This window comes from Paraburkholderia sediminicola (genome assembly GCF_046026855.1).
Lineage (GTDB): Bacteria > Pseudomonadota > Gammaproteobacteria > Burkholderiales > Burkholderiaceae > Paraburkholderia > Paraburkholderia sediminicola_A.
In genome coordinates this window covers 57,494-114,603 of the sequence record NZ_JAQQET010000010.1, presented here as the reverse complement: position 1 = coordinate 114,603, position 57,110 = coordinate 57,494, and the positions used below count along the sequence as shown (strand labels likewise).

The following is a 57,110-nucleotide window of genomic DNA, read 5'->3' as shown; positions in this document are numbered from 1 at the left end:
TTTTAATGAAGAGACGGTTCGTGCCGCCGCGCAGGAACTCGTATCGGACGGCCACAAGGCCATTGCGGTGCGATGCGATGTGGCCGATGAGGCGCAGGTCAAGGAGATGGTCGATGTGACTATGTCTGCCTTCGGCCGCCTGGATGCTGCGTACAACAATGCCGGTATCAACAGTCCGGTTGCCGAGACCGCCGACGCTAGCAGCGAAGAATACGATCGCGTGATGGCGATCAATCTGCGCGGCGTCTGGAATTGCATGAAATATGAATTGCTCCAGATGCGCAAACAGGGAAGCGGCGCGATCGTCAACTGTTCATCGCTGGGCGGACTGGTAGGCATCGCCGGCCGCGGCGTCTACCACGCGTCCAAGCATGGCGTGCTTGGACTGACCAAGAGCGCCGGACTTGAATATGCCGCCCGGGGCATTCGCGTCAACGCGATTTGCCCTGGCATCATCGCGACGCCGATGGTCACCGGCATGATCGAGCGTGAACCCGAAGCGATGGATGCGTTGATGAGGGAGCAGCCAATCGGGCGACTCGGCCGGCCTGAGGAAATTGCGTCCGCAGTGCTCTGGCTTTGCAGTCCCGGCGCCAGCTTTGTGATCGGCCACGCGCTGGCTGTCGACGGCGGGTACACGGTGCGGTAGGAGAGTGCGGGAATCTCCCCATTTCTGCCTGATGCTTCGCGCTGACGGGAGAACAGAATGCTCGAAAATTTAAGCGGTAAGACGCGACTGTTTCCCATCATTGGCGACCCGATCGTATTCGTCGAGTCGCCGCAACGTTTGACCCGTGGTTTCGCGGCACGAGACCACAACGGCATCTGCATACCCATGCAGGTGCCGGACGGCGCGCTGGAGGTTGTCATGCAAGCTCTCACGAGCACGCCGAATGTCGACGGTCTGCTTGTCACCATGCCGCACAAATTCACCGCCTTTACATACTGCGCGACCAGCTCCGAGACGGCGAGGCTGCTCGGCGGTGTGAGCGTGATGCGTCGTAATCCTGACGGTACGTGGCATGGCGGCATGCTCGATGGCCTCGCTTTCGTCAAGGCGCAGATAGACGAGGGTGCCAGGCCGGACGGCGCGCGTGTACTGCTGGTCGGCGCCGGCGCGGCGGGCAGCGCAATTGCGATCGCGCTACTTGAGGCGGGCGTTCGCGAGTTGATCATTCACGACGCCAACGAATCTCGCGTTGCACAGTTGATGGGGATCGTCGCCGATCTGGGTCGTGGCCGGGTGACTGCCGGTCCGGCAGACCCGACAGGTTGCGATATGGTGTGCAATGCCACCTCAATGGGGATGGCCGCCGGTGACCCGCTTCCCGTCGCCGCTAATCTGCTCACGTCGTCTATGTTCGTGGGCGATGTTATCGCCGGGCATGGGGTGACGCCATTTTTGCGGGCCGCCCAGGCCGCCGGCTGCAAGACGGAAAACGGCGTGCAGATGGTCGAGGCCGTGCAGGAAATGATGCTCGACTTCATGCTCGGCAAATAGTCGCTCATTGCGTGCTACAGCAGCGCAGATTTTCTCTAAACAACGAGGATCATTGCTCAGAAAATTGATGTGACCTGTCAGCGTCGAGCGGCCATCGATACGGCGAAGCTGTCTTCCAGCATCAGGAAGCTTGCGATCTTCGTGTCTGAAAACGTCAGGACGATCGCAAATGCGCTATCGATCAGTTTTCCAGTGGCGTTGATTCGCGTTTGCAAGTGGCCGAGAATGACGGCCCGATCGTCGCTTGCGAGCACATCCTTGATGTCGAGGCTTACGCGCTCGACCATGGTTTGCGTGTCGCGAACGAAATCCGATATTGCTTCGCGTCCCGTCTTGTGTCCGACCCAGGGCAGCACGCCTGAGTCGCCTGGAATATTCCAGTCGAGATCGGGTGTGCACAACGAAGCCATCTCCTCAGCGCTAGCCCCCGCGCCCATTTTTTCAAGAAACTGTTGGGCGAGGCGAAGGTTTTCTGGCGAATTCATGGTGTTTTCCTGTTTATGTCGCGCTCATGTTTGAATGAGCGCGACGCCGAAAAATCAGACTTGCGCGCGGCCGCCGTCGACGAACATTTCGATGCCGGTGATATAGCTGGCATCGTCGGAGGCGAAGAAGGAGACAGCCTTTGCGATCTCGTCGGGGGTACCGACCCGGCCAAGCGGCGTCGTTTCGGCAACTTCCTTGCAGTACGCCTCGATCTGCTCATCACTCATCTTGAGTTCGGTCTTGTAGCCGGGCGTGACGACAACGCCAGGTGCGACCACATTGACGCGAATGTCCCGGCCTTTGAGATCGGATGCCCAGGTGCGCGCGAACGATCGCAAGGCCGCCTTGGTGGCCGCATAGACACCCAATGCGGGTGCGCCTTGTATCGAGGTGATCGACCCTGTTATGACAATTGCGCTGCCTGCCGGCATGAACGGCAGTGCGCTTTGCACGGTGAGCAAGGTGCCTTTCACATTGATGCCGAAGTATTTGTCGAATTGCGCTTCGGTAATCTCGCCAAGGCGCGCGAATTCGCCGCCTCCCGCGTTGGCGAAGAGGATGTCGATTTTCTGGTGAGCTGCCGACACGATCTCCACAATGCGTTCAAGGTCGGCTGCCACAGAAATGTCGCCACGAATCGCACGTGCGCCGTGGCCGATTTCCGATGCCGCGGCATCCAACTCTGCCTGGCGTCGCCCCGTGATGAACACCGTGGCGCCTTCGCGAGCAAGACGTTTGGCGGTGGCGAGGCCGATACCGGTGCTGCCGCCGGTAATGAGCGCAACCTTGCCGGCGTGTTTCGTCGAATGGATGTTGGTGTAGAGAGAAGCAGTCATTCCGGGCCTCCTTTGGGCCTTGGACAATGACTCAAGCTTAGTGAAAACGCGTTGGGAGATAAAGATGCATAATGTGGATTGTTTATTCACACCGGTGAATAATTCCGGGAGACGAATTGATGGACCATTTGCAGGCCATTCGCATTTTTGTCCGGGTCGTTGAAACAGGCGGTTTCGGACGGGCTGCGGCCTCGCTGAAAATGCCTAATGCCACGGTGAGCAAGTGGATCAGATCGCTGGAGGCGCACCTGGGCGTGAAACTGCTGGAACGAACCACGAGGAGCGTCAGCGTTACAACAGATGGCGCTGCTTACTATGAACGCACCCGCCACCTCCTCAGTGAACTCGATGACATAGAAGCGACGCTTGGCCGTGCCCAGGCAAGCCCGCGCGGTGCGCTGCGGGTCGACACGGGTGGGTCGACCGCCAGCGGAATACTTATTCCTGCGCTACCGGCGTTTCGTGAGCGATACCCCGACATCCAGGTGCAATTGAGCGTCACGGACCGGACCGCCGATCTCATTGCGGAAAACATCGACTGTGCGATTCGAAGCACTGCAGACGATCCCGGCCTGGTGACCCATCCGATCGGCACGCTCGCGTGGACAACCTGCGCGAGTCCGGCCTATCTGGCGAAGTATGGAACGCCCAGGCATCCTCGCGAGATCACCGATAAAAACATGCCCGTTGTCGGATACTTTTCTGCAAACACGGGTCTTATCCAGCCGCTTGAATTCTGTCGTGGGGACGAGAAGTTTACGCTGGAGCGCTTACGTAACGATGTGCTTGTCAGCGAGAGCAATGCCCATCTTGCTACGGCGCTCGCCGGCCTGGGCATTGTTCATACGCTGGATTTCATGGTGCGCCCATCCATCAAGCAGAAGAAACTGGTGCCCATTCTCGCTGAATGGCGTTCTGGTCCGCTTCAGGTGTATGTTGCCTATCCGCCCAGCCGGCGATATAGCACTAAGGTGAGGGTATTCATCGACTGGGTGACTGCGCTTTTTGCGTCAATGTGAAGCGAGCCGAAGTGGCCGCGAATTGAATTGACTCGCAGCCTAGTCTACTGTGCGAATTCCCAAAGCCGAACCAGCCGGCGTGACTGCAAGACGAAGTTCGCGGTAGGCAGTCACCAGTGCGTCCAGGCTAAAGCCTCGGTTCAGGCCGCTAGGATTCGGCAACACCCATGCACGCGCACCGCCGAACGCTGTCGGTTGCAGACCCCAATCGATGTCGCGTTTTCCCGACATTGCGCAGAGCGCCATCTTTCCGAGGAAGGCAACACACTGCGGTGCGTATCGTTCGATCTTCCGCTCGAATTCCACCGCAGCTGCTTTGAACTCCGATTGTGAAAGTTCGTCCGCTCGTGCGGTCGGACGCGAGACCACGGTTGTCAGGCCGCAACGGTACTGCAGGAGAGTGCGATCGTCCTCGGGAGAAATCTGTTCAGGAGTAAAACCCGCCAGATGAACGGCCCGCCAGAACCGGTTGCCTCGGCCGGCAAAGTGGTGGCCGGTCGATGCCGCAAGGACGCCCGGATTTATGCCGCAAAATACCACTGATAAACTCGGTTCGAGGATATCAGGAAGAGATTGAAGTGAATCGGAGTGAGTCACGGATGGTGCAGGCCTTTTCATGAAGTACATTCGAATCGCCGAGCGGGAATAACAGGCTACCTCGACGGCAGCGTCTTCTGATTGCATTGAGATACTCTCACGGAAGGACCTGGAACCGCACCCGCCTGTTCCCCCATTGGGGGAGCCCTCTCACGAGATCAGTTTGAGTTGACATTGATAACCCTACGCTAAGCATATGGACCGAATCGATGCAATGAGGGTGTTCGTAGCCACGCTGGACGAAGGCAGCCTGGCGGGCGCCGGACGTCGGCCCGGGCGATCGCCAGCGGCGGTGAGCCGCGCCATCGCGTTCCTCGAAGAGCACACCGGAACGGCCCTGCTGCACCGGACGACGCGGACGATCAGACTGAGTGCGGCGGGCGAACGTTATGCGTCGGCCTGCCGGCGCATTCTGACCGATCTCGAGGAAGCCGATTTGCTGGTGGCAGACGAGCGGTCGGCGCCGCGGGGCATGCTCACGGTTGATCGCATTGCAGAGCAGGTCGAGTATGCGGACGGCGTCACGTTGCGGACGTTGCTGCGGCGGCGGATAGGTAAGGGCGTACGTGAGTTGCGGGCTTCGTAGAAACGCGCCACGAAACGATCGCGGAATGCGCTTCGCGTCTCCCTTCACCCGCCGTGGGCAGAACTCACGTGACGTTTCGGCGAGCACAGTTTGCGTACCGACTCCGACAGGCGCCAGAACGGCGAACGCTGCAGCCTGGCAAGTTGTTGCTTCACTTCTCCTAAAGCCGCCCGTGTTGCCGCGAGTTCTCCTGCCAGTACTGTGTCGAACCCCGCACCGTCGATCAGCGCGATATCCACGATACGTGTAGCCCGATGAAGAGGAACCTGCGTCTGCGGCCAGTTCGCCTGCGCACCGAAGGCCAATACCTGCGTGGCTTGCGCGAGTTTGCTGGTCCAGAGCGAAAATGTATCCGGATGCACGGCGCCGCTGCGCACCATCTCCTTGCCGAAATGCATGGCTTCAAGATGGATCTTCAATCCTTCCGACGCGTCGAACCCGCAGTGACGCTCGCCCCCACTCGTTTGACGCACGGTTCTGAACGATGGCTCAAGTCCCGTTAGATCGGCTACCCAGCGTTCAGCGGCCTGCGTATAAGCGGGCGACCGGGCCGCGAGGTCGCAATCAAAGATCGCGTGTGCGTGGGTTGCCGCATGCTGTAACGTAAGGAGCCAATGTCCAAGAAAAGCGCGATATGCAGCGGCGGGTGCAACACGCACGGCATGTTGCTTGAAAAAATCGAGGTAGGGTCCAAACGTTTCTTTCCCGGGCTCCCGCGATACCTCTGGCAGATCGATATGCAGCGCATCGAGCACCCGGTCGACCATCGGCGTATGTCTGTTCAATGCCAGAACGGTAAACGGGACGGCGACAAAATGTGGGTTTCCGTGAGTGGCGAGCAGATCCCAACAGGAGAGCCATTGAGAAATCGGGTTTTTCTCGACCACGATGTGCACGGCGTCCGGGAAGGTGCTGCGGAACCACTGAAGTCGACCTAGCGATCGACAGAACTTGAAGACAGGCACACCGCCTTGCTCATGAGCGGCGCCGATCAGATCGCGTAGATAGGCCTCAAGCCGGTCAGCTCCGTCTGGCGTTTGTCCCGTGAAAGAATCGATTGAAAAGCGCTCCTCGTAGCCGGGAATACCGCGTTCACCGGATCGAAGCAAATGAGCAAATTCGGCGAAATACGGTTTCTCCAGTTTCGGATGGCCCGAATGCCAACTGTCAGCTGTACTCGTAGCCAGGCTTTCCGAGTCGATCGTCGACAACATCTCGTGCAATGGTTCGTAGTAGGCGGTGACCTCGTTGAGACGGCGAAAACACGACCATAGCCATGTACCCGCCGTTCTATAGCCGGAATGCAAAAACACTGCTTTGGTTACTGACGTCATCGAGCGTAATGTAAGTTGAGTTCCGATAACCTGTTCTGAACCCTCATGCCAGGGAACAACCCAGACTGGGCCGCAGCCCGCGGAGCGCTAGCGGTATCCGTACAACGTGGCTCAAGCAACACCGCAACGTGCTGTCGTTTCAGAACGAGTAAATCGCTTTATAGCTGGGTTGAATCAGGTTTCTCTCTGTTGCCGTCATCTCGAACCATGCGCTGAAATACCGACAAAACACGCGCGCAGGTGAGTGTTTGACGCCAGAATTTCTCCTTGAGCCGCGCGGTGGGAACCCATTGCCAGGGCAAAACGACGTTGACCGTTCCCCACGCTGGGCGCCAGCGCTCAGACACGCGGCGCCGCCGGAACAGACTGATGGTCGGAATGCTGAGACTTGACGCAAGATGCCCGACGCCGGAATCGTTTCCGATAAACCAGCCGCATTCGTATAACCAGCATGCCAGTTCATGAGGGTTGCTAAATTCCGGCGCAGGGATGCCCCATCTTTCCAGTTCGAACCAGCGCTCGCGCTCGTGCGGCGCAATCACAAAGTGGACGTCGTAACCGCGTCGACGCAGATTTTGGGCCAATTTCACGAATCGTTGCGATAGCCAGCGTTTGTCCTCCGTGCTGGCCTCGGGGTGAATCGCGATCCGGCGAATGTATTGGCGGTGTCGTAGCGCGGGCGGGGGCGTCATGCCGTTGTACAAGCCGACATTCGATAGTCCGAGTTCGTCGCGGCAGAAGTCGGCGAAGCGTTCCGCCATACACCCTGAGCGGTCCCCGAATACGACCTTATCCAGATCAAGGACGCAAGGATGGGCTTCCGTCAGGCGTGGCATCGGCTGATTTCGATGCATTTGCAGAACAGTGTCGTACGGCGCCAGCATTGCCTTGCTATCCACCTCGTCCGGCAACGGTTGAATCGTCACCTCGGGGAACCAGTGTCGCAAAGCATGAGCTGGGCGCCCGAATACCGTGACATCAATGCCGTTTCTTAAGAGATTTTGCACGATGACCATCAACACCAGCGTGTCGCCAATCGCGTTCGACATGACTACTGCGATGCGTTTGCGTCCGTCTCCGCTCATGCTGGGCAAGGGTGGCGAATTCATGCGAAATTGGCGCGTAGTTGCTCGAATGCCTGGGTCACTTTGCCAACGGACAACAGGTATTTCCAGTAACGCTCCTTCAGACGTCCCGTGGGCAGGTAGGCACCGCCGATCAGCACCCGTCCGGTCCCCCAGTCGGGGCGCCACGTGCGCGCGATACCGCGGCGCATGAACAACGAGAGGGTGGGAATCTGCAGGTTTGATGCAAGATGGCCGATTCCCGAATCATTACCGATGAACCACCCGCACTCGAAAAGCCATGCGGCGACGTGATCAAGCGAAGAGAGATCGGGCAGCGTGATACCTAAACGCTCGACGTGTTGCCAGTCCGCACGCTCGTGCGATGCAACCACAAACTGTGGGCTAAAACCCTGGTCGCGCAGTTCCACGCCCAGTTGAATGAAGCGTGACGCTAGCCAGCGTTTGTCCACGGTGCTTGCCGTTGGATGGATGGCGACGCGAAGCGGGTGTTTGCGGTGCTGAAGTCCAGGCGGCGGCGTGATGCCGTTACTTTTCCCCGCATCCAGCAGGCCGAACTCGTCGCGACAAAATAGCGCAAGTCTGTCTGCCATCGATTCCGACGAACGGGCGCGACAGATGTGATCGAGCAGGATCACTCGGGGATGCAAGCGATCCAGCCCCGCAAACGGTCTATTGCCGTGCATCTGAATGACCGTATCAAAGCCGTGTAGTTTTTCCGCAAGATGAGCTTCGTCCAATTCTGCCCGTATATCGATACCTGGGAACCAATCGAGCAAAGCATGCGCGTGCTGGCCAAACACGGTAGTTGCAATGCCGTTTTTCTGGAGATTGCGCGCAACCGTCATCATCAACAGCGAGTCGCCTACTGCCGGTGAAAGAATCAAGGCCACACGAGATACTGGCTGAGTTGCCTGCCACATAGATACATCCGATTGGCGCGCTTCCAACAGTTGGCGAAGCGCTTGCCAGGTCATGAACGGATACCGCCCGCTGAATTGAACAAGTCTAGATTCAGCGCATGTTACTTGAGTTACAACGTCCATTACCGGGGTTTACTCCTGCTGTACCCGATGATAGGCAGTGCGATTGCAGGCGTTAAAACGAAGTCCCAATCTGGAACTGGAATTTCTGGTACTGGTCACCGGCGTGCTTCACGATCGGCAGACCGAAGTCGAGCTTCAGCGGACCAATCGGGGAAATCCATTCGAGACCTGCGCCATAGCTGTAACGCAAGCCGTTGGCGCCGACGCTATTGCCTTCCGTGCCCCAGACGTTACCGCCGTCGACAAAGGTGAAGACGCGCAGCGTGCGGTCGTAGCCCGTGCCTGGCAGCGGGAATGTGAGTTCCACATTACCGACGATCATTTTCGAGCCGCCGATCGGGTCGCCCGTCGTTGCATCGCGCGGACCCAGCGAGCTCGGCTCATAGCCGCGCACTGACCCGATACCGCCGGCATAGTAATTCTTGAAGATTGGGTAAGGATCGCCGCCGAGCCCATTGCCGTAGCCGCCCTGGAAGTTCAGGCCGAGTACGAAACCGCGTGCAAAGGAGTAGTAGTACTGGGCTTGCACATCGGTCTTGTAGTAGTTGGTTCGGGCGAGCGGTGTGCCGTACTCCGCGTTGAACTGCGTGAAGTAACCGCGGCTTGGCACCAGCGCGCTATCGCGGTTATCGCGCGACCAGCCCACGGTGACCGGTACGTTATTCGACACACGGCCGAACGAGTTGACGTAGTCGACATAGCTTTTCGGCGTGTTCGCGTCGACATCCAGGCGGTTCTGTTCAATGCCAGTGCCGAAGTAGACCATGTCCGATTCGGAGAAGGGGATGCCGAATTTCAGATCGGCGCCTAACGTGATGACACGGAAACTCGTGTCGGTCACGTTCGAGTAATACAACGGCTCGCTCGTCCGGTAGTAGACGTCGGTAATACGCTTGATGCCGTCCACTGTAAAGTAAGGATCGACTTGCGTAACCGTCAACGTACGGAACGTTGTCGCGGTATTCACGTTCAGCGCGAGGCTCGTGCCCGAGCCGAACACGTTGTCTTGCGACACGCCCGCCGAAATGATCGGACCCTCGCCGGAACCGTAACCGAGACCCAGCGAAATCGAGCCGGTCGGCTTTTCCGTGACCTTCACGTCGATGTCGACCTGGTCCGGCGTGCCTTCAACCGGCACGGTTGTCACGTCGACATCGGTGAAGTAGCCGAGGCGATTGATACGGTCCTTCGACAGTGCAAGGCGGTTCGAATCGAACCACGAGCTTTCCATCTGACGCATTTCGCGCCGGACCACTTCGTCGCGAGTGCGCGTGTTGCCGGTGATGTTGATCGCGCGCACATAGACACGACGGCTCGGATCCACCTGTAGCGTCAGGTCTACCTTATGGTGCTCCTGATCGATTTGCGGCTGCGCATTCACGGTGGCGAATGCGTAACCATACTCGCCAAGCTTGTCGACGACGGCCTTGGTGGCATCTTTCAGCTTTTGAGCCGAGAAACGCTCGCCTGGTTTGATCTTGATGAGCTTCGAGAGCTCAGCCTCGCGGTTCAGCAGGTTACCTGCCAGATGAATGCCGGAGATCGTGTAAGGCTCGCCCTCGTGAATCGTGAGCGTCAGGTACATGTCCTTGCGATCCGGCGACAGCGATACCTGGGTCGACTCGATGTTGAACTCGAGATAGCCACGGTCCAGGTAATACGTGCGGATCTTCTCGAGGTCGTCGGCGAGCTTGTCTTTCGAATACAGGTCGTTCTTCGTGTACCACGAGAACCAGTTCGGTGTGGATAGCTCCATTTCATCGTGCAGTTCGCGGTCGCTAAAGACCTTGTTGCCGATAAAGTTGACCTGACGGATCTTCGCACTCGGACCTTCAATAACCGAAAACAGGAGGCCTACGCGATCACGATCGATAGGCGTGACTGTCGTTGTCACTTCAGCTGCGTAGTAACCGCGCGTCAGATATTGACGCTTGAGTTCCTGCTGCGCGCGGTCGACGAGTGACTTGTCATAGTAGCGGCCCAACGACAGGCCAACCGCATTCAATGCTTTGACGAGGTTGTCCTTGTCGAATTCGTGGACCCCGGCGAAGTCGATCGTGCCGACCGCTGGACGCTCCTGCACCTGCACGACAACGACGTCGCCTTCGGCCGAAATCTTGACGTCGTTGAAGAACCCCGTGGCATAGAGTGCGCGGATTGCGTCCGATGCCTTGTTAGCGGTGAACGTATCGCCCTGCTTGATGGGTAGATACGAGAAAACCGTGTTGGGCTCGATACGTTGCAGGCCTTCGAGCCGGATGTCGCGCACCACGAACGAGTCTGCCGCGAAACCCGACGTTGCTGTCACGCTCAGGCCAATAAATGTTAGCGCCCGGGCGCTGCGGGTCAATAGCGTTTCAAAGTTCATACAGACAAACAGGAGGGATGCACAAAAAGGAGGGCGCAGACACATCTTGGGCTTACGCCTGCCTTGCGCTGCACGGGTCAACGGGGTGTAAGTGCGAGACGCACTATTGAAGTTTGCTGCACGATGTTTCCTTTGCCCTGGTCAGCCCCGTCACGAGCGAAAGCACTTCAGTCATGTGGCGCGCTTCTGCGCGATGCATTCGAAACGACAGTTCGGCGCCACCCGGCAGACGAAATGTCAGGACAAGATGGGAGGATTCGTCTTTGTCTCCGCCGATCGCCCATGCCTCGCACGGCATGGCGAATTTCATGTCGTCTTTTTTCCGGCGAACGCGCTGTGACCAGCCGATGGCGTTGGAGAGCGCTGCCAGGAGTTCGTGCATGACCGAGTAATGCAAGGCAATAACTTCGGGCTGGTTGCCTTTGAACATCAGGTACTGGCCGTCCGCGGTCAATTCAAACGAGTTCAGAGAATGAATCTCTAATGCGACTGACGGTGACATGTGGCACTCCCGGACTACGTTGATTGCGCAGTGTAGGAGAGTGAGATCGGTTTTCGGTTACGTGATGTTTACCGATTCTTCACCGGGAAAGGTGAAATAGATGATAAGAAAAACGAGGGGAATCCTATGGAAAGCACAACTTAAGTTGCGCGTCATGTAAATGGCAGCTTTGTAAGGTTGTGAATGTCTCTTTGAGTCAATGAAATTGACGCCTTTTACTCATATGTGATGCGTCGCGGTGCGGCTCGGATCTGGCGCTCGGGAATGCCTTCGCCATGTCGGGTACTGTCCGAGTCCTGTTTTCATTCGCTTCGAGGTTCCGGGCCGTGGTCCGCTGATTAAATCGACGGGACAGATCCGAACACGGTCAGCGGCGAGGGGCGTATTGGCTGAATCGCTGTTCGACGGACAGTGGAATGTTTGCCGGCGTGACCACGACCACGGACGACGACGGCCCGACAGCCGACGTCGGCAGCAATTTGTGAAAGTGCGTGATGTGATGGCACGCGGTGCGCATGTCCTGTCGCAAGTCGTGGTGTAGCACGGCGCTGAGTTTTCCTTCGCGCAGCAACTCGACATTGTCCCTGTCCAGGTCGTGCCCGATAAAGCATTTTGGCGTCTGGCCCATCGACTTGAGTGCGCGAAGTATCGCCACGTTGCCGCCGCCCATCGAATACACCGCCACGACTTTGCGGCCGGAACCAACGGCTCGCTTTACTCTTGCCTCCGTTTGAGCGTCCAGGCCATGCCCGCCGCTGGCGTCAACGAGTCTTAGCCGGGGATATCGCCGCTGCAACTCATTGCGGAAGTTGGCTTCGCGTTCCTCCTCCCCTCTAAAGCGCTCGTTGCTCATCGTGACTAGCACGTCACCTTCCCGGCGAGCGAGCCATTGACCGATGAGATAAGCGGCTGTCGCGCCCGCCATCCGATTGTCGAGGCCAGCGTAGGCAATGCGAGCGGACTGCGGAATATCTGTAAAGATCGTGATGACGGGAATCCCCCGTTGCTGCAAGTCCGCGACAGCGTCGGCAACGTCGGGAACATCCTGCGCCTTGAGCAAAACGCCGTGGCTGCCTCGGCGGCCAATCGCTTTCAGGACGTCGACGACTTCCGCCGTTGTCATTGTGTCCTGCATCAGAAACCGCGGCCGGAACACGGCTGGCTGCAGGCCCGGCAGTTCCGACTCCAGTGCTTCACGTATCTCGTCGGAAAACCTGCGCGGCGCTTCGACAACAACGTCGACAACGAGTTTGCGCCCGCTGGTCGCCAACTGGAACTGCTGTTTCTCCAGTTCATTTATCGCGTGCTGCACGCGCTGGCGGGTGTGTTCACGGACATGCTCCCGTCCGTTCAGCACTCGGTCGACCGTGGCGAGCCCGAGGCCCGCCTGGAGGGCGATTTCCTTCATCAGAAAGCGATGCGCCACGGCAACCCGCCCCCAGTTGAGGTGTTTTTGAGGTGTTTATCGTACCGCAAGTGCCCGCTGAAGGACTATTGTTGGGGCAAGAACAGAAGGAGACACCATGAAGGCCACTGACTCGCGTCGCGACGCCCCAGTACGCAATGGATACCGGGAGCAGGATTGCAGCCTTCAGGACTTCATCGCTGCGCTTCGCCCCCGTCCAGAAGACGACAGCCTGAGGTTCGCCTCTGCGATAGTCGACCACATTCCGGTGTACGACTGCCGTGAGCCTGGCAGCGCCCTTGAAGATGCATCGCGGCGCGCGGATCTGCAGAGCGAGTGGGCGAAGGTATTGAACGTGGGAGCGGGCGTGCTGGTGCTGAAGCGCGTTTATGCCGACACAGTAGTGGTCGATGAAGCGACAAGAGTCTTCGAGTCACTCATCCAGGAGGAACGCGAAGCCGGCAGCGCCGCTGCGGACCATTTCGCAAAAGCGGGCGCGAATGACCGCATCTGGAATGCGCAAGAAAAGCTTTGCCTGCGCGCGCCTGCGGTGTTCGCCCGCTACTTCGAGAACGCGGCTCTTTGCGCGATAGCTGAGGCGTGGCTGGGTCCGCACTTTCAGGTGACCTCGCAGGTCAATGTCGTACGACCCGGCGGACAGGCGCAACAGGCGCACCGGGATTACCACCTTGGATTCCAGACCGTGGCGGAAGCTGAGCGCTATCCGGCTCACGTTCATGCGATGTCCCCCTTTCTCACGCTGCAAGGGGCGGTTGCCCACACCGACATGCCAGTGGAAAGCGGACCGACCAAGCTGCTGCCTTACTCACAACGCTACGCCGAGGGATACCTCGCATGGCGTCGTCAGGACTTTCGCGACTACTTTGAAACACACTACGTGCAACTGCCACTCGAAAAAGGCGATGCGCTGTTTTTCAATCCCGCGCTTTTTCATGCAGCCGGTTCGAACCGCACGACTTCTGTTCAGCGCATGGCCAATCTCCTGCAGATTTCCTCGGCCTACGGGCGGGCGATGGAGTCGCTGAATCGCACGAAGATGTGTGAGGCGCTGTATCCAGTCCTACTGGAGCGGATGCGCTCGGCGAACATCACAGGGGAAGAGGCCGACGCGGTGATTGCGTCGTGCGCCGAAGGTTATCCGTTTCCGACGAACCTGGACCGGGACCCGCCGCAGGGTGGACTGGCGCCGGAGAGCCAGCAGGGACTATTCCGGCGGGCGCTAGCAGAGCTGTGGAGCGCGGACAGATTCGCAGCCGCAATTCGTGAGCAGGCTGAGCGGCGCGAAGCTTGAGGGTTGAGGGTTGAATCAAGCTTCTTTTACCGGGCGCGTCCCCCAAAACAGCACGGCCTCGACCGCGAAGAACATAACAAGCGGCACGATCGCCCCCACTGTGCCCGCGATCTCATGCCCAAACCGGCTCGTTACATAAAGCAGCACGATCATGCTGAGCGCCATGCCCGGCGCGCCGAGCCCGCGCAGCGCCGCGCTGCGATGGTAGCCGAGCCAGAACGCGGCCCGCGCGACGATCCAAACCGCGGTCGTCGCCACGACTGCGCGCATGGACGAGCCGTCGGGGCAGTAAGCGGCGAGGCCGAACAGTGATGCCGCAAACACGATAATCTGTTCCACCGTGTTCTGCAGGTATCGTTGATTGACGCGCAACCTATGCGTCTCGAAACCCGCCAGCGGGTCGAAGGCGGGCGAGGTCAATCGCTCGTGCGCCACGGCTTCGACGCCCGTCACCAGGCAGAACAACACGGCAACACAGCAGCATTTGAGCGTCAGCAGCATCCGCGCACCCAGGCTGTCCATGCCCGGCAGCGGCGACATCAAAAGATCGATGCCGAGCCAGAGCCCCAGGGCAAGCAGCGAGGCGACCGCGATGCCGGCAATGCCGACAGAGCGCTGACGGCGAAAGTCGGGCGCGTGATGGGCCGGAGCGGTCATGGATTTTTCCTCCTGGCGTTTCGTAAGGCGGCATCGGACGCGGTCTGCGCGTTTGCCTTGTGCGATCGCTAGTGTATTGCGTCGCCCTTGCGCTGTGCATTTTGCGAGATGAGGGAGTCTAATCTGGCGCTAACCCGGCTTCCGCTGGTCAAAGATTTAAAACAGCTTTTGCCACTGATCCTGCTTCTGCATATCTGCGCGTGTATTGACCTCGATCAGGACGCCACCAGGCGAGCGACAAAAAAATCGCGATCCGCGCGAGTTGTTGAAGACTTCCGTTTCCATGCGAACACCGCCCTCGAGAAATTCTTTGTAGAGGGTATGGACGTCATCCAGGCTATCGACCTCCAGCCCGAAGTGGAAGTTTTCGGGCCACGCCGGGACTTCCTCTTTGACGTGGTCCAGAACGATGTCAAAACCATTCCGTTTGAGCAGACAACTGTCCCCAACGGCAACAATCTCGCAGCCAAGGTATTGCTCGAAAAACGCAGCCGTCTCGGCTACGTTGGTTGTGGGAAAGCTCAGGTGATTCAGCTTCGCTTCTTTACGAAGATTCATGATCGGTCTCGCAGAAAGATGAAATGTTTTTGTGGTGGGTGGTCGCCAATCTGATCTGTGTGATCGGGCAGACCATGTGATTCCACAGAACCCATTTTGCGAGTAATTGCTCGATTCTGAAACTCGCATTGGATAGCACTGCCGCACTGCTGCGTAACGCAATGGTGGCGGGGCTTCGGGCCGTGTGCCGCAGCATCGATATGAACAATTGCTCGTATTTTTAGAAATCCGGACAGGTTCCGGTATTTCGGCCTCAAGATACGCACGCGAGCAACTGGGCGACCTGCGAGGACAGCGTCAGGCGGTCTGGGACGTCCGCTGTTTCCTGGCCCGCGCCCGTGCGGGCGGCTGATCCGTGATCCCGAGGTATCCGAATAAAGCGCGGCCCACACGAGATTCCAGCGCTCCGCGGTCCACTTCCCCACGCTCTCCCGCTCCATCTACGATGGCACGCAGAATGGCGAGGAGGTCGTCGGTTGCTACCTCGACGTTCAGTTGCGGCGGAATGTCCTCATGGGCCAGAATCTGTCGCATCAACTCGCCAAAAGCGGTTTTCAATGCCACCAGTTCATTGGCAATGGCCGGGCGGTTTTCCTCGAAATCGAGCGCGCGTGCAAGTGCAGGACGACGCAGTTGCTGATGTACCGAAACGGTAATCAAATACCTCAACGCCTGCTGACCGGTTGGCTGGCTCAGTGCGCCTCTAGCCTCCGCGAAGAACACGGCGCCCTCACGCTGACTCAGCGCAACGATAATGGCGTCTTTGCCAGGGAAGTACTGATACAAGGTGCCGACGCTAACGCCTGCGCGCTGCGCGACGACGTTGGTATTCAGGCCGTCCAGTCCTTTAGTTTCAAGTACCCGCGCCGCTGCCTCCAGAATGACAGCAACGGTCTGTTCCGCGCGGGATTGCTGTGGAATCTTTCGCGGCTTTAGTGATTGACGCCGATTTGTCGCCATGATCCGATCCGAAGAGAAGCGAGTATTCGCTCGGATTCTACAGCGTTAAGGATGACTCGTTTAGTAGCGGGCTGTCACCGTGGATCTGGAAGCGGCCACGCATGTGCGACTCGTATCGACAATCGGTCGCGGAGAGTTAGGCGTTTGCCCGCTCCACAGAGCCGCCCGCCGGATCAGTTCGCCTCACGCACCCAGTTGCCCCCATGCGCCGCGGCCTGTGCAGCGGGCGACGTCGCAAGATAAGCCAGCGCCTGCTCGGTGGAACCTTCGTGATGTGGCGTATAGCGCGGATTGAAATAGCGCAGCGCTGCCGCGATCATTTTCCAGAACGACGGCAGGCAACCGCGTCGCGCGCCGGCGCGCCAGGCGAGGATAAAGCCTCGGTACGTGCCGGCGCCGGGATCGCGCCGGTGCATGAAGCGTGCACCGCTGGTGAGAAAGTAGAGCAGAAGCATGACGGTCGAAAGCATGTGGAAGCAGCGTTCGAAATAGGTGCCGCCCATATGCCGGAAGATGTCGAAGGCTACGGTGCGATGCTCGACTTCTTCGGCGCCGTGCCATCGCAGCAGGTCGAGCATGGTTGGATCGGCATTGGCTGCATCGAGCCCGTCGGCATTGAGCACCCAGTTGCCGAGATAACCAAAAAAGTGTTCCAGCGCCGCGATGACACCAAGCTGCTGGCGCAGCCAGAAGCGTGTCTTGCCGATCTTCAGCCCAAGCGGTTGCTCGCCGAGCAGCTTGCCGAACAGCCAGTCGAGTTTCCGGGTGAAGGGTTGCGTGTCGATGCCGTGCGCCTTGTAGTAGTGCGTAAGGACCCCGCCGTGCGAGCGCGAATGCACCGCTTCCTGCCTGAGGAACCCTTGTGCGTCGTCATGCAACGCCGGGTCGGTGATGAGCGGCAGCGCCTTGTTGTAGACGCGGCAGAACCAGAGTTCGCCGGCGGGGAACAGCAGGTTCAGCACATTGATGACGTGCGTGCTCGACGGGTCACCGGGAATCCACTGGATGGGCGTTTGGCTCCAGTCGAACTTCACATGGCGTGCCCTGATCTTGTGTTGCGTGTGTTCCTGGGTCATGACGGTCTCCGGCGTCCGGTTGATGACGTCCGCGCTGATCTCAACGCGGCACCATGCTGATGCGGGCGAGCACCCGGCCTAGCCAGGGCAAGTGGCGCGAGATGAAACGCATGGAATGCGCTTCAATGCCGATCGCAATCACGGGCTTGTTGCGCAATACCGCGCGGAGCGCTGCCTTCGCGACCGTCTCGGGCAGCAGGCCGCGCAGTTGATAAAGCTTCGTGGCTTTCTGGCGCATGCGTTCCTGGTCCTGGACTGTGGTGCCGACATACTGGGTCGAGGCCATGATGCCGGTCTCGGCGAAGCCCGGGCAGATTGCGCTGACGCCGATACCGTATTCCGCGAGTTCTCCACGCATGCATTCGCTCAACATCAGCACGGCAGCCTTGGTGGTTGCATAGGCGGGGAGGTCGCGCGAGGGCGCGAAGGCTGCGGCTGAGGCGGTGTTGACAATGTGGCCGCCATTTCCGCGCTTGACCATCTGCCGGGAGAACAGGCGTGCGCCGTGAATGACGCCCCACAGGTTGACGTGAAGAATGCGCTCCCAGTCTTGTGCCGAGGTGTCGAGTACACCGCCTGCCATGCCAATGCCCGCGTTGTTGACCACGATATCGGCACCACCCAGCTCCGTTCCGACCCAGTCCGCCAACGCTTCCATCTGTTCGGCGCTGCCCACGTCGACCTTGCGTGCGTGGGCCTGTTGGCCCAACAGCCTGACCAGCGTGGCAGTGCGTTCCGCGCTTGCGGCGTCGATATCGACCGTCACCACGGACGCGCCTTGCTTCGCGAATTCCAGCGCAATGCATCGTCCAATGCCGCTGCCCGCGCCGGTCACGACCGCGAGCTTGCCGCCCAGCGATTTGCGTGGGGCACCCAATTGCGCGGCGTGCATACGGGCGCGTTGCAGGGTATCCGGTTCGGGGCCGCCTTCGGTGTGATTGATGAGATCCCGCACCATCTGCGCCATCTGTTCGGGATGGGTGACCGGCACCCAATGCCGCGCGATCAGTTCACGGCGCCAGTATGTCGGTACCCATCGCGAAAGATCTTCGGATAGCGCCGGGCTGACGTATTTGTCCAGCGTCGGCACGATCACCTGGACCGGTGCGTGCGCGTAGCGCTTGCGCGGCGTGAACAGGCAGCGGATGAAGTTGGCGCGGTACAGTGATACGCCGCGTATGCCGTCCTGCGTTTGTGTCGGGCGAGGTGCGATCGACGTCTTTTCCACACGACGAAGCACCCGCGGCCACGCGCGGCCGAGCCACAAGCGCCAGGTCAATCCAGGGAGCACCGGCAAGTGGAACAGCAGCACATACCAGGACCGCACCAGCTGACCCATGAGCTTGCCGATGGAGCGCGGCGTGGGGCGTAGCAGCCGCGCCCGTATCCAGTAAGCCACGTGGTCGAGGCACGGGCCGGAGCACGACGTGTACGAGGCAATGCGTCCACGCAAGCGCTCTTCGGTGACGAATTCCCAGCCCTGGATCGAGCCCCAGTCGTGCGCGACCAGATGGACGGCGCGTTGGGGGCTCACGGCGTCGATGACAGCGATAAAGTCGTCGGTGAGTTTGTCCAGGCGGTATGCCGATGTGCGCTTTGGCGCAGTGGATTGGCCCGCGCCGCGAACATCGTAGGTAACGACGTGGAAATCGTTTGCCAGCAGCGCGGCCAGTGCGTCCCAGACTTCGCTGTTGTCGGGGTAACCGTGCACCAGCATCACGGTGGGCCGGGCAGGGTCGCCCCACGCTTTGGCAGCGAGCGTTACGTCGCCCGAGCGCACCGTGAAACTGGTGGGACGTGCGGCCGGCGGCGCCTCGTAGAGCGTGGTCGGTACGGGTTCGGTCAGGAGTTGCATGTGCGCCTCCGTCATGCTGCGACCAACGCCTGGCTGCGCTGCGCCCAGCGGCGCACGTGCGGCAGGTCGTCGTCGAGCCAGTAGGCGTCGTCATCGGTGATGACCAGCAGTTCTTCGAACTTGGCGCCCACACCCTGAAAGCCGAGATGCGGCTCGACAGCCCACAGACCGGGCGTCGGCGCGTGATCGGAGCGGCGATCGATCGACCACAACGGCGACCAGCCTTCCTTCCTGCCTGCGCTAACCTGGTCGAGCACGAGATTGCGCGTGGCGTTCAGGCCGAAGCGCGCCACGAAGCGCGGCTTCGCGGGGTTATGCAGCTTCGCAACACGGTGCGCAAGCACCTTGAACGGATAGGCCTTGTGACGCGGCTCCACGCCTTGTTTTCTGCATAGCTGGTCGACCGCGCGGACTACGTCCGCAAGCGTGCGCCGTTGTTTCACCATGCTGACGATCAGTTCGCGGTGTTCGGCCAGGTCGTCTTTCAGTTGCTCGAGAATGGGATTCGTGCCGACGCAGGTGGCGTAGCCGACATCGGCGATGACACCGTTCAGCACCGGCGCCACGTCGAGAATGACCGGCATGTTTTCTTCCAGCCGGCGCGAACTCGGGAAAAAAGCCAGGTTGAAGCCGGCCATATGCGACAGCCCCGAAAACCCCTCGAAGGCGGTACGGTCGCCGAACCAGGCGAAGGGTTTGTGCAGCCAGTCACGCACGCCGTGATCCTGCAACCATTCGGTCAGCAGGCGAGCGGCGTCTTTTTCCGTCATGCCCGGCTGGAGCATTTCGCCGACGCTCTCGACGCACCGGTAGGCCAGTTGCTGGACTTCGCGGAACTGCGCCAGTTCGTCCACGTTGACGTCTGGAATGGCCTTATCACCCATACCTGCCTCCCGAATATGCTGTCCGACGGCGTACGGCGATCCGTCACGATGACATTTTTTATTGTTACATTGAACAATGTAATGATTGGATGCTACACCATGAGGTTCGCCCGTCCACTAGTTGTTTCCCCTGGGCTCGGTTGAAGACGACACGATCGCGGTCGATTTCATCGCGTGTCGTTCGTCGTGCTCATAGGATGGTGGTGCGGTGACGCCGGTCCGGGCGTCGTCGCTTTCCGCCCCTATTCGACTTTTAACCAGAAAGGAGCGCGTTCATGACTTACGTCGATGGATTTGTCGTGCCGGTAGCCACTATCGACCGCGAAAAGTACATAAAACAGGCTGCGATGGCCGCGGGCGTCTTTAAGGAGAACGGTGCGTTGCAGGTGGTCGAGTGCTGGGGAGACGACGTGCCGGAGGGAAAGCTGACTTCGTTTCCGATGGCCGTCAAACGCAAGGATGACGAAACGGTGGTGTTCTCGTGGGTTGTCTGGCCGTCGCGTCAGGTGCGGGATAAAGGCATGAAAGCCGTGATGGAGGATCCGCGGTTGCAGCCTGACGTGAATCCGATGCCTTTCGACGGCAAGCGGCTGATCTACGGTGGCTTCGAGGTAATCGTGGATGTGTGAGGGTCAAAGGAGGCGGCGCCGGCCGGAAATGATCAAGGTCCATTTCCATGCGGCCCGCCCCTCCGGCACAGCCTTTATCGCGTTTTAACGGCCGCGTCGGGCAGCAGGATTCGCCCGTCCACCTGACGGATGTCAGTGTGGCCGCAAAAGGCCATGGTGATGTCCAGTTCCTTCTGGATGATCTGCAGGCACTGCGTGACACCCGCCTCGCCCATCGCACCCAGGCCGTAAAGGAAACTGCGGCCGATCAGGGTTCCCCTGGCGCCGAGCGCAACGGCTTTCAGCACGTCCTGTCCGCTGCGGATGCCGCCATCCATCCACACCTCGATGCGTGAGCCGACCTCGCGCGCGATCTCGGGGAGTGCCGAGATCGAAGAGGGTGCGCCGTCGAGCTGACGGCCGCCGTGATTGGAAACGATCAGCGCGTCAGCGCCGCTGTCGGCGGCGAGGCGCGCATCTTCGACATCCATGATGCCTTTCAGAATGAGCTTGCCGCCCCACAGCTTCTTGACCCACTCGACGTCCGCCCAGCTCAGCGTGGGATCGAACTGCTCGGCGGTCCAGGAACCCAGGGACGACAGATCGCCCACGCCCTTTGCATGACCGACGATGTTGCCGAAGGTGCGTCGCCGCGTGCCGAGCATGCCGAGGCACCAGCGCGGCTTGGTTGCGAGGTTGATGAGGTTCGCGGGGGTCAATTTGGGCGGTGCCGACAGCCCGTTCTTGATGTCCTTGTGGCGTTGCCCGAGGATCTGCAGGTCCAGCGTCAGCATCAAGGCGCTGCATCGCGCTGCCCGAGCACGTTCGATCAATCGCACAATGAAATCGCGGTCGCGCATCATATAAAGCTGGAACCAGAACGGCTTGGTGGTTGCGGCGGCAACGTCCTCGATCGAGCAGATGCTCATGGTGGACAGGGTGAACGGCACGCCGAACTTTTCCGCTGCGCGCGCCGCGAGGATTTCGCCGTCGGCATGTTGCATGCCGGTCAATCCAGTCGGTGCGATCGCGACGGGCATGGCGGCTTCCTGGCCGACCATTTCCGTGCGTGTGCGGCGGCCGGTCATGTTGACCGCTACGCGCTGGCGCAGCTTCAACTGCTGGAAGTCGCTTTCATTGGCGCGGTAAGTACCTTCGGTCCACGAGCCACTGTCGGCGTAGTCGTAGAACATGCGTGGTACACGTCGTTGAGCAAGCTGGCGTAAATCTTCGATGCAAGTGATGGCAGGCACGGTTTCTCTCAGCGCAGGGAACAACGGCGAGTGTAGCAGCCACTACAGCCAGCCTGAAGGGTGACATTCAAAAGGCAACGCACGACGTCTCGCTTCTCAAAGTTTGAGACGTTCGATGCCAATCTCACGCGCCGTTGTGCTCTCGCAATACCCGCGCGACCGCTGCGACTGCACGCGCCACAACCTGCGCATTGGTTTGCCAGTTGCACACGGACACCCGCATGCGTCGCTGGCGGCGCGCTATCGCTGCATGGCGTGGGCAGCCGGGGCTGCGGCTACAACCAGCGCCAGATGCCCGCGGCCCAACCGGCGAAGGGGATATGCGCCCAGGTCGCAACGAGCCAGACGACGAGGCCGCCCAACAGCGCGTGCAAACCGAACCCGCCCAGCCGTGCACGGCCGGCGGCGATCGCGGCGAACGGCAGGTAGCTCGTCTTCGATTCCCATACGGGCCAGAGATCGGGCTGGAGCTGTTCCTTCTTCCGGTCCTGCAATGCGGCGCCGACGAGCGCGAGGAGGACGATAGCCGTTGCGACGATGATGTTTTTGGTCACCGGGAACACGGCGATGTGGCACAGCCCCCAGAGTGCGAACGACCACATCATCGGGTGACGCGTCACCGCGTATACGCCGAGCGCCGCATCCGGGAACGCACTGGGCCGCCCGCCGGTGGGGAGCGCCGGGTTACGGATCAGGGAGCCCATCAGGAGGATCGACGCGATCAGCATGAGCACGGTCACGATCGCCCAGAGCCCGTTTCCGACCGGCCATAGTGATTCCGTCAGGGGCGCCTTTCGATAGGCCACGATCAGCCAGCCGAGCGTCAGGAAAGCAACCAGCGAATAGACGCCGAGGAACCCCACTTCGCCGATTGCGGCGACCAAACGCTTGCGCAGCGGATGGGACAAGACAAAGTGACTACCCACGAAGGCGATTGCCGCTGCTGCAACTGCGTTGGTGCTTCCCATTGGCCCGGCTCCTCAAGTCATGTCGCCGGCTGACCGTATTGCCTATTGTCGACGGCGTGGTACAGGAATTTTCAGTTGCCCTTGCCTTTGATCTTACCCCAACGGAACTTGAAAAAATGACGGTTGCGTCGCGCTTCACGTTCCCTCTCAACGTGATTTCCGCTGTCGCACCGCCGCATCTCATTGCACCGGTTGCGTGTCGGGAAGCGCGTCAGCGCTTCCCGACTTCACCCCACCATCACCATGGCAGCGAGTAGGTCTTCGTATTGGTGAAGCTCTTCATGGCCTCCTGCACCCCTTCCTTGTAACCGAGTCCCGAGTCTTTTACGCCGCCGAACGGCGTGAGTTCAAGCCGGTAACCGGGCACTTCACGTACATTCACGCTGCCCACTTCCAGTTCGGTGATGAACCGCGTGATGTAGTCGAAACGGTTCGTGCAGACCGACGACGACAGCGCGTAGTCCGTGCAGTTCGACATGCGGATCGCTTCGTCGATGTTGGCAAAGCGCATGATCGGCGACACCGGTCCGAACGTCTCGTACTTGACGAGCGGCATGTCGGGCGTGACACGGTCAACCACCGTCGGCGAGTAAAGTGCGCCATCGCGGACGTTGCCCGCAAGCAGACGGGCGCCGCGCGACAAGGCGTCGTTGACCTGGCGTTCGCAGAACTGCGCGGCGGCTTCGTCGATGACCGTTCCCATATCGACTGAACTATCCGCCGGATTGCCATATTTCCAGGCGCGTGTCTTTTCCACGACCAGATCCGTGAAGCGGTCGGCAACCGCCTCATGTACCAGCATGCGCTTGATGGCGGTGCAACGCTGGCCCGAATTCTTGTATGAACCCGATACGGCGAGCGAACTGGCTTCGTCGAGATCGGCGTCCTCCATCACGATGATCGGGTCGTTGCCGCCCAGTTCGAGCACGGCACGCCGGTAGCCCATTCGCGAGGCAATCGATTTGCCGATCGAGACACCGCCGGTGAACGTGATGAGATCGACAGCGGGGTTCGTGATCAGCTCGTCGGCAATGACGCTCGGGTCACCCGTCAACACCTGAAGCATTTGCACCGGCAAGCCCGCTTCATAAAGGATGTCGGCAAGCAGATAGCATGACAGCGGCACTTTCTCCGAGGGTTTCACGACGATGCGATTGTTCGTGGCAATCGACGGCACAATCTTGTGCGCGACCTGATTCATCGGATGGTTGAACGGCGTAATCGCGGAGATCACGCCCAGCAGCGGATCGCGTTGCGTGTAGACGCGCCGTTTCTTGCCGTGAGGCGTGAGGTCGCACGAGAAGATCTGGCCGTCGTCTTTCAGCACTTCGCCGGCGCCGAACACCAGCACGTCCGCGACGCGGCCTGCTTCGTAGATCGAATCCTTCTTGCACAAGCCGGCTTCCGCCGTGATGACGGCGGCGATTTCTTCGGTGCGTGCCCGCACGGCATCGGCCGCGCGACGCAGGATCGCGGCACGCTCATAGCGCGTCAGCGTGGGACGGTATGCACGTGCGAATTCGAACGCGTGCCGCACGTCTTCGAGTGTCGCTTTCGGCACGGTACCGACGAGCGAGCCATCGTAAGGGTTGCGTACTTCGATCACTTCGTCGCGAAAGATTTTTTCGCCGCCGATACGCAGCGCTTCATGACGCACCTGCAATTGAGTCTTGATTTCAGCAACAGCATTCATTTCTGATCCCCGTTCATTGAAGGTGATTGAGCGCGATATCGATGATGTCGAAGTTGCGCAGTCGTGCCCGCTGCGTGACCGACTTCGCGACCGGCTGATTGAACAGGAGCGGCACGATCTGCTCGGCAAGGCCGCCGTGCGAGCGCAGCGGCACGTCGAGTCCGGACAGATCGTGCTTGATGCGTCGCGTGCCGAGCACCACGTCGCGCGTTGAGATCACGATGAGGTCGCCCATGCGCGCAGGCGGAAGTTCGAAGCGTGCGCAGCCTTCAGCACCCGTCAGCACGACTTCGATGCCGGGTTCCGCTGCAAGCCGGAGGCGCATTGCTTCGAGGTCGACTGAGGCGGGCAGATAGACCGTCGCGAACGATCCGAGCGCGCCGTGATGCACGACGTAGGGATCCGTGATCGGCAAGATCACGCGGGCAGCGTCTTCGCCGAGCCATTCGTCGAAGCGCTCCTGCAGATAGATCACATTGGGCTCGCCGTCTTCGTTGTGCTTCGCATTCATGCCGTGGTCGGCGGTGAGCGCGACGATCGCACCCAGTTCGTCGAGCCGCTGCAGATAGCCGTCCATCATCTGATAGAACGCGTTCGCACCGGGGGTGCCGGGGGCGCACTTGTGCTGCACATAGTCGGTGGTCGACAGGTACATCAGGTCGATGTCGCGGGTTTCGAGCAGCCGGACACCGGCCGCGAAGACGAACTCGGACAGCTCCGCGCTATAGACGCTCGGCACCGGCTTGCCGACCAGTTCGATCAGGTTGTCGATACCGTTCTCCTCGAGCGTCGCTTCGTCGGCTTTCTCCGCCGAGAAGCAGACGCCCTTCAGACCCTTGCCGAGCAGCCGGCGCAGTTTGTCTTTTGCCGTGACCACCGCAACGTTCGCGCCCTGGTCGGCGAAACCGGCGAGCACGGTAGGGGCGACCAGGTACTTTGGATCGTTCATCAGCACCTCGGTGCCGCTGTCGCGATCGAAAAAGTAGTTGCCGCTAATGCCATGCACAGCGGGCGGCACGCCCGTCACGATCGACAGATTGTTCGGGTTCGTGAAGCTCGGCACGACGCAGTCGCCCTTGAGCGAAGTGCCGGGATGCAGCAGCTTGCCAATAAAGGGCGCGACCCCGGCCGCAGCCGCCAGCTCCAGATATTCATATGCGCAGCCGTCCACGCAGACCACGACGACGGGTCTGCGCATCCAGTTGTAGCTGCGGCCGTTCACTTCAATAGAAACCGGTGTTTCGCTCATGACATGTCCTCTGGGCTAGGGTAATTCGGGTGATGACGATGCGGCGTTGTGTGGCAAAGTGTGGCAATACTTGACATTAAAATTGATACTTTGTAGATTGTCAACAACAGACAACAATTTACACACATTCTCAGGGGTGGTCGTCTGGAGGGTTGCAACACGCAGTAGTCCCGTAGCACCGGTCGTTTTCGTCGCTGGCCGCGACGCCACTTTTGAAGGGGTCTGGAAATGAAGGAAAAGTCGGGGTTTAAAGGTTGCAGAGGTCGTCTGAATCTGGCGCTGCGCTGTCTGGTCGCCACCGCCGTGACGCTCGGCGCGGTTCAGTTCGCGTACGCAAAAACGCAGTTGCTGGTCTATACGGCGCTCGAAGACGAAGCGATGAAGCCCTATAAAGACGCGTTCGAAAAGGCCAATCCGGACATCGAAATCCGTTGGGTTCGCGATTCGACCGGCGCGGTCACCGCCAAGCTGATCGCCGAAAAGAGCAATCCGCGGGCCGACGTGGTGCTCGGACTCGCGGCATCCAGCCTGACGCTGCTCGATCTGCAGGGCATGCTGATGCCCTACGCGCCGAAGGGGTTCGACAGTCTGACGCGCAAGTACAGCGACGCGAACACGCCGCCGCATTGGGTCGGCATGGACGTATGGGGTGCGACGGTCTGCTACAACCGCATCGAAGCGGAGAAGCGCCATCTGCCTAAGCCGACCTCATGGGAAGACCTGACCAAGCCGATCTATAAGGGCATGGTCGTGATGCCGAGCCCGGTGTCGTCCGGCACCGGCTATCTGGACGTGACGTCATGGCTGCAAACGTTCGGCGCCGACAAGGGCTGGAAATACATGGATGCGCTGGACAAGAACGTCGCGCAATACGTGCACTCAGGCTCGAAGCCCTGCACGCTGGCGGGCACCGGCGAATTTCCGATCGGTATCTCGTTCGAATTCCGCGGCCACGAGTTGCAGGCGCAAGGCGCCCCCATCGACCTGATCTTCCCGAAAGAAGGGCTGGGCTGGGACATGGAAGCGACCGGCATCATGAAAACGACAAAGCAGCCGGAAGCGGCCAAAAAACTCGCGGACTTTATGGCCAGCAAAGAGGCCAATGAAATCACCGCGCAATGGTGGGCGATCGTTGCGTACCCGGGTGTCGCGAAGAAACTCTCGGGCATCCCCGATAACTATTCGGAATTGCTCGTGAAGAACGATTTCACATGGTCCGCAAAGAACCGCGACGCAATTCTCGCGGACTGGCAAAAACGCTACGGCGACAAGGAACAGAAATAAGGCCGGGTTCAGCCAGGTGTAGACGAGCGCCGGGCCGCGCGCTGCGCGGCCCCGAACGATGCGGTGATGCAACGGCAGTGCATCGTCGCCATGCAGATAAGCGGTACCGGAGGAGATGATGACAGCGTATTTGAGCGTGCAGCAGGTCTATAAGCGGTTCAACGACACGCCGGTTCTGGAGGACATCAATCTTGGCGTGAAGAAGGGAGAGATGCTCTGCTTTCTCGGCCCGTCGGGATGTGGCAAGACCACCTTGCTGCGGATCATTGCCGGACTGGAAACACAGAGCGCCGGCCAGATCACGCAGGACGGTCGCGATATTTCGCGGCTGCCGCCTCAGCTTCGCGATTACGGCATTGTGTTTCAGTCGTATGCACTGTTTCCGAATCTGACCATCTTCGACAACGTGGCCTATGGCCTTGTGAATCGCAGGATGAAGCGCGCGGCGATCGCCGACCGTGTGAACGAACTGCTCGCACTGGTGGGCTTGCCGGATGCGCAGCGCAAGCATCCGAACCAGTTGTCGGGTGGCCAGCAGCAACGTATCGCGCTGGCGCGCGCGCTGGCCACGTCACCGGGGCTGCTGTTGCTCGACGAGCCGCTCTCGGCACTCGACGCACGAGTGCGTGTGCGCCTGCGTCAGGAAATCCGCCAGTTGCAGCAACGCCTCGGCGTGACCACGATCATGGTGACGCACGATCAGGAAGAAGCGCTTTCGATGGCCGATCGGATCGTGGTGATGAATCAAGGCGTGATCGAGCAGATCGGTACGCCCCACGAAATCTATCGCGAACCGGCATCGCCGTTCGTTGCCGATTTCATCGGCAAGGTCAATCTGATTCCGGCTGAAGTGGCGCACGACGGCAGTCTCAAGGCGGGCTCCATCGCGCTGCGCTACGGGTGCGGATCGGAGCGTGCGATCCTGGGTTCGAAAGTGTCGGCGTTCGTGCGCCCGGAAGACATTCACCTCAGCGCGCCGGGTAGTGAGGCAGACAACCTGCTGCCTGCCTCGGTCGAAAAACTGGAATTTCTCGGCGCGTTCTGCCGGGTCAGCTTCAAGGTGGACGGGCTCGGCGAGCAGGAGGTCGTCGCCGACCTGTCGTTCCATGAAATGAATCGTACCCGCCTGCAACCGGGGTCGCGTTTCAATCTGGCCATCAACCGGGAACACGTATGCGTCTTCTCCGCCGCGAAGGAGCGACTTCAATGAGCGCCGTTCTGATCGAGCGCCGCAGCGGCGAGGAAGGTCACGCTGAGGTGCGCCAGAAGAGTCATTGGCATGACCGGATCGCGCAGTTGGCCCTCCTGCTGATGTCCGCGTTTCTCGGCATGTTTCTGCTGGTGCCGCTGGGACTGGTCATAGGGAAATGTTTCGTCGATGCGGATGGCCATTTCGTCGGACTCGCCAATTTCAGCGGCTATCTGGTGGATTCGGGCGTGTGGAGGTCGACACTGCATTCGGTCACGGTTGCCTGCCTCGTGACGGTGATCGTGATTCCGATGGCTTTTACGTTTGCGTACGCACTGACCCGCTCGTGCATGCCGATGAAGAACGCCGTCCGCACCGTCGCGCTGCTTCCACTGCTCGCGCCGACGCTGCTGTCCGCGGTGTCGTTCATCTACTGGTTCGGTAACTCGGGCATCCTGAAACCTTTGCTTCATGGGCACTCGATCTATGGGCTGCCGGGCATCGTATGCAGTCTGGTCTATGCCTCGTTTCCACACGTGCTGATGATTCTCGTGACGGCGCTGTCGCTGTCCGACGGCCGCTTATACGAAGCGGCCGAAGCGATGGGCACACGCCGCACACGCAAATTCTTCACGATCACGCTGCCGGGCGCGAAGTATGGGCTGATCAGCGCGACGATGGTGTCGTTCACGATCTGCATCAACGACTTCGGCGTGCCGGTGGTGATCGGCGGACCTTATTCGGTGCTTTCCACCGACATCTATAAGCTCATCATCGGCTTGCAGGACTTCAACCGGAGTGCGGTGGTCAGCCTGCTGCTGCTCTGTCCGGCGCTGGTTGCGTTCGCCGTCGACTTCTTCATTCGCCGCAAGCAGCAATCGCAACTCGGCGCGCGCTCGACGCCGTATCAGCCGAAGCCCACGCGTGGCTTCGATATGGCGATGCTCGGGTACTGCGGCTTTGTCTGCCTGCTGCTGTTGGCGGTGGTCGGCATTTCGGTGTTCGCTTCGTTCGTGAAATTCTGGCCGTATCAGATGAGCCTCGGCTTGCAGCACTACAAGATGGGACTGATCGGCGCGGGGATCTTCGATGCCTACAAGAACAGCCTGAAAATGGCTGCATGCGTGGCGATCGGCGGCACCATCATCGTGTTCGGCGGCGCATATCTCGTCGAGAAGACGCGTGGGCCGCGCTGGTTACGCGGCTTTATCAATCTGTGCGCGATCCTGCCGATGGGCGTGCCGGGTCTCGTGCTCGGCATCAGCTACATCTTTCTGTTCAACTCGCCCTCCAACCCGTTGAACGGCCTTTACGGCACGCTCGCGCTGCTCGCGATCGTTACGGTGGTGCACTACTACTCGTCCAGTCACCTGACTGCGGTTACCGCGCTTCGTCAGATCGACAACGAGTTCGAAGCGGTCTCGGCTTCGCTGAAAGTGCCTTTCTACAAGACGTTTTTTCGCGTCACCGTGCCTGTGTGCCTGCCGTCGATCCTGCAGATCGCGCGCTATCTGTTCGTCAACGGCATGACAACCGTATCGGCAGTCGCGTTTCTCTATTCCCCCGACACGCAGCCGGCCTCCGTCGCCATTCTCAATCTCGACGACGCCGGACAGATTGGACCGGCGGCCGCGATGGCTACGCTGGTCCTCGTGACGGCCGCGTTCGCCTGTTTGCTGTTTGCCGGCGTGTCGCATGGCGTATTACGCAGAACCCAGGCTTGGCGCACGTCGCGCCGTGGCTGAAACGAGTCTTCATCAAGATCTATAAGGAGCTACTGTGAATCTGCCCTCCCAGCCCATTCTGCTCACCCCTGGTCCGCTCACGACCTCCGACCGTACGCGCGAGGCTATGTTGCGCGACTGGGGATCGTGGGACGGTGACTTCAATCAGATCACTGCCCGTGTCCGCCAGCAGACGCTGCGCATCGTGCATGGCGAAGACACGCATGAATGCGTGCCCTTGCAAGGCAGTGGCACGTTCTCGGTCGAAGCCGCGATCGGCACGCTGGTGCCGCGCGACGGCCATGTACTGGTGCCGAACAACGGCGCGTATTGCCAGCGGATCGCGAAGATTTGCAAGGCGCTCGGCCGTCGTCACCAGACCCTCGACTATCCCGAAGACACGCAGGTCAAGGCGGCGGACGTCGATCGCGCACTAGCGGCCGATCCGGGCATCACGCACGTTGCGCTGGTGCATTGCGAAACCGGCGCCGGGGTGCTCAATCCGCTGCATGAGATCGCCGTGGTTGTCGCCAGGCATGGCCGCAGTCTGATTATCGACGCGATGAGCTCGTTCGGCGCAATCGACATCGACGCGCGCGAAACGCCATTCGATGCTGTCGTGGCCGCCTCCGGGAAATGTCTGGAAGGGGTGCCCGGCATGGGCTTCGTGATCATTCGCCGCAGCACGCTGGAGCAATGCGAGGGCAACAGTCCTTCACTCGCCATGGATCTGTACGATCAGTGGGCCTACATGAACCGCACGACGCAGTGGCGCTTCACGCCGCCCACCCACGTCGTCGCGGCACTGGATCAGGCGATCGCGCAATACGTGGAAGAGGGCGGTCTCGAAGCGCGCGGCGCGCGCTATACCAACAATTGCCGGGCGCTGATCGAAGGCATGGCCGCGCTCGGTTTTCGAACCTTCCTCGCCCCGGCGATTCAGGCGCCGATCATCGTCACATTCCATGCGCCTGACGATCCGAAGTACGACTTCAAGACGTTCTACGCGGAAGTGAAAAAACGCGGCTATATCCTGTATCCGGGCAAGCTCACCCAGCTGGAAACATTCCGTGTCGGCTGTATTGGACACTTCGGCGAATCCGGCATCCCGGGTGCGGTCGCCGCTATCGCCGATACGCTGAAGGCGATGGGGATCACGCGGGTATCGGTGCAAGCGCTGGCCTGAGTTGGTCTGACCATATCCATGCCCATGTGCGAAGGCTTCTTTCCGTAGGATCGGGGAGAAGCTTTTTTTCACTGCGTGGCGTTAAACCGTTGTATCAATGCGAGCAATTCATGCGTCCGTTCTGGATTGAACAAGCACTCTTTGCCGATGGTTCACTGGCGCCCGCACTGCAAGGCACGACCACTGCCGATGTTTGCATTGTGGGTGGTGGTTTCACGGGTTTATGGACAGCCATCCAGGCGAAACAGAAGAAACCCGATCTCGACATTGTGATCATCGAGAGCGACCTGTGCGGCGCGGGCGCAAGCGGCCGCAACGGCGGCTGCCTGCTGACGTGGTCGACGAAGTTCTTCACGCTGCGGCGTCTGTTTGGCCAGGCCGAAGCCATCCGCCTGGTGAAAGCGTCCGAAGCTGCTGTTGGGCGGATTCACGACTTCTGCGTCGAGCACGATGTGGATGCCGAGCTTCGGCTTGACGGCACGCTTTACACCGCGACTTCGCGCGCGCAAATCGGCCTGCTCGATCCGGTAATCACCGCGCTGAGCGAGCATGGCATCAATTCGTATCAACATCTCTCGCCGGACGAAGTGGCGAACCGTTCAGGTTCTGCGCGCAATCTCGGCGGCGTGTATTCGCCGGTCGCGGCAACGGTTCATCCAGGCAAACTCGTGCGCGGCTTGCGGCGCGTCGCGATCGAAATGGGGATTCGTATTTACGAACGCACGCCGATGCTCGACTTTACTTCCGGCGAATGCGTGACCGTGCACACGCCGGCTGGCAGCGTGACGGCTTCCAAAATGGTGCTCGCGATCAACGCGTGGATGGCGAGCCGCTTCCGGCAGTTCGAACGCACGCTTGCAGTTGTCTCCAGCGACATGATCGTCACCGAGAAATGCCCGGAGTTGCTGCATCAGATGGGCTTGAAAGACGGTGTATCCGTACTCGACTCACGCATCTTCGTTTACTACTATCGCAGCACGGCAGACGGCCGGCTCATGCTCGGCAAGGGCGGCAATACGTTTGCCTGGCGTGGCCGGATCGCGCCGGTGTTCGATCAGCGCTCGCCGTATGAAGCGGATCTGACGCGCAGCCTGCACGACTTCTTCCCGGCGTTGCGCGACGTGCCGGTGACGGCGAGCTGGAATGGTCCGTCGGATCGGTCGGTCACCGGCTTTCCGTTTTTCGGCCGGCTCGACGACGCGCCGAACGTGCTCTATGGATTTGGCTATTCCGGTAACGGTGTTGGACCGACCTATATGGGCGGACAGATCCTGTCTTCGCTGTTGCTCGAACTCGACAACGAATGGACGCGCAGCCCGTTGACGACCGGACCGTTGGGCTATTTCCCGCCCGAACCGATCCGGTTCGTCGGCTCGATTACCGTACGCGACGCGATTCGTCGCAAGGAACGCGCGGAAGACGAAGATCGGGAGCCCTAGCTAGTCGACCGATTGCTCAGCAAGCTCGCAAACGCTGCCGGGAAGTCGGATAAAGCGTAGAACGCGGCTGCGGGCCCGCAGACAAGCGAACCCGCAGCGCTGAGTGCGGTACGCGAAATACGCGTGGTGCGCGTGCGCAACCGCCCAGCTTGCTTCAGTCTTAACCAGTAGTCCTTGCAGACGCGACCCAGTGTTCATGGGCATGCCGCATTCTCGCGAGGCCATGAGCAACGTGTTCGCGCACAAGCGTGACGGCGAGTTCCGCATCGCCTTTCGCGAGCGCGTTGACGATTTTTTCATGTTCCGTGACCGACGTCGCCAGTGCGCTCTTTTCCGATTCGATGGCGGCCTGACGGAGCAAGCCGAGCTGACGGACGAGATGCCGATAGGTTTCGATCAGGTGCTGGTTACCGACGCCTGTCACCATCGCATCATGCAACTGGACGTTCAATGCCGTGTAGCGAGTGAGATCATGATCTTTCTTCGCGGCTTTCATCGAAGTGAGGATGCCTTTGAGCGTCGCAAGCGTTTCGGGCGTCATCCGATTGGCGAGCGCGCGGACGACCGATTCGTCCAGCATCGCACGGACTTCATAAATCTCTTCGGCCTCGCGTAGCGACAGCGCGCGCACCGTGACACCGCGGTTCTTCTCCGTCTTCAGCAATCCTGCCTGTTCCAATGCACGGAACGCTTCGCGCAGTGGCCCGCGCGACACATTCAATCGCGTGGAGACTTCGACTTCGTTCAACTTCTCCCCCGGGGCGAATTCCCCTGAGACGATGCTGCGCTCGAGGGTTTCCTGGACAAGTGTCGCAAGGGAATGCCGCTGCAGCAGTTCGATGGCGCTAGATGTTGTTTGTGTGGTCATGAGCCGCGAATGAGAACAAAGAAGGAGATAACGGGCAATCAGCTTCTTTGAACATACGTGGCAGCTTGTTTATTGTCAACAATCATCAAGGCCACCGACCCGGCGTTAAACTCGGAAAGCTACTTGCCTGCGTGTCTCAAGATATGCGGAAGACCATTGGTGAGGCCTATGCGCTCGTATTCGCTTCGTATAACGCAACGCGCTATCTACAGGCGCGGCATGGCGCGCCTGCGGAACTGATGAAAGCTATCGACGGCGCCGGCGCGCTCGTGCAAGCCACCGCCGGCTGAGCCAATCGAGCTCAGGTTACTCAGCGCCGCGAACGATCCGCAGATCGCGCTCGACGGCGTCGCCCAAGGCTTCAAGCGCTTTCTTGTAGGCATCGCTTTCATAAGCGGCAACGGCCTCTTCGTAGGTCGGAAATTCAATCACGACAGTCCGCTCCTTCAAGCCTTGCTCACGAATCTCGTCGGCGACCCCACGCACGATGAATTTGCCGCCGGCGGCTGCCACCGCGGGCCCTGCCAACTGTGCGTAGGCGGCCAGCTTCGACGGGTCCTTCGTCGCGCGGTAGACGGTTACCCAATATCCCTTACTCATGTGTATCTCCTTGTTCTGCGGCGAGAAAGTAGTAGTCGCGTTGCAAGCAACGACGACGGGATTATGTCACTTCGAGAAACCCTCAGTCGTTCCTTTGACCATTGACAGGGATTTGATCGATTCAATCGTTTTAGTGATCGAATCGAAAAAAACTCTTGCAAACGACCGATTCGATCATTATATTGACTGAACCGGTCGTTTTGGCTGAGCGAAACGCTCAAGTTAGTGAGCCCTGACCGTCATCCAAATGGCCGAAGCACCATGGCCTGCCATCAAGAAAAATCATGGAGACACAATTGAAGAAGCGTTCCTTTCAGGTCCTGGCCACAGTGGGCGTACTCGGTGCGGCCACGACTGCCGCACACGCGCAAAGCAGCGTTACGCTGTATGGATTGATCGATACCTCGCTCGTCTATTCGAACAGCCAGAAAGGCCATTCGAATATCCAGATGTCGAGCGGCACATTGTCTGGCAGCCGCTGGGGATTGCGTGGTCAGGAAGATCTGGGCGGCGGTCTGAGCGCGCTGTTCGTCCTTGAGAATGGTTTCAGCAGCACGACGGGCACGCTCGGTCAGAACGGCCGTGAGTTCGGACGTGCCGCTTATGTGGGTTTGAGCGGCGGTTTCGGTAAGGTGACAGCGGGGCGGCAGAACGACACCGCCGCGGATTTTCTGGGTGCGCTGACGGCGGCCAATCAGTGGGCGGGCGGTCTGGGCGCACATCCGGGTAATACGGACAACCTCTACGTGAATGAGCGGATCAGCAACAGCGTGAAGTTCACCAGCAACGACTACGCCGGCTTTCGTTTTAGCGGCCTGTTCAGCTTCGGCGGTACGGCCGGCGACTTCTCTAACAATCGCGTATGGGGGCTCGGCGCCACCTACGCGAACGGTCCGTTCGTGGTCGCGGCCTCCTACGTGAACGCCACCACGCCGAATACCGGGCTGTTCGACGGCACTGCCGGTGCGGCGGCGATCTCGCCGAACAACACGCCGATCTATTCCGGCTATGCATCTGCGCGTACGCTGCAGATAGCGGCGGTGGGCGGTGCCTACACCTTTGGCGCGGCCACGTTCGGCCTGATCTACTCGAATTCGAAGTTCAAGGATCTGGGTTCGGGCGCGGCCTCCGCACCGGTGGCCCGTTTTGCCGGCGATACCGCGACGTTCGACAACCTCGAAGCCAACTTCCGCTATCAGTTGTCGCCGGCCGTGCTGCTCGGTGTCGCGTACAACTACACCCGCACGCACGGCGCCGGTGACGCGCACTACAACCAGGTGAATGCCGGGGCCGATTACTTCCTGTCGAAGCGCACCGACGTGTATCTGAGCACCGGCTGGCAGGCGGCGAGCGGTATCGATTCGACGGGGCACGCGGCGACCGCGGCGTTGTGGCCGATCACGGCATCGAGCACGTCGCACCAGTTCGTCACGGCGCTTGGGTTGCGTCACAAGTTCTGAACGATCCGAGCAATTTGATCAAACAGGAAGGTCTCAAAGGAAAACCTCGGGCCTTCCTTCGTAGAAGTGGAGTCGAGCATGACAGTCTTGTTCAAAGGGATCATTCCTGCACTTATCACGCCGATGACGGCATCGGAAGAAGTCGATGAAGCCGGGTTGCGCACGCTGATCGAACGCCTGATCGAGGCGGGGGTGCATGCGCTGTTCGTGCTCGGCACCAATGGCGAGTTCATCGCTTTGAACGAAGCGGAGAAGCTGCGGATCGCTAAGATTGCGGTCGACCAGGCGCGCTCGCGTGTGCCGGTGATTGCCGGTACCGGAGCGTACGCCACGCGCGACGTGATCGATCTGAACAGCAAGATGCTCGACGTGGGGGTGGATGCGGTTTCGGTGATCACGCCATATTTCAACGGCGCGACGCAGCAGGAACTGTTCACGCACTATGAGCGGATCGCGCAGGCCACCACCTTGCCGGTGATGCTCTACACGATTCCCGCCAAGGCCGGCGTCACGTTGACTGTCGACACAGTGCGCCGCCTGTCCGAGATTCCGAACATTCGCGGCATCAAGGACAGCGGCGGCGACTTCGATCGTCTGCTGCAACTGATCAATCTGCGCCGCGACGACTTCGCGGTATTCACCGGCACCGACTCGATGATTCTGTGGACCCTGATCGCAGGCGGCGACGGCGCAGTGGCCGCGACCACTAACGCGGTGCCGGGTGTCGTCACGTCGATCTGGAAGCACTTTCAGGCCGGCGATATCGCGGCCGCCCGCAAGGCGCAGGAGTCGCTGCGCGCGCTGCGCGACGCCTTCGCGCTCGGCACGATGCCGGTGGTGCTGAAGACCGCGGCGGAAATGCTCGGCATGCCGGCGGGTCCGGCGCGCGCGCCCGCGCAGCCGCTGGATGCGCAGGCTCGCGCGCGTCTCGAACAGGCGCTCGCGGTGTACCGCGAGTCACGCTGAAACGCGTTGAAACGCACTGAGAAGCAAATCGGCTACGCCACTTTATTGCCCACGACATACCGCCATGACCACGACTTATCACTTCCAGACCGTCAAGCACATCGTGCACGGCGCACACAGCCTTGACCTGCTGGCGGACAAACTTGCCTTGCTCGATACGCCGGTCAAACGCATTGCCTTGATCACCCAGCCCGCGATGGAGGCGCTCGGCGTGATCGATCGCGTGACGGCCGCGCTCGCCGCCAGGGACATCGAAGTGCTGATCGTGCGCGATGTAGAACCCGAGCCGACCATTGGCAACGTGGAAAGTGTGTTCAGCGAGCAGATCGCGCCGTTCGCGCCGCACGCGATCCTGTCGATCGGCGGCGGCAGCGTGCTCGACGCCGCCAAACTGTTTGCCGTGCGCTTGACCAATGAGCAGCCGCTGCGCGAATGGCTCGGCATCGATCTGATCAAAAAGCCGGGCGTGCCATTGATTCTCGTGCCGACTACCGCGGGTACCGGTTCGGAAGTGACGCCCAATGCAATTGTTACGTTGCCGGACGAGGAACTGAAGGTCGGCATTGTGAGCCGTCATCTGTTACCGCAAATCGTCATTCTCGACGCGGCTCTGACGCTGAAATTGCCTAAGGCAATCACCGCGGCGACCGGCATGGATGCGTTTGTGCACTCGCTCGAGTCGTATATCTCGACCAAGGCCAATCCGGTCAGCGACATGTTCGCGATGGAATCGATGCGGCTGATCGGCGCGAACATCATCGAAGCCTACGAGCACGGCGAATCGATCAAGGCACGTGAGGCCATGATGCTCGGCTCGATGTACGGCGGCCTCGCGTTGACGGCAGCCGGCACGGCTGCGGTGCATGCGCTTGCGTATCCGCTCGGTGGCATGTTCAACATCACGCACGGCGTGGCGAACGCGATGCTGCTGCCGCACGTGATGGCGTTCAACATGGACGCATGCGCGGGCCGCCTCGCCGACGTTGCGCGTGCGCTGTCGCTCTGCGCGCATGACGACGATCAGGAGACCGCCGCGCAGAAGCTGATCGAACGCATCAATGAATGGACGGCGGCCGTCGATATTCCCCAGGATCTGCGTAAGTTCGGCGTTAGCGAAGACGATCTGGATGCGCTTTCGGTGGCGGCGGCGAAAGTCAAACGGCTGCTCGGCAACAACCCGAAGCCGCTTTCGCTCGACGACATGAAGGCGATCTATCGCCGCCTGCTGCCATGACCATCGCTCGCGAACGCCGCGTGCGGCTCCTGATCATCGGCGACGATCTGTCGGGCACGGCCGACTGCGCCGTGACAGGTGCACGCCTCGGCTTGCGCAGCGTCGTGACGCTGGATGCGCACGCGCATTCGGCAACCGGAACGAGCCGTTCAGGCGACACGGTCGATGTGCTTGCCGTGGATGCTGATTCGCGCCGGCTCGACGCTCCGTCAGCGGCACGCAGTAACGCAGACGTGTGGCGCGAACTCGGCCACCCGGAGACGAAGCTCTACAAGAAGGTCGATTCAACGTTGCGCGGCAACTTCGCCGCTGAAGTGGCGGCACTGGTGCCGCTCACCGGCATGGCGATCGTGGCGCCGGCGTTTCCGGCCGCCGGCCGCACGACACGCGACGCACGCCAATGGCTGAACGGCGTGGCGGTGGAAGAAACGGAAGTGTGGCGTAACGAAGGGATCGGCGGCAAGGCGAACATTCCGGCGATGCTCGAACAATACGGCATGCGCACCGTTGCGCTGACGTTGGCCGAGGTTCGTTCGGGCAATGCTGTGCTGACCGACCGGCTCGATACGTTGCGTCACGCGGGTGTTCAGGCGGTGGTGTGCGACAGCGAAACGGAAGACGACCTGCAGCGGATCGCCCGCGCGTCCGCGCCGTTGCGCGGCGTGTTCTGGGTCGGCTCGGCGGGGCTGGCGCGCGACCTGATGAGTGCATTGAATCTGGCTGAGGCCACGACGCCCGCCGCACCGGCACATCACACGCCGGGTCAACCGGTACTGACCGTGGTCGGCAGCATGTCGAGCGTTTCGCATACGCAGGTCGAGCGGCTTAAAACAGAAGCGGGTAACACGCTTGTTTCGTTCGAAGTCGACACGAGGACGCTGCTTGCCGAACCGCTGACGCAAGCGCATGCGAATCTCACACGCAAGGTTAGCGAAGCGCTTCAACAGGGGCGGCACGTTGTCGTCTCGCTGAGCCAGTCCGATCGCACGAGCGTCGCCGACGGGCTTCTGTTTTGTCAGCGTCTCGCGGCGCTGCTCACGCCGGCATTGCCGTTCGCCGGCAGCGTGATCGCCACCGGCGGAGAGACTGCACGCGCATTGTTGTCCGCTGCCGGCATCGGCCAGTTGCGAATCGTCGAAGAAATCGAAAGCGGGGTACCGCTGCTGCACGCGGATCACAACGGCCGCCGCCTTTGCGTCGTCACCAAAGCGGGCGGCTTCGGCCATCCCGGCACGCTTCATCTTGCCTGGCGAAAACTCGCCGGCGTTCAACGCATTGCCCGGCCTCATGAGGCCACCATCAAAGGACTCACCACAATGACCTATCGTCCAGTTATCGGCATCACCATGGGCGATGCTACCGGCGTCGGCCCGGAAATCGTCATGAAGGCGCTGGCCCATGCCTCCGTCTACGAACAGTGCCGCCCGCTCGTGATCGGCGACGCGGCGCGTCTGCGCGATGCGGGCAAGCGCGCGGGCGTCACGCTCGAGGTGCGCTCGATCGACAGTCCCGCGGATGCCGGCTTCGAATGCGGTGTGGTCGATTGCATCGATCTCGGTCTGATTCCCGCGGATCTGCCGTACGGCAAGCTCTCGGCGATCGCGGGCGATGCGGCGTATCAGTACATCGCGCGCACCGTCAAACTGACCTCGGCCGGTGAACTGGATGCGATCTGCACGGCGCCGCTGAACAAGGAAGCGTTGCACGCAGGCGGCCACATTTTCCCTGGGCATACGGAGATGCTCGCGCATCTGACCGGTATCGACGAAGTGTCGATGATGCTCGTCGCGCCGAAGCTGCGCGTGATTCACGTGACGACCCACATCGGTTTGCTGGACGCCATTCGCCGTATCGAACCGGGTCTCGTGCAACGGACCATCGAGCGGGCGCATGAAACGCTGGTGCGCGCCGGTATCGACAATCCGCGCATCGGCGTTTGCGGGATCAACCCGCATGCGGGTGAGAACGGTCTGTTTGGCTACGGCGAGGAAGAAGAAAAGATCATTCCGGCCGTGCAGGTGCTACAGGCACGCGGCTGGGATGTCGAAGGCCCGTTGCCCGCCGATACGCTGTTTTTCCGGGCCGGCCGCGGCGACTTCGATGTGGTGGTCGCAATGTATCACGACCAGGGTCACGGCCCGGTCAAGGTGATGGGCCTCGAAGCCGGCGTCAACGTGACAGTCGGTCTGCCGGTGATTCGCACCTCGGTCGATCACGGTACTGCGTTCGACATCGCCGGCAAGGGTATCGCCGACGAAGGCAGCATGCTCGAGGCGCTGAAGCAGGCACTCGATCTCGCCACGCGGCGCTCCGAACTGGAAGCCTGAGCGCACGCGAACCGGCAGAACAGGGCCGCCGCGGCGGCAACAGATTCTCGGCCGTCGAGAAGGCGGGTACACGCCCGGCGGCCGGATTTTTCGATGCGAAGACGTCGTTAAAATATATTGGAGACACCATGGCAACGTTTGGCTTCTGGGACACAGCGATCATCATCGGGATGGTTGTGATCTACATTCTTCTGACCAGCTGGTTTAGCGTCAAGCTGCGCAGCCGCAATTCCGAACAGTTCATGGTGGCGTCGCGCTCGATGCCGGCCGTGGTCGTCGCGGTGTTGCTGATGTCGGAATTCATCGGCGCGAAGTCGACGGTGGGCACCTCGCAGGAAGCGTTCAGTGCCGGTATCGCGGCGTCGTGGTCGGTGATCGCGGCCTCGATCGGCTTTCTGTTTTTCGGTCTGTTCATGGCCAAGCGCCTCTACAGCTCCGGCGAATTCACGATCTCCGGCTTCATTGCCATGAAGTACGGCAAGCGCGCGAAGCTCGTCGTCTCGGCAATCATGATCTACGCGCTGTTTCTCGTGAACGTAGGCAATTATGTGAGCGGCGCGGCGGCGATTTCGACGGTGATGCGCATCAATTTGCCGACCGCCGCCGTGATCACGGCGATTGTCAGCACGGTGTATTTCGCATGGGGCGGATTGAAGAGCGTTGCGTATCTGACGATCGTGCATAGCGCGGTCAAGTTGATCGGTATCGCCATTCTGGTGTACGTGGCCTGGCAAATGACCGGTGGCATCAAGCCGATGATGGCGCAAATGCCCGAGCATTACTTCACGTGGAACGGCTCGCTCAGCAACGGTACGATCGGCGCGTGGATCATCGGCACGGCGGGCGCGATCTTCTCGACGCAGTTCATCATTCAGGCGATTTCCGCTACCCGTTCACCGGCGGCGGCGCGCAACGCGTCGCTGCTTGCCGCGGCGTTATGCGTGCCGATCTCGCTCGCGCTCGGCTTTCTCGGCGTGTCGGCCAAGTTTCTGTTTCCCAACATCAAGAGCCTCTATGCGCTGCCGGTGTTTCTGCAGCATATGAATCCGCTGCTGGCCGGTGTGGTGACGACCTCGCTCGTGGCGTCGATTTTCGTCAGCGTATGCACGGTGGCGCTGGCAATCGCCTCGCTGGTCGTGAAGGATTTCTATGTGCCGCGCTACAACCCGGCGCCGGATGTCGAATTGCGCATGACACGCTGGATTTCGCTGGTCGTCGGACTCGTGCCGCTCCTGTTCGTGCTGTTCGTGCCGCAGATTCTCGCGCTGTCGTTCTTCACGCGGGCCTTGCGTCTGACGGTGTCCGTGGTGGCTCTGATCGGCATCTATCTGCCTTTCTTCAATAGCAGCCGTGGCGCGATGGCCGCGCTGATCATCGCGACAATCTCGACGACAGTGTGGTATCTGCTCGGCAATCCGTTCGGCATCGACAACATGTATGTGTCGCTCGTAACGCCGGCAATCGTTATCGTGCTGGAAAAGCTGCTGTTCCCTTCGGGTTCGAAGCCCGTCGGCACCAACGGCGAGCGCCTCCAATCACATTGAAGTGACGTAATCAGGAGAACACTGGATGACTTCCATCCTCGCAGAAGCCCCGATCTCGGCGACGTGGGATAGCCACGTGCGCGTAGCGTATGCCGACGCGCAGCGGCACGATGCGTATTTGCCATCCCCGTGCGTGCAGAACCACGCGGCGAATCTGCATGTGCTGCCCAACGGCGATCTGTTGTGCGTCTGGTTCGGCGGGACTCAGGAAGGTATTCCCGACGTGTCGGTCTATATGTCGCGCTTGCGTGCCGGCACCGATGTCTGGTCCGAGCCCGAGAAACTGTCGAACGACCCGACGCGCTCCGAGCAGAACCCCGTGCTGTTCACCGCGCCCGATGGCCGCTTGTGGCTGACTTATACCGCGCAGTTGTCCGGGCATCAGAACACCGCGATCGTGCGGCGGCGCATCTCGTCCGATGGCGGGGCGACCTGGGGGCCGATCGAGACGCTGTTCGACCGGGCGGGTACCTTCGTGCGTCAGCCGATCGTCGTGCTGCCGGACGGTGCATGGTTGTGCCCGGTGTTTATGTGCCGGACCGAGCCCGGCGAGCGCTGGGTCGGCAACAACGACATCAGCGCCGTGCTGATCTCAGAAGACGAAGGACGCTCGTGGCGCGAGCATGCGGTGCCCGATAGCGTCGGTTGCGTGCATATGAACGTGCAGGTGCTCGCAGACGGCTCCTTGCTTGCCCTGTTTCGCAGCCGTTGGGCGGACTTTGTTTACGCGAGCCGCTCGAAAGATGGCCGCACATGGAGCGCGCCGCAAGCGACCACGCTGCCGAACAACAACTCGTCGATCCAGTTCGTCTCGCTGAAGAACGGCCATCTCGCTCTGGTGTTCAACGAGAGCGACGCGTCGCATAGCACCGGGCGGCGTGCCTCGCTGTACGACGATATCGAAGATTCCGAAGACAGCGGCGAGTTGCGCGATCAGAGCGCGTCGGCGCACGGCAGTGCATTCTGGGGCGCGCCGCGAAGCCCGATGTCACTGGCAATTTCCGAAGACGGCGGCCGCACGTGGGCGCGCTGGCGCAATCTGGAAATCGGCGACGGCTACTGCTTGACGAATAACTCGGCCGAGCAGCGTAACCGCGAGTATTCGTACCCGTCTATCGTGCAATCGGCCGACGGTGCATTGCATATTGCTTTCACGTACTTCCGTCAACGGATCAAATACGTGAGCGTCGACGAGTCATGGGTGCGCGGTTGATACCATCAACGACACAGTAAGGCTGGAAGAGCCGGTTTTGAGCGGACCGGAAAGGGACACGGCGTACGAATGGAAATTCGCTACACTAGGCACACTTTTTCGCGCGCTCATGGCGCGCTGTCGCCTAACCGGTTCCTCCGATCCAAGACCATGAAAGTTGCGAAACGCCGCGAGGCGATGCTTCACGCTGTGCTGGGCGGGATGACAGATGTCGGTACGCTGTGCGAGCACTTCGGCATGTCCGAGGCGACCGTGCGGCGCGATTTGCGGGCGCTGGCGGATGACCGCCAGATCCTGCGCACCTATGGCGGGGCGGCGGCGGTTAGCGCTCACGAACCGGAAGCCTCGCTCGACGAGCGCAGCGAGAGCTTTCGTGAGCAGAAGGATGCGATTGCGCGCGCGGCGCTCGCGCATGTCCAGGAGGACGACACGCTGTTTCTCGACGGCGGGACGACCACGGCGGCACTTGCGCGGCAATTGGTCGGGCATCGTTCGATTCATGTCGTGACGAACAACCTGCTGGTGGTCGGCGCGCTGGCCTCCAGCAAGCTGCGGGTGACGCTGATCGGTGGCGATATCCGCTCGTCGAGCATGAGTACGCTCGGGCCGCTGGCGCAGCTTGCGCTAAGCCGCCTGAGTTTCGACAAGGCATTTCTCGGTGCCGACGGCGTGACGGCCACGCGTGGTCTGTGTGAGGCGACCGCCGAGCAGGCCTATCTGAAGGAATGCGTGATCCGTCAGGCGGCGAGCGTGTTTGTGCTGGTCACCGCCGACAAGCTCGGCCGAGCCAGCCAGCAGCACTGGACGCCGCTCGAGCGCGACTGGACGTTGATTACCGACAACGCGGCAGAGCCGCAGGAACTGGCCTTGTTCGACGAACGAGGCGAGGTGACGGTGGAGACCGCGGCGGTTCGATAAGCGTTCGCGATGTTTCTCCGTGACCTATTTTCGAGGAGAAACGGAGTGACAGCGGAATCTGTTGTGCAAAAGCATGCGGTGGTGACGGGGGCGTCGTCGGGAATCGGCGAGGCGATCGTTCAACGCCTGCTAGCGGACGGATGGCGCGTGACGGGTTTGTGCCGGACACCGGCAACGCAAACCGTCGAACGTTTGACTATCGTGCCCGTCGACGTGACTGACTTCACCACGCTCAAGCCGGCTCTGGACGCAATCGGCGCGTGCGACGCGTTCGTGCACGCGGCGGGATTCATGCGCACCGCGCCACTCGGCGAACTGGCCGCCGATGACGGTGCGGCGATGTGGCGGATTCATGTCGACGCGGCCGCTTTTCTCGCCAATGCGTTGCTGCCGAACCTGTCCGCCGGTGGCCGCATCGTGCTGATCGGCAGCCGGACGGCGAACGGCGCCGCCACCCGCAGTCAATACGCCGCGACCAAAGCGGCGCTGGTCGGCATGGCCCGATCCTGGGCCGCCGAGCTCGCACCGCGCGGCATCACCGTCAATGTGGTGGCGCCAGGCGCCACCGATACGCCGCTGCTCACTCATCCCGCGCGTGCCGGCACACCGCCGAAATTGCCGCCGATCGGCCGCTTCGTCAAACCGTCGGAAGTGGCCGGGCTGACCGCCTTCCTGCTCGGCGCCGATGCGGGCGCGATTACCGGGCAGCAGATCGTGATGTGCGGGGGCTCGTCGCTTTAGTGCCCTGAGCTCGATCTGCGACGCTTCATCAGGCTGCTAATTGGCCAGCACCGCGGCCGATCCCTCCGAACGTATCCCCTTGCGATAACGCCCGAGTCCCACGATTCCAACCAGCGACACAGCCGAAAGCATGCTGAAGAAAATCGCCAGTGGCAGCCACTCGCCCTTGTAGTTCTGCGCGAGCATCGTGCCGATCAATGGCGTCGTCCCACCGGCGATCGTCGCGCACAGTTGATAGGCAATCGAAATGCCGGAGTACCGGACCTGCGTGGGAAATGCCGGCGTCATGAAACCGGCGATGACCGCATAGATGGCGGACAGAACCACCACCGCGAGCGAGATACCTGCCACGATCGCGACGGGGTTTTGCGTCTTGACGAGCAGGAACATCGGGTAGGGCGTGAGCATGGACAGCAGGGCGGCGCAGGTCAGAAAGCGGGTCTCGCCAACCCGCTCGGCCAACAGCGCCGAAATCGGCTGGGACGCCAACTGGATGAGGGTCACGACAAACAGGCAATCGAGAATGAACGATTTCGACATGCCGAGATAACCGGTGACATACGAAATCATGAACGTGTTGGTGAAGAAGAACCCGGCGGAGCCGATCGTCGTCGCCATGGCCGCCATGACGATCGGATACCACGCGGTGCTCAGCACTTCCTTGACGGGCGACTTCAGCACCTCGCGATTCTTGCGAAGCTGCTCGAATTCGGGCGACTCTTTTACGCCGAGGCGGATCGCCATGCCGATCAGGAGCAGCACGAAGCTGGCGAGAAACGGCAAGCGCCAGCCCCACGCAACGAAGCTCTCGTGATCGAGCGACGTGACGAGCCGGAACGATACGAGGGAAAGAATCAACCCGGCCGGGCTGCCCATCTGCGGAAACGACGCGAAGAACGTTTTGCGGCCGGTTGGCGCATGCTCGCTCGCCATCAGTACTGCGCCGCCCCATTCGCCGCCCACGGCAATACCCTGGAGAATCCGCAACAGCACGAGCGAGATGGGCGCCCAGATGCCGATGCTGCTGTAGCCGGGCAGCAGGCCGATGCCGGTCGTGGCGATCCCCATCAGGAACATGGTCAGCAGCAGCATCTTCTTGCGGCCCAGCTTGTCGCCGAGATGCCCGAATACCGCGCCGCTCAATGGGCGCGCAATGAAGCCGACAAAGAACGTGCCGAACGAAGCCATCGTACTCAGAAAGTGATTGCTGCTCGGGAAGAACACGTCACCGAGCACGAGCGCGGCGGCGGTCGCGTAGGTGTAGTAGTCGTAAAACTCGACGGCCGTGCCGATAAAAGCCGCAGTGGCGGCGCGCACGGGCTGATGAGTCTGTTCAGAATGGGACATGGGAATCCTGTTGATGGACGAGCAGCGTTGGCTTGACTGCTGTCTTTATCGGTCGCCGAAATACGCCCGCAAAATTCGCATTTTTAATCTTCACTATCAGAATGGCTAATGCTCGCCCTGATCAAAAACAATAAGTCTCATTTCTAGCCCCGATCCTCAGTATAATTTTTTCGGATGATGAAAAAAGTGAGACTGTCGTGAGCAAAGACCGCCCGGACACCTATCTGAACGACCGCCTTGACTGGAACCTGCTGCGTACTTTTCTCGCCATTGCGAAAGAAGGCAGCGTGAGTCGCGCGGCAACGAAGCTGCATCTGACGCAGCCTGCGGTGAGCCAGGCCTTGCGTCGGCTGGAGGAACAGTTGGGACTGCGCCTCGTGGATCGCCACGGCCCGCGCATCGAGGTCACGCAGGCCGGTATCGAAGTGAAGCAGATTGCTGAGGACGTGTACGGCATGATCTCGCGTCTGTCGCTTGCCGAGGTGGATCGCGGTCACGATATCTCCGGCATGGTGCGCGTGAGCACCGTCAGCGGAATCGATTTTCCGGCCTATGACACGTTTCTCGCGGAGTTCCATCGCACGTATCCGCGTATCGAACTCGAAAGCCAGGCAATGCGCAGCGCCGACGTGGTGAACAGTCTCCAGCAAAAGTCCGCAACGCTCGGACTGACGCCGCGGCGCGCGTTACCTAAACGGGTCGACAGCCGCGTGTTTCTGCGTCAACGGTATGCACTTTTCTGCGGACGTCATCACCCGCTCTTTGGGCGCAGCGACCTTCGGGTCGCCGATCTGGCCGGCGAGAAGTTCGTCTCCTTCACCGGCGACAAAGTCGGCGACCACATGTCGCCGCTCACCTTCTTTCGTGACGAGATGGGCTTCACGGGGCGTGTGGTCGGCTCGTCGTCGAGCATGACCGAGGTGCGGCGTTTCATCTTCGCGGGCTTCGGCATCGGTTGCCTGCCGGAACACGTCGTGCGCGACGACATCGCGCAAGGCCGCCTTCAGCGGCTCCCGCCGGATGAAGGTGTAGCCGACCTCGATATTTACATGCTGTGGTCACTGGACCGCAAGCTGAGCGCTGCTGAAACCGCGTTTATCGATGCGCTGAATGTGTTCATCGACGGCCAGGCGGAAGGCGCTGACCGTCAGCGCGGCGCGCAATAGCCATACTCAATAGCTGCACTCAATAGCCGCGCGTGACGTCGACCACGTTGTGCAGCGGTTCGCCGCGGATCAGCCTGCGTGCGTTGTGCGCCACCTGCGTGCCGATCGTTTCCGAGCTTGCGACCGACGCCATGTGAGGCGTCACGATCAGATTCGGTGCCCGCCATAGGTGATCTTCGCGGGGTAATGGTTCGGTCGGAAACACGTCGACGATCGCACCGCCGATCTGCCCGCTCGTCAGCGCGGCGATCAGGTCCGCGGGCACCAGATGTTCGCCCCGGCCGACGTGGATCAGTTTCGCGCCCGGCCGCAAGTGTTCGAACGTGTTCGCGTTGAGAATCCAGCGGGTTTCGTGCGTGAGCGGCAGGAGACACACGAGGATGTCCGTCCCCTGGAGGAACGGCTTGAACTCATGGGGACCGGAAAAGGTCGTCACGCCCGGCAGTTCACGAGGCTTGCGCCCCCATCCGCGCACCGCGAAGCCGAAGCGCTGCAAGTCCGTGGCGACGCGGCTGCCGATTTCTCCCAGTCCCATGATGCCGACGGCACATTCGGAAGCGTCACGCTGTTCGTGCCGGAACCAGCGGTCGAGACGCTGATTGGCGAGCACGCGATCGAGTTGACGATGAAAGTGCAGCGCCCCCCACGTAACGAATTCGCTCATGCCGCGTGCGTGCTGCGGATCGACGACGCGGCACAGCGGCACGGCGGGCAGGGCAGGGTCGGACAGGATATTGTCGACGCCCGCGGCGATGCTGTGCACGAGCCGCAGTTTCGGCAGCGCCGCCAGTGCGCCGGCCGGCGGGTTCCAGCACACGGCGATGTCAGCATCGGCGGCGGACTGCTCGCCGTGCATCACGACATCGAATTCAGGGGCGGCGCGCAGAATCGGCTGCACCAGATGTGACATGTCGTAGTCACGGCTCATCAGAACTAATTTGGTCATTGCATCGAATCGGAGAACGGGCCTAGCTGCGGTAGTCGGATTGCGGGTCGTCGATCAACCGTAACGCCGCGTGCCACGCCAACTCTGAGATTTCCGCGGAGTCTTCGCGCGCGAACTGGCTCGCGGTCAACTCGCACACTTCTCGCGGCGGAATGCGCAGCGCGCTGCCGCCGGCCAGCGCCTGGATTTGCGCCTGACAGGCACGCTCGAGGAAATAGATCTCGTGGAACGCTTCGGCCGCCGTGGCGCCTGCCGCTAGCAGCCCGTGATTGCGCAGGATCATCGCCTTGCAGGAGCCGAGATCGCGCACCAGGCGCTCGCGCTCGCCGAGTTCGAGCGCGATGCCTTCGTAATCGTGATACGCGAGCTTGCCGTAGAACTTCAAAGCATGCTGACTGATCGGCAACAGCCCTTGCTCCTGAGCCGATACCGCTGTTCCGGCGGCAGTGTGCGTATGGATCACGAAATGCAGATCGTCGCGTGCCGCGTGGATGGCTGAATGAATCGTGAACCCCGCAGCGTTCACACGAAACAGTGCCGGTTCGCTGCGCGCCCGCTTGTCGATCACGTTGCCGAGATGATCGATCTTCACGAGATCCGACGCGCGCATTTCATGAAACAGCACGCCATAGCGGTTGATCAGAAATGCCGGCGGCTCGCCCGGCGAGCCGGGCAGGCGCGCTGTGATGTGCGTGTCGATCATGTCGGTCATGCGGAAGTGAGCGGCCAGCCGGTAGAGCGCCGCCAGTTCCTCGCGTACCTGCTGTTCGGCGTCGAGCGGCGCCGGCGTATCGCTCATTCGATCGGGTGTGGGCGTGGATTGCATGTCAGAAGACTCCCTGGTTCTCGCTTGCTGTCGTACGCGTAGTGTTCGTTAGCGTGTCAGTGTCCGTCAATTTCATTTTTCCAGTGCTGATCATTAGCGGCGTAAATATTGGGTGGCGTGATTTCAGAGCATGACCGCAACCATTGCGCGCATGGCCTGGTGCCTTTATCGGAAGCCAAAAACAATAAGTAAAAGTCTGTTTTCTAATCCTTTGTATTAATGCAGCGAATGGTCGGGCGGCCGCTCCGGTGGGCGGCTTCTTCCGGTTGATGGCTCGTCCAACCTCGGCGGAGGACGGGGCCGGACGGCCCGGCGCATGGGTTTTTCCGCGGTGATCTGGTCAGCTTGTCTGTCCTGTGCATAAAACAGTACCTTGCATTGAATAGTACTGAGTGCTAGAGTTCGTTCCACATCACGTGGATCGGTGCGTTTCGCACCAGTGCATAGCAAGGTACCGTGCCATGCACGCTAATGTAATGGAATTGAATGAAAACGCAGCTCAAGAAGGGAACCCTCGACATGTGCGTGTTAGCTGTCCTCGCCGGCGGTGACAGCTACGCCTACGAGCTCGTCTCAACGCTATCCGAAACCATGGAGATCAGCGAGGGCACGATTTACCCGTTGATGCGCCGGCTGCAGGCCGAGGCCTGGGTGTCGACCTATTTCGTCGAATCCAGCTCGGGGCCGCCGCGCAAATACTACTCGCTGACGGCGGCAGGCCGCAGCAGCCTGGCGGAAATGCAAGGCGAATGGCGCAGTTTTGTCGATGAAGTCAACGGTGTGCTGGCCTTGTCCGGTACACGCTCAGGAACAGGGGAAAAGCAATGACGCAGGACGCATTCATCCAGCAATTGCGCCACGAACTGCGGAGTTTGCCGAAGCAGGTGGTCGACGAAATTGTTGCCGACTATCGCGAGTATTTCGGCGACGCGCTCGCAGCGGGCCGCAGTGAGGCAGATGTGGTCGCAGCGCTCGGTGACCCGGTGAAGCTCGCACGCGAACTGAAGGCGCAGGCGACATTCCGTCAGTGGGAAACGCGGCGCTCGTTCGGCAATCTGATGCGGGTGGTCGCGTCGATTGCGGGGCTTGGTTTGCTGCAATTGCTGTTGCTGATCCCGTTCATGTTCTATCTGCTGATTTTGACGATCGGCTACGCGGTTTCCGGTGCGCTGACGGTAGCCGGGCTGGTGACGGTGATCGCGCTCGGCAGTCATCACATGTTCGGGTGGCCATCGTTCCATTCGGTGCCGTTCAGCTTCGAGAGCAGTGACCGGATAACGGATCAGCAAGCGAGCGGCAAAGGTAACGACAAAGCGGCGAAAGACGATGACGACGCGGACGACGATGCGGATGACTCTTCCGCGCAAGGCGACGTGCGCCTCGCAACAGCCAATATGAAAGTATTCAAAGTGGTCGGCGACCGTTTCCTGCTGCGGCCGGATGCAGCGACACGGATTTCCATCGTAACGCGTGCCGGTCCGATCGACGTGAAGAATGACGAAGGCAAACTCAAGATCAATTCCGTTGGCGGCGCGCGCGATCTGTTCACGGTCGAGCCGGACGGCACATGGTCTATCGCATCCGCGGACATCGTTGCGCTCGATCTTAAAGATGACGAAGGGGACCACATAGCGGTGGCGCGTATCGGAACCGGTGCGAAGTCGATGGCGTGGGACATAAGGAACCACGGCGACCATGTGTCTTTCGTGCAAGGCGAGGACGGCAGCGGCAAGAGTATGGCGGTCCACAGCGGCTCGGATTCGGTCGTGTTCGATCGTGACCATATCTCGATCAAGGACGGTTCAGACGGCCTCGTGATCGTCGGGTCGCATGGCTCAGGCATCGGCGCGATGATTTACGGAATTGCAATGCTGGTTGCCGGCATTGTCGGCTTATGGCTGTGTTTGTGGTTGACGCGCATTACATGGCGCGCTCTCGTCCGCTACGTTCAGCGGCAACTCGATCTTATTACTGCCCGACTCGACGAAGGGCAATCCGCCTGAGGCACGGCGCTGGTTGACTGACGTCTCTATCCTCATTCGATGAAAAGGAAACGGTCATGAATATGCATTATTCAGGCGGTACGGCAGTTCCGGCACGTCCGCAACATGCCTCCGGATTGCGCTATCCGGATAGTCGCGTGGTCAGCTTGCAAAGCGTTGCCGGCTGGCTCTCGGACGGGTTCCGCATCGCTCGCGCGAATCCGGTGCTGTGGCTCGTGGCAATTCTCGGTTGCGCCGATTTCGCGACGCTGTTCGAACTGGCGCCGCCGTTGCGCGTGCTGGCAGTGCTCGTCGTGCCGATCCTCGCCGCCGGTTTGGTGCTGATGCAGGAACGCTCGAGCAATGCGCGTCCGTGGTCGATTCGCGAGACGGTCGAGGCCGTCAGTGTGCATCGCAATGCGTTGATCACGATCGGGCTGTGCGGCGCTGCCGTTGCCTGTGCGGGTCAGCTGATTTCGTTCGCGGCGTTCCATGTGTCCATGAAGGCATCTGTTACACCGAATGGCATGCATGACCTGACGATTGTTTATGGCACGCGCAACGGCACGGGCAATGCGCTGGAGCCGGTACTCGATATGCTGGCCTATGCGGTCGCGGCTTCGCTGGTCTGGTTCGCGCCGACGCTGGTTGTTCTGAACAACGTCTCACCGTTGAGTGCGATGGCGGCAAGTTTGCGTGCTGTCGTGCGAAACTGGCGCGTTGCGTCCGTGTACGGAATCGTGGCCGCGGGCGATGTATTGCTGGCCAACTCGGCGCCATTGCTTCTGCGCGGATTGGTGGTGATGCCGCTAATCAGCGCGCTGATCGTTCTGTCGATGTACGGCGGCTATCGCGGCATATTCGAGAAGTCGTAAGTGACGGGTTCGTGCCTGGGTGAAAAAGATAGCTGCCCGGCCGCGATATAGATATCGGAATTGAATCATTCTCATGATGCATGGTGATCGCTACGCTTGCAGAAATAGTGCAAGCGAGGGCATATGGCCGATTCTGTTTTCACGTCTTTTTCCGTGCGTCGACGTACGCTGAAGCTGCTCAGTGCAGTTCCGGCGCTTGCCGCAACCGGCGCATTTCATTCACGCAGCGTGCAGGCCGCCGATCTGGCGACGACCACGCTCGTGCTCGGCGACCAGGCCGGCGGCACACGGGCGCTCGCCGAAGCGGCGAAGGTACTCGACGGCACGCCATACGCATTTCGCTGGGCCAACTTCCAGGGGGCGGCGCCACTCTTCGAGGCGCAACGCGCAGGCGCCGTCGATCTTGCCCCGGCGGGTGATTTGCCCGTGCTTGCAGCGGCTGTCGGCGACCCGACCTTGAAGATCGTCGCGACGCGTGTGGGCTCGGGCGCGCAACTCGGCATTCTGGTGGCACGCGATTCGCAGATTCGTACGGTGGCGGATCTGAAGGGGCGCAACGTATTCGTGTCGTCGGCGCGCGGCAGCATTTCGCAATTCCAGTTGTATGGCGCACTCGCCGAAGCCGGACTCTCGAAGGACGACGTCAAGGTCCGTTTCATTCTGCCCGTCGATGCGTTTGCTGCGTTCGCGTCCGGCTCGATCGAAGTATGGGCGACGTTCGATCCTTACTACGGCATCGCTGTCCAACGTGGCGCGCGCATTTTGCGCGACGGTTCCGGTATCAATAGTGGTCTCGGTTTTATCACGGCGTCGGGTGCCGCGCTTGCGGATGCGCGCAAACGCGCGGCCATGGCAGACGTTCTGCTCAGGCTGCAACGTGCGGGTGATTGGGCGCTTGCAAACCCCGACGCTTACGCGCAGGTTTACTCGACATTGACGCGCTCACCGTTCGAAGCCGCCAGGCAGATCACGCAGCGCGCGTCATTGAAACAGCACTTCGTGACCGAGGCGGATATCGCCGCACTCCAGAAAGTCGCCGACAGCGCGGACCGCGACGCTATCCTGCCGCGTCGCATCGATGTCCGCGCGATTGCCGAGACGCACATCGCAAAGGTCTGAGGCGAAAGGTAGCGCGCCTTGTGGCGCGTTGCGCCGTGCCTGGCGAAGCCGGCGGGTGTGCGCCCGGCGTCCACCATCGACGTGGACGCAAACTCGCCTGAGGGACGGCACGCTGCAGACGCCGTGATGGAATTGCACTAGCTCGCTATATGCACTTGAAGCATGGCGGGGAGGCTGGCGCCGAGCTCAGACATGCCCAGCAACAGCAAGGCACCGCAAAGCAGTAGAAGCAGCGGATTGATTCGCGTGCTGAGCAGCGTGGCTACTGAAACGAGGGCAATCGCTTTGGCCGGAAGCCCGCCGTCGAGCGACTTCAGCAGAACCCATCCCGCAGCCAGGATCATGCCGGAGGCGACGGGCCGCAGCCCGCGCTCGAGCGCCAATTGCCACGCCGCGCCCTGATAGCGTGTCCAGATGTGGGTCACGCCGTAGATCAGGATGCCGGTAGGCGCGAGCAATGCCAGCGTGGCCACGACAGCGCCCCAGAACCCCGCGATCTGCCAGCCGATCAACGTAGCCAGCAGCGAGCCGGGGCCGGGCGCCATGCGCGAGATGGCAAAGTCGACGGCGAACTGGGCATGCGTCATCCAGCCATGCACGTCGACAACCTGCCGTTGGATATCGGCGATGATGGCCTGGCCACCGCCTATCGTGACCAGCGACAGGGGCGCGAAAACCGCGGTTAGCTGTAGAAGAACGCGATTCGACATGGCTAGGCTTTGCGTAGTTTGATGTATTCGGCAAGCACGCTCAGGCCACCCGCGCCTGCCACGACCCACACCAGCGGCAGACGCAATATGCCGACCGCGATGAAGGTGCCCGCGAGGAAGAGCAGAGGAAGGAGTCTGCACCGCACCCGGAGCGCGGTCGTCACACCCATCGACAAAGACAGGCCGGTGGCCGCGGCTGCCGCGCCTGCGAGCAGGATGTGAGCGATTGGGAACTGCAGCAGGTGACTGAAAAGCGTGCCGAGAACAATAATAAAAATAGCGGGCGGGATGATGATGCCGGCGACTGCCAGCAACGCGCCGCGCCAGCCGAGCAGACGGTGGCCGATCCATATCGCCATGTTTTTGACGTTGATGCCCGGCAGCGCCTGAGAAATCGCCAGGCCGTTCAAAAAGTCTTCTTCACTGATCCAGTCGCGATCCTGGACGAATTCCCGCAGGAGCCAGCCGCTCAGGCCGCCACCGAAGCTGGTGAGCCCGATACGGCTGAATATCAGGAATAGCCCGGTGAGGGTGGGCGGTCGACTCGCGTTAGCAATTTGTTTGGACATCGAATCTTCCAGTCAGATTGGCGTATGACGGGTGAATCCCGGTTAAGTACCTCGTCGGATGTCATTTTGCTCGAAAATCTCCACGACCCAATCGACAAACGCTCGGGTGGCACCGCTTGCGTGCCGGCCGTGTGGATAAACAAGGGAAATGGGCACCGGCGAGCATCTCGCATGTGCCAAAATTTCTTTCAGCCGGCCTGTTTTCAGGTATGGCAACGCTACGAACTCCGACAACTGGATCAGTCCCAACCCTTCCAGGCCGCATTGCAGGTAGGCTTCGGTTTCATTGACAGCAAAGCGGCTTTGCATGGTCATGGTGAGCGTTTCGCCGTCCACGCTGAAGCGCCAGTCTAACGGTCTGCCGGTCGCATTCGATATGTAATTGATCGCGCGGTGGGTACTGAGCCCGCTCACGGTCTCTGGTTCTCCATGCTCCTTCAGATAGCGCGGCGACGCGCAGGTGAGCCAGACCAGTTGCCCGAGCTGGCGCGCACTTAAGGTCGAATCAGCCAGTTCTCCGCTACGGATGACGCAATCGATGCCATCGTAAATGAGGTCGGCAGGGCGGTCGCTCAGTCCAAGTACGAGTTCGATGTCAGGAAAGCGCTGCTCGAATTCCCGAAGCCTCGGCAACACGATTGCCCGGCCGATCACGCCCGGCATGTCCGCTCGTACGCGCCCGCGCGGCGCCGCTGCGTCTTCCGATAAATCGCCTTCCGCCTGCTGGATGTCGGAGAGAATGGCGCGGCATGAGGCGTAGTATCGATTGCCCGCGTCGGTCAGGCTGAGCGTGCGCGTACTACGGCGCAGCAGCGTGGTGCCCAGATGATGCTCCAGACTTTTAATGATCGTCGTAACCGACGATCGCGGCATCGACAGCGTTTGCGCCGCCTTGCTGAAGCTCTGAGCTTCAACAACGCGCGCGAAAATGGTCATCGCTTGAAGTTTGTCCATAAGCACGGCGCCTGTCCAGTTCGCTTCTCAATCCGCTTCTCAGCTCGCTGTTCTCAACTCGCTACTCAATCCGCTCCCCGCCGCTCGCGGACTGCCTGGCGGGGCCTCCATCGTACCGCGATCTGCGTGCTGCCCAGCTCAAACGGTTCAGTGCCAGTAGCGAATTGAAGGCGGATCGTTCGACCCGGGCGCGATCTCATTTCAACGACGGCGAACAATGCCGCCCATCAGCGCACCTACACTCCAGATCGTCCGGTTGACCTCCAGCGCAAGCCACTGCGAGGTGTCGCGCCGGTGACGGCGGCTCGCGTAAGCGGACGCTTCTGACAACACTTCTCAAGCTTTGAAGAGGTCGTATCCATGTCGTACAAAAATTCCATTCTCGTCCTCGGCGCCGGTGAACTCGGTATGGCCGTTCTACACAGTCTTGCGCGCCACACTGCGTCGCGGCCGGGCGTTTCGGTCGCGGCTCTCCTGCGCTCGTCGACCATTGCTTCGAGCGATTCGCTCAAGCAGAAGGATGTCGCCGAACTGCGCGCACTCAACATCGAATTGGTCCCGGGCGATCTGGCGGACCAGTCCGAAGCATCGCTCGCTGCTGTTTTCCGACGCTTCGACACCGTCATCTCGTGCACGGGTTTTGTCGGCGGCAAAGGCGTGCAGCTCAAGATCGCCCGCGCCGCGCTCGAAGCCGGCGTCAAGCGCTATTTCCCCTGGCAATTCGGCGTGGATTACGACGTTATTGGTCGGGGCAGCGCGCAGGATCTGTTCGACGAACAACTGGACGTGCGCGATCTCTTACGCGCACAAACTCAGACGGAGTGGGTGATCGTGTCGACAGGCATGTTCACCAGCTTCCTGTTTGACCCGTCTTTTGGTGTAGTGAACCTGGAGCAAAACACGGTGCACGCCCTGGGAAGCTGGGACAACGCCGTCACCGTGACAACCGCCGCCGACATCGGCATGCTGACGGCGGAGATCGTCTTTGCTGAACCGCGCATTGCCGCGCAGATTGTTTACGTCGCGGGCGACACGGTGACCTATCGCCGATTGGCGGACGCAGTCGATGCGATGCTGGGCCTGAACGTCGAACGTGTCCAGTGGAGCGTGCCGCAGTTGAGGGGGGAACTGGCTCAGCAGCCCGGCGATCCGATCAGGAAATATCGGCTCGTGTTCGCCGAAGGAACTGGTGTGGCGTGGGACAAGGAGCGGACATTCAATGCGCAACATGGCATTGAAGTCGGCGATCTCGAGGCGTGGATGCGGACCAATCTGTTGGCGGGTGAAAGTGTGGCGAGTGAGTAGGCCGCGCTAGCGGCCATGATCCGGCCCCAGCCGTAAAGGGCATTTTTAACCAAGACGACCTCCCATGAGACTGAGTATGCTAGGCGTAATCAGTCATTTCACGCGAGGACATCAAGGTGCCGCACTATCTTTGCCATGAGCAGCCGGACTTACTTGAGTTCGAAACGAGCGTGATCGCCTCGCGGCCCGGCGCAGTCGTGCTGGGCCGCTCGGCCTTGCACCCGGGCGGCGGGGGGCAGGTGTCGGACGCCGCGACGCTGACGCATGCGCACGGCGCGGTTCGCATTACCGGCGTTGAATCGGAAGGCGGCATGCTATGGCATCTGCTCGATGAGCCGCTCGAACTGAACGGCAACGTGCACGTGGCCGTCGACGCGGCCCGGCGCGCCGCCGTCGCCCAGCTTCATACGGCCACGCATATTCTCAACGCCCTCGTGTATCAGCGCTTCGCCGGCGCGCTCGTGACCGGCGCGCAGATCAATGCCGACGGCACTGCCCGGATGGACTTCGATCTGCCCGAAGCGGATAACGACGCGCTGCGCCTGCTGGAGGAGCCCGCCAACGAGGTGATCCGCAGCGCCATGGACGTGCGCACCTACTACGTGAGCGCGGCGGAAGCAAAGTCGACCCAGGGCCTGATCCGCAGCCTTTCAGTGGCGCCGCCGCCGACATCCGACGGCACGGTGCGGATCGTCGAAATCGGCGACCTGGACCGGCAGGCTTGCGGCGGCACGCATCTGACCAATACGGCGCAATCGAGACCGATCCGCATCGTGAAGA

Annotated in this window: 54 protein-coding genes and 1 pseudogene (2 of these 55 running past the window's edge); 27 read left to right on the top strand and 28 right to left on the bottom strand. The window is 60.7% G+C overall.

Annotated elements, in window-relative coordinates; translation table 11 throughout:
• Both PQR40_RS13365 and PQR40_RS13360 read left to right on the top strand, forming a co-directional pair.
• Window positions 1-649, top strand: the 3' portion of a protein-coding gene (locus PQR40_RS13365) for a glucose 1-dehydrogenase (protein ID WP_408229317.1). 113 nt of this gene lie to the left of the window's left edge; 649 of the gene's 762 nt are visible here — the last part of the coding sequence; its start codon lies off the left edge, out of view; its stop codon occupies window positions 647-649.
• A gap of 57 nt (window positions 650-706) precedes the next feature.
• Window positions 707-1,501 (top strand): shikimate dehydrogenase family protein, encoded by a 795-nt coding sequence (locus PQR40_RS13360; RefSeq protein ID WP_408509152.1) that lies wholly within the window; start codon window positions 707-709, stop codon window positions 1,499-1,501.
• Window positions 1,502-1,578: 77 nt separating this feature from the next.
• Here PQR40_RS13360 and PQR40_RS13355 read toward each other — a convergent pair whose 3' ends face one another.
• Both PQR40_RS13355 and PQR40_RS13350 read right to left on the bottom strand, forming a co-directional pair.
• Window positions 1,579-1,986, bottom strand: a complete 408-nt coding sequence (locus PQR40_RS13355; RefSeq protein ID WP_408509151.1) for a nuclear transport factor 2 family protein — start codon at window positions 1,984-1,986, stop codon at window positions 1,579-1,581.
• 54 nt (window positions 1,987-2,040) lie between these two features.
• A complete protein-coding gene (locus PQR40_RS13350) occupies window positions 2,041-2,823 on the bottom strand; it encodes an SDR family NAD(P)-dependent oxidoreductase (RefSeq protein ID WP_408509150.1) in 783 nt (260 codons plus the stop codon).
• 119 nt (window positions 2,824-2,942) lie between these two features.
• On the opposite strand from PQR40_RS13350, the gene PQR40_RS13345 reads away from it, so the two are divergent.
• On the top strand, window positions 2,943-3,842 hold the full coding sequence (locus tag PQR40_RS13345; RefSeq protein ID WP_408509149.1) for a LysR family transcriptional regulator: 900 nt from the start codon (window positions 2,943-2,945) through the stop codon (window positions 3,840-3,842).
• Between the two features lie 39 nt (window positions 3,843-3,881).
• Here the strand turns inward: PQR40_RS13345 and mug are convergent, their stop codons facing one another.
• Window positions 3,882-4,460, bottom strand: a complete 579-nt coding sequence (gene mug / locus PQR40_RS13340; RefSeq protein ID WP_408509202.1) for a G/U mismatch-specific DNA glycosylase — start codon at window positions 4,458-4,460, stop codon at window positions 3,882-3,884.
• A gap of 175 nt (window positions 4,461-4,635) precedes the next feature.
• On the opposite strand from mug, the pseudogene PQR40_RS13335 reads away from it, so the two are divergent.
• Window positions 4,636-4,923, top strand: a pseudogene (locus PQR40_RS13335) (LysR family transcriptional regulator); the annotation flags it as partial.
• Window positions 4,924-5,069: 146 nt separating this feature from the next.
• Here PQR40_RS13335 and PQR40_RS13330 read toward each other — a convergent pair.
• The 6 genes from PQR40_RS13330 to PQR40_RS13305 all read right to left on the bottom strand — a co-directional run bounded on the left by PQR40_RS13330 (window position 5,070) and on the right by PQR40_RS13305 (window position 12,768).
• On the bottom strand, window positions 5,070-6,359 hold the full coding sequence (locus PQR40_RS13330) for a hypothetical protein (RefSeq protein ID WP_408509148.1): 1,290 nt from the start codon (window positions 6,357-6,359) through the stop codon (window positions 5,070-5,072).
• 158 nt (window positions 6,360-6,517) lie between these two features.
• Window positions 6,518-7,408 (bottom strand): glycosyltransferase family 9 protein, encoded by an 891-nt coding sequence (locus PQR40_RS13325; protein ID WP_408392851.1) that lies wholly within the window; start codon window positions 7,406-7,408, stop codon window positions 6,518-6,520.
• Between the two features lie 56 nt (window positions 7,409-7,464).
• Window positions 7,465-8,421: a glycosyltransferase family 9 protein gene (locus tag PQR40_RS13320; RefSeq protein WP_408392854.1), complete on the bottom strand. Its 957-nt coding sequence runs from the start codon at window positions 8,419-8,421 to the stop codon at window positions 7,465-7,467.
• Between the two features lie 121 nt (window positions 8,422-8,542).
• Entirely contained in the window at window positions 8,543-10,858 is a 2,316-nt protein-coding gene (gene bamA / locus PQR40_RS13315; RefSeq protein WP_408229293.1) for an outer membrane protein assembly factor BamA, read from the bottom strand.
• 103 nt (window positions 10,859-10,961) lie between these two features.
• Window positions 10,962-11,360: a hypothetical protein gene (locus PQR40_RS13310; RefSeq protein WP_408509147.1), complete on the bottom strand. Its 399-nt coding sequence runs from the start codon at window positions 11,358-11,360 to the stop codon at window positions 10,962-10,964.
• A gap of 367 nt (window positions 11,361-11,727) precedes the next feature.
• Window positions 11,728-12,768, bottom strand: a complete 1,041-nt coding sequence (locus PQR40_RS13305) for a LacI family DNA-binding transcriptional regulator (protein WP_408509146.1) — start codon at window positions 12,766-12,768, stop codon at window positions 11,728-11,730.
• A gap of 115 nt (window positions 12,769-12,883) precedes the next feature.
• Here PQR40_RS13305 and PQR40_RS13300 point away from each other — a divergent pair, with 115 nt between their 5' ends.
• Window positions 12,884-14,077 (top strand): phytanoyl-CoA dioxygenase family protein, encoded by a 1,194-nt coding sequence (locus PQR40_RS13300; RefSeq protein ID WP_408509145.1) that lies wholly within the window; start codon window positions 12,884-12,886, stop codon window positions 14,075-14,077.
• A 15-nt stretch (window positions 14,078-14,092) separates the two neighbouring features.
• Here the strand turns inward: PQR40_RS13300 and PQR40_RS13295 are convergent, their stop codons facing one another.
• From PQR40_RS13295 to PQR40_RS13270, 6 genes are all read right to left on the bottom strand, one after another.
• Window positions 14,093-14,734 carry an MAPEG family protein gene (locus PQR40_RS13295; RefSeq protein ID WP_408509144.1) on the bottom strand — a complete coding sequence of 214 codons (642 nt, stop codon included), beginning with the start codon at window positions 14,732-14,734 and terminating at the stop codon, window positions 14,093-14,095.
• Window positions 14,735-14,890: 156 nt separating this feature from the next.
• A complete protein-coding gene (locus tag PQR40_RS13290; protein WP_408229278.1) occupies window positions 14,891-15,292 on the bottom strand; it encodes a VOC family protein in 402 nt (133 codons plus the stop codon).
• A gap of 297 nt (window positions 15,293-15,589) precedes the next feature.
• Window positions 15,590-16,252 (bottom strand): TetR/AcrR family transcriptional regulator, encoded by a 663-nt coding sequence (locus tag PQR40_RS13285; protein WP_408509143.1) that lies wholly within the window; start codon window positions 16,250-16,252, stop codon window positions 15,590-15,592.
• Between the two features lie 173 nt (window positions 16,253-16,425).
• Complete coding sequence (locus tag PQR40_RS13280; protein ID WP_408229272.1) at window positions 16,426-17,328, bottom strand: metal-dependent hydrolase; 903 nt, start codon at window positions 17,326-17,328, stop codon at window positions 16,426-16,428.
• 40 nt (window positions 17,329-17,368) lie between these two features.
• Entirely contained in the window at window positions 17,369-19,183 is a 1,815-nt protein-coding gene (locus tag PQR40_RS13275; RefSeq protein WP_408509142.1) for an SDR family oxidoreductase, read from the bottom strand.
• A gap of 11 nt (window positions 19,184-19,194) precedes the next feature.
• Window positions 19,195-20,067 (bottom strand): M24 family metallopeptidase, encoded by an 873-nt coding sequence (locus tag PQR40_RS13270; protein ID WP_408509141.1) that lies wholly within the window; start codon window positions 20,065-20,067, stop codon window positions 19,195-19,197.
• 275 nt (window positions 20,068-20,342) lie between these two features.
• Between PQR40_RS13270 and PQR40_RS13265 the strand changes: the two genes are divergently transcribed.
• Window positions 20,343-20,696: a DUF1428 domain-containing protein gene (locus tag PQR40_RS13265; RefSeq protein ID WP_408392867.1), complete on the top strand. Its 354-nt coding sequence runs from the start codon at window positions 20,343-20,345 to the stop codon at window positions 20,694-20,696.
• Window positions 20,697-20,770: 74 nt separating this feature from the next.
• Here PQR40_RS13265 and PQR40_RS13260 read toward each other — a convergent pair whose 3' ends face one another.
• The 4 genes from PQR40_RS13260 to phnA all read right to left on the bottom strand — a co-directional run bounded on the left by PQR40_RS13260 (window position 20,771) and on the right by phnA (window position 25,838).
• Complete coding sequence (locus PQR40_RS13260) at window positions 20,771-21,952, bottom strand: alpha-hydroxy acid oxidase (protein ID WP_408509140.1); 1,182 nt, start codon at window positions 21,950-21,952, stop codon at window positions 20,771-20,773.
• Between the two features lie 251 nt (window positions 21,953-22,203).
• Entirely contained in the window at window positions 22,204-22,896 is a 693-nt protein-coding gene (locus PQR40_RS13255; protein WP_408229260.1) for an NnrU family protein, read from the bottom strand.
• 238 nt (window positions 22,897-23,134) lie between these two features.
• Window positions 23,135-24,589, bottom strand: a complete 1,455-nt coding sequence (gene phnY, locus PQR40_RS13250) for a phosphonoacetaldehyde dehydrogenase (RefSeq protein WP_408229257.1) — start codon at window positions 24,587-24,589, stop codon at window positions 23,135-23,137.
• 13 nt (window positions 24,590-24,602) lie between these two features.
• A complete protein-coding gene (gene phnA / locus PQR40_RS13245; protein ID WP_408336220.1) occupies window positions 24,603-25,838 on the bottom strand; it encodes a phosphonoacetate hydrolase in 1,236 nt (411 codons plus the stop codon).
• Between the two features lie 228 nt (window positions 25,839-26,066).
• On the opposite strand from phnA, the gene PQR40_RS13240 reads away from it, so the two are divergent.
• From PQR40_RS13240 to PQR40_RS13220, 5 genes are all read left to right on the top strand, one after another.
• On the top strand, window positions 26,067-27,122 hold the full coding sequence (locus PQR40_RS13240) for a putative 2-aminoethylphosphonate ABC transporter substrate-binding protein (protein ID WP_408229251.1): 1,056 nt from the start codon (window positions 26,067-26,069) through the stop codon (window positions 27,120-27,122).
• 118 nt (window positions 27,123-27,240) lie between these two features.
• Window positions 27,241-28,332: a putative 2-aminoethylphosphonate ABC transporter ATP-binding protein gene (locus PQR40_RS13235; protein ID WP_408229248.1), complete on the top strand. Its 1,092-nt coding sequence runs from the start codon at window positions 27,241-27,243 to the stop codon at window positions 28,330-28,332.
• Window positions 28,329-30,056, top strand: a complete 1,728-nt coding sequence (locus PQR40_RS13230; protein WP_408336223.1) for a putative 2-aminoethylphosphonate ABC transporter permease subunit — start codon at window positions 28,329-28,331, stop codon at window positions 30,054-30,056. Before PQR40_RS13235 ends, PQR40_RS13230 begins: the two co-directional genes overlap by 4 nt.
• A gap of 34 nt (window positions 30,057-30,090) precedes the next feature.
• Window positions 30,091-31,221 (top strand): 2-aminoethylphosphonate--pyruvate transaminase, encoded by a 1,131-nt coding sequence (locus PQR40_RS13225; protein WP_408509139.1) that lies wholly within the window; start codon window positions 30,091-30,093, stop codon window positions 31,219-31,221.
• Between the two features lie 110 nt (window positions 31,222-31,331).
• Window positions 31,332-32,660 carry an FAD-dependent oxidoreductase gene (locus PQR40_RS13220; protein ID WP_408509138.1) on the top strand — a complete coding sequence of 443 codons (1,329 nt, stop codon included), beginning with the start codon at window positions 31,332-31,334 and terminating at the stop codon, window positions 32,658-32,660.
• A gap of 160 nt (window positions 32,661-32,820) precedes the next feature.
• Here PQR40_RS13220 and PQR40_RS13215 read toward each other — a convergent pair whose 3' ends face one another.
• Entirely contained in the window at window positions 32,821-33,528 is a 708-nt protein-coding gene (locus tag PQR40_RS13215; RefSeq protein ID WP_408229236.1) for a phosphonate utilization associated transcriptional regulator, read from the bottom strand.
• 143 nt (window positions 33,529-33,671) lie between these two features.
• Here PQR40_RS13215 and PQR40_RS13210 point away from each other — a divergent pair, with 143 nt between their 5' ends.
• Entirely contained in the window at window positions 33,672-33,818 is a 147-nt protein-coding gene (locus PQR40_RS13210) for a hypothetical protein (RefSeq protein WP_408509137.1), read from the top strand.
• 16 nt (window positions 33,819-33,834) lie between these two features.
• Here the strand turns inward: PQR40_RS13210 and PQR40_RS13205 are convergent, their stop codons facing one another.
• Window positions 33,835-34,128 (bottom strand): DUF1330 domain-containing protein, encoded by a 294-nt coding sequence (locus PQR40_RS13205; RefSeq protein WP_408229232.1) that lies wholly within the window; start codon window positions 34,126-34,128, stop codon window positions 33,835-33,837.
• A gap of 296 nt (window positions 34,129-34,424) precedes the next feature.
• On the opposite strand from PQR40_RS13205, the gene PQR40_RS13200 reads away from it, so the two are divergent.
• The 8 genes from PQR40_RS13200 to PQR40_RS13165 all read left to right on the top strand — a co-directional run bounded on the left by PQR40_RS13200 (window position 34,425) and on the right by PQR40_RS13165 (window position 44,531).
• On the top strand, window positions 34,425-35,588 hold the full coding sequence (locus PQR40_RS13200) for a porin (protein WP_408229229.1): 1,164 nt from the start codon (window positions 34,425-34,427) through the stop codon (window positions 35,586-35,588).
• A gap of 78 nt (window positions 35,589-35,666) precedes the next feature.
• Entirely contained in the window at window positions 35,667-36,554 is an 888-nt protein-coding gene (gene dapA / locus PQR40_RS13195; protein ID WP_408229226.1) for a 4-hydroxy-tetrahydrodipicolinate synthase, read from the top strand.
• A gap of 64 nt (window positions 36,555-36,618) precedes the next feature.
• On the top strand, window positions 36,619-37,788 hold the full coding sequence (locus tag PQR40_RS13190; RefSeq protein ID WP_408229223.1) for an iron-containing alcohol dehydrogenase: 1,170 nt from the start codon (window positions 36,619-36,621) through the stop codon (window positions 37,786-37,788).
• Window positions 37,785-40,115, top strand: a complete 2,331-nt coding sequence (gene pdxA / locus PQR40_RS13185; RefSeq protein ID WP_408509136.1) for a 4-hydroxythreonine-4-phosphate dehydrogenase PdxA — start codon at window positions 37,785-37,787, stop codon at window positions 40,113-40,115. Before PQR40_RS13190 ends, pdxA begins: the two co-directional genes overlap by 4 nt.
• 128 nt (window positions 40,116-40,243) lie before the next feature.
• On the top strand, window positions 40,244-41,659 hold the full coding sequence (locus PQR40_RS13180) for a sodium:solute symporter family protein (protein ID WP_408229217.1): 1,416 nt from the start codon (window positions 40,244-40,246) through the stop codon (window positions 41,657-41,659).
• Between the two features lie 25 nt (window positions 41,660-41,684).
• Entirely contained in the window at window positions 41,685-42,872 is a 1,188-nt protein-coding gene (locus PQR40_RS13175; RefSeq protein ID WP_408509135.1) for a sialidase family protein, read from the top strand.
• A 150-nt stretch (window positions 42,873-43,022) separates the two neighbouring features.
• On the top strand, window positions 43,023-43,790 hold the full coding sequence (locus PQR40_RS13170; RefSeq protein WP_408229211.1) for a DeoR/GlpR family DNA-binding transcription regulator: 768 nt from the start codon (window positions 43,023-43,025) through the stop codon (window positions 43,788-43,790).
• A gap of 45 nt (window positions 43,791-43,835) precedes the next feature.
• Window positions 43,836-44,531 (top strand): SDR family NAD(P)-dependent oxidoreductase, encoded by a 696-nt coding sequence (locus PQR40_RS13165; protein ID WP_408229208.1) that lies wholly within the window; start codon window positions 43,836-43,838, stop codon window positions 44,529-44,531.
• 36 nt (window positions 44,532-44,567) lie between these two features.
• On the opposite strand, the gene PQR40_RS13160 is transcribed toward PQR40_RS13165, so the two are convergent.
• On the bottom strand, window positions 44,568-45,878 hold the full coding sequence (locus PQR40_RS13160) for an MFS transporter (protein ID WP_408229205.1): 1,311 nt from the start codon (window positions 45,876-45,878) through the stop codon (window positions 44,568-44,570).
• 197 nt (window positions 45,879-46,075) lie between these two features.
• Between PQR40_RS13160 and PQR40_RS13155 the strand changes: the two genes are divergently transcribed.
• Window positions 46,076-47,044 (top strand): LysR family transcriptional regulator, encoded by a 969-nt coding sequence (locus tag PQR40_RS13155; protein WP_408229202.1) that lies wholly within the window; start codon window positions 46,076-46,078, stop codon window positions 47,042-47,044.
• A 19-nt stretch (window positions 47,045-47,063) separates the two neighbouring features.
• On the opposite strand, the gene PQR40_RS13150 is transcribed toward PQR40_RS13155, so the two are convergent.
• On the bottom strand, window positions 47,064-47,990 hold the full coding sequence (locus PQR40_RS13150; RefSeq protein ID WP_408509134.1) for a 2-hydroxyacid dehydrogenase: 927 nt from the start codon (window positions 47,988-47,990) through the stop codon (window positions 47,064-47,066).
• A gap of 22 nt (window positions 47,991-48,012) precedes the next feature.
• Entirely contained in the window at window positions 48,013-48,789 is a 777-nt protein-coding gene (locus PQR40_RS13145) for a class II aldolase/adducin family protein (RefSeq protein ID WP_408229470.1), read from the bottom strand.
• 513 nt (window positions 48,790-49,302) lie between these two features.
• Between PQR40_RS13145 and PQR40_RS13140 the strand changes: the two genes are divergently transcribed.
• The 4 genes from PQR40_RS13140 (at window position 49,303) to PQR40_RS13125 (ending at window position 52,792) form a co-directional block, all read left to right on the top strand.
• Window positions 49,303-49,644: a PadR family transcriptional regulator gene (locus tag PQR40_RS13140; protein WP_408229196.1), complete on the top strand. Its 342-nt coding sequence runs from the start codon at window positions 49,303-49,305 to the stop codon at window positions 49,642-49,644.
• On the top strand, window positions 49,641-50,819 hold the full coding sequence (locus PQR40_RS13135; RefSeq protein ID WP_408509133.1) for a DUF1700 domain-containing protein: 1,179 nt from the start codon (window positions 49,641-49,643) through the stop codon (window positions 50,817-50,819). The genes PQR40_RS13140 and PQR40_RS13135 overlap by 4 nt, the downstream gene beginning before the upstream one ends.
• 56 nt (window positions 50,820-50,875) lie before the next feature.
• The gene (locus PQR40_RS13130; RefSeq protein WP_408509132.1) at window positions 50,876-51,673 is read left to right on the top strand and encodes a BPSS1780 family membrane protein; all 798 of its coding nucleotides are present in this window, start codon (window positions 50,876-50,878) and stop codon (window positions 51,671-51,673) included.
• A 123-nt stretch (window positions 51,674-51,796) separates the two neighbouring features.
• Window positions 51,797-52,792, top strand: a complete 996-nt coding sequence (locus PQR40_RS13125) for an ABC transporter substrate-binding protein (RefSeq protein WP_408509131.1) — start codon at window positions 51,797-51,799, stop codon at window positions 52,790-52,792.
• A gap of 137 nt (window positions 52,793-52,929) precedes the next feature.
• Here the strand turns inward: PQR40_RS13125 and PQR40_RS13120 are convergent, their stop codons facing one another.
• The 4 genes from PQR40_RS13120 to PQR40_RS13105 form a co-directional block, all read right to left on the bottom strand.
• A complete protein-coding gene (locus PQR40_RS13120) occupies window positions 52,930-53,502 on the bottom strand; it encodes a chromate transporter (RefSeq protein ID WP_408229184.1) in 573 nt (190 codons plus the stop codon).
• A gap of 2 nt (window positions 53,503-53,504) precedes the next feature.
• Window positions 53,505-54,071, bottom strand: coding sequence for a chromate transporter (locus PQR40_RS13115; RefSeq protein ID WP_408509130.1), 567 nt, complete (start codon window positions 54,069-54,071; stop codon window positions 53,505-53,507).
• Between the two features lie 42 nt (window positions 54,072-54,113).
• Window positions 54,114-55,025: a LysR family transcriptional regulator gene (locus PQR40_RS13110; protein WP_408509129.1), complete on the bottom strand. Its 912-nt coding sequence runs from the start codon at window positions 55,023-55,025 to the stop codon at window positions 54,114-54,116.
• Between the two features lie 201 nt (window positions 55,026-55,226).
• Entirely contained in the window at window positions 55,227-55,355 is a 129-nt protein-coding gene (locus PQR40_RS13105) for a hypothetical protein (protein WP_408509128.1), read from the bottom strand.
• Between the two features lie 30 nt (window positions 55,356-55,385).
• On the opposite strand from PQR40_RS13105, the gene PQR40_RS13100 reads away from it, so the two are divergent.
• On the top strand, window positions 55,386-56,330 hold the full coding sequence (locus PQR40_RS13100) for an aromatic alcohol reductase (RefSeq protein WP_408509127.1): 945 nt from the start codon (window positions 55,386-55,388) through the stop codon (window positions 56,328-56,330).
• Window positions 56,331-56,446: 116 nt separating this feature from the next.
• On the top strand, window positions 56,447-57,110 hold the 5' portion of the coding sequence (locus tag PQR40_RS13095; protein WP_408229160.1) for an alanyl-tRNA editing protein. It continues 50 nt past the right edge of the window; only the first 664 of its 714 coding nucleotides appear in the window; its start codon is at window positions 56,447-56,449; its stop codon lies off the right edge, out of view.

Coding starts and splice junctions, on each gene's coding strand:
- PQR40_RS13360 (WP_408509152.1), top strand. CDS start 707: ATGCTCGAAAATTTAAGCGGTAAGACGCGACTGTTTCCCATCATTGGC.
- PQR40_RS13355 (WP_408509151.1), bottom strand. CDS start 1,986: ATGAATTCGCCAGAAAACCTTCGCCTCGCCCAACAGTTTCTTGAAAAA.
- PQR40_RS13350 (WP_408509150.1), bottom strand. CDS start 2,823: ATGACTGCTTCTCTCTACACCAACATCCATTCGACGAAACACGCCGGC.
- PQR40_RS13345 (WP_408509149.1), top strand. CDS start 2,943: ATGGACCATTTGCAGGCCATTCGCATTTTTGTCCGGGTCGTTGAAACA.
- mug (WP_408509202.1), bottom strand. CDS start 4,460: ATGAAAAGGCCTGCACCATCCGTGACTCACTCCGATTCACTTCAATCT.
- PQR40_RS13330 (WP_408509148.1), bottom strand. CDS start 6,359: ATGACGTCAGTAACCAAAGCAGTGTTTTTGCATTCCGGCTATAGAACG.
- PQR40_RS13325 (WP_408392851.1), bottom strand. CDS start 7,408: ATGTCGAACGCGATTGGCGACACGCTGGTGTTGATGGTCATCGTGCAA.
- PQR40_RS13320 (WP_408392854.1), bottom strand. CDS start 8,421: ATGACCTGGCAAGCGCTTCGCCAACTGTTGGAAGCGCGCCAATCGGAT.
- bamA (WP_408229293.1), bottom strand. CDS start 10,858: ATGAACTTTGAAACGCTATTGACCCGCAGCGCCCGGGCGCTAACATTT.
- PQR40_RS13310 (WP_408509147.1), bottom strand. CDS start 11,360: ATGTCACCGTCAGTCGCATTAGAGATTCATTCTCTGAACTCGTTTGAA.
- PQR40_RS13305 (WP_408509146.1), bottom strand. CDS start 12,768: ATGAAGGAAATCGCCCTCCAGGCGGGCCTCGGGCTCGCCACGGTCGAC.
- PQR40_RS13300 (WP_408509145.1), top strand. CDS start 12,884: ATGAAGGCCACTGACTCGCGTCGCGACGCCCCAGTACGCAATGGATAC.
- PQR40_RS13295 (WP_408509144.1), bottom strand. CDS start 14,734: ATGACCGCTCCGGCCCATCACGCGCCCGACTTTCGCCGTCAGCGCTCT.
- PQR40_RS13290 (WP_408229278.1), bottom strand. CDS start 15,292: ATGAATCTTCGTAAAGAAGCGAAGCTGAATCACCTGAGCTTTCCCACA.
- PQR40_RS13285 (WP_408509143.1), bottom strand. CDS start 16,252: ATGGCGACAAATCGGCGTCAATCACTAAAGCCGCGAAAGATTCCACAG.
- PQR40_RS13280 (WP_408229272.1), bottom strand. CDS start 17,328: ATGACCCAGGAACACACGCAACACAAGATCAGGGCACGCCATGTGAAG.
- PQR40_RS13275 (WP_408509142.1), bottom strand. CDS start 19,183: ATGCAACTCCTGACCGAACCCGTACCGACCACGCTCTACGAGGCGCCG.
- PQR40_RS13270 (WP_408509141.1), bottom strand. CDS start 20,067: ATGGGTGATAAGGCCATTCCAGACGTCAACGTGGACGAACTGGCGCAG.
- PQR40_RS13265 (WP_408392867.1), top strand. CDS start 20,343: ATGACTTACGTCGATGGATTTGTCGTGCCGGTAGCCACTATCGACCGC.
- PQR40_RS13255 (WP_408229260.1), bottom strand. CDS start 22,896: ATGGGAAGCACCAACGCAGTTGCAGCAGCGGCAATCGCCTTCGTGGGT.
- phnY (WP_408229257.1), bottom strand. CDS start 24,589: ATGAATGCTGTTGCTGAAATCAAGACTCAATTGCAGGTGCGTCATGAA.
- phnA (WP_408336220.1), bottom strand. CDS start 25,838: ATGAGCGAAACACCGGTTTCTATTGAAGTGAACGGCCGCAGCTACAAC.
- PQR40_RS13240 (WP_408229251.1), top strand. CDS start 26,067: ATGAAGGAAAAGTCGGGGTTTAAAGGTTGCAGAGGTCGTCTGAATCTG.
- PQR40_RS13235 (WP_408229248.1), top strand. CDS start 27,241: ATGACAGCGTATTTGAGCGTGCAGCAGGTCTATAAGCGGTTCAACGAC.
- PQR40_RS13230 (WP_408336223.1), top strand. CDS start 28,329: ATGAGCGCCGTTCTGATCGAGCGCCGCAGCGGCGAGGAAGGTCACGCT.
- PQR40_RS13220 (WP_408509138.1), top strand. CDS start 31,332: ATGCGTCCGTTCTGGATTGAACAAGCACTCTTTGCCGATGGTTCACTG.
- PQR40_RS13215 (WP_408229236.1), bottom strand. CDS start 33,528: ATGACCACACAAACAACATCTAGCGCCATCGAACTGCTGCAGCGGCAT.
- PQR40_RS13210 (WP_408509137.1), top strand. CDS start 33,672: ATGCGGAAGACCATTGGTGAGGCCTATGCGCTCGTATTCGCTTCGTAT.
- PQR40_RS13205 (WP_408229232.1), bottom strand. CDS start 34,128: ATGAGTAAGGGATATTGGGTAACCGTCTACCGCGCGACGAAGGACCCG.
- dapA (WP_408229226.1), top strand. CDS start 35,667: ATGACAGTCTTGTTCAAAGGGATCATTCCTGCACTTATCACGCCGATG.
- PQR40_RS13190 (WP_408229223.1), top strand. CDS start 36,619: ATGACCACGACTTATCACTTCCAGACCGTCAAGCACATCGTGCACGGC.
- pdxA (WP_408509136.1), top strand. CDS start 37,785: ATGACCATCGCTCGCGAACGCCGCGTGCGGCTCCTGATCATCGGCGAC.
- PQR40_RS13180 (WP_408229217.1), top strand. CDS start 40,244: ATGGCAACGTTTGGCTTCTGGGACACAGCGATCATCATCGGGATGGTT.
- PQR40_RS13175 (WP_408509135.1), top strand. CDS start 41,685: ATGACTTCCATCCTCGCAGAAGCCCCGATCTCGGCGACGTGGGATAGC.
- PQR40_RS13170 (WP_408229211.1), top strand. CDS start 43,023: ATGAAAGTTGCGAAACGCCGCGAGGCGATGCTTCACGCTGTGCTGGGC.
- PQR40_RS13160 (WP_408229205.1), bottom strand. CDS start 45,878: ATGTCCCATTCTGAACAGACTCATCAGCCCGTGCGCGCCGCCACTGCG.
- PQR40_RS13150 (WP_408509134.1), bottom strand. CDS start 47,990: ATGACCAAATTAGTTCTGATGAGCCGTGACTACGACATGTCACATCTG.
- PQR40_RS13145 (WP_408229470.1), bottom strand. CDS start 48,789: ATGAGCGATACGCCGGCGCCGCTCGACGCCGAACAGCAGGTACGCGAG.
- PQR40_RS13140 (WP_408229196.1), top strand. CDS start 49,303: ATGAAAACGCAGCTCAAGAAGGGAACCCTCGACATGTGCGTGTTAGCT.
- PQR40_RS13135 (WP_408509133.1), top strand. CDS start 49,641: ATGACGCAGGACGCATTCATCCAGCAATTGCGCCACGAACTGCGGAGT.
- PQR40_RS13130 (WP_408509132.1), top strand. CDS start 50,876: ATGAATATGCATTATTCAGGCGGTACGGCAGTTCCGGCACGTCCGCAA.
- PQR40_RS13125 (WP_408509131.1), top strand. CDS start 51,797: ATGGCCGATTCTGTTTTCACGTCTTTTTCCGTGCGTCGACGTACGCTG.
- PQR40_RS13120 (WP_408229184.1), bottom strand. CDS start 53,502: ATGTCGAATCGCGTTCTTCTACAGCTAACCGCGGTTTTCGCGCCCCTG.
- PQR40_RS13115 (WP_408509130.1), bottom strand. CDS start 54,071: ATGTCCAAACAAATTGCTAACGCGAGTCGACCGCCCACCCTCACCGGG.
- PQR40_RS13110 (WP_408509129.1), bottom strand. CDS start 55,025: ATGGACAAACTTCAAGCGATGACCATTTTCGCGCGCGTTGTTGAAGCT.
- PQR40_RS13100 (WP_408509127.1), top strand. CDS start 55,386: ATGTCGTACAAAAATTCCATTCTCGTCCTCGGCGCCGGTGAACTCGGT.